General features: G+C 70.9%; 40 protein-coding genes and 5 pseudogenes (1 of these 45 only partly in view). 24 read left to right on the forward strand and 21 right to left on the reverse strand.

The genetic code is table 11. The features are described 5' to 3' along the window. A partial coding sequence (locus tag ACZ45T_RS31680) for a tetratricopeptide repeat protein (RefSeq protein WP_468447386.1) occupies positions 1-2,266 on the reverse strand: 2,266 nt, incomplete at its 3' end. Between the two features lie 177 nt (positions 2,267-2,443). Between ACZ45T_RS31680 and ACZ45T_RS31685 the strand changes: the two genes are divergently transcribed. Both ACZ45T_RS31685 and ACZ45T_RS31690 read left to right on the forward strand, forming a co-directional pair. Next, positions 2,444-2,755, forward strand: a complete 312-nt coding sequence (locus ACZ45T_RS31685; protein ID WP_468447388.1) for a hypothetical protein — start codon at positions 2,444-2,446, stop codon at positions 2,753-2,755. A gap of 329 nt (positions 2,756-3,084) precedes the next feature. Further along, on the forward strand, positions 3,085-3,240 hold the full coding sequence (locus tag ACZ45T_RS31690) for a hypothetical protein (protein WP_468447390.1): 156 nt from the start codon (positions 3,085-3,087) through the stop codon (positions 3,238-3,240). Here ACZ45T_RS31690 and ACZ45T_RS31695 read toward each other — a convergent pair. The 4 genes from ACZ45T_RS31695 to ACZ45T_RS31710 form a co-directional block, all read right to left on the reverse strand. Further along, positions 3,212-3,781: a DUF3887 domain-containing protein gene (locus ACZ45T_RS31695; RefSeq protein ID WP_468447392.1), complete on the reverse strand. Its 570-nt coding sequence runs from the start codon at positions 3,779-3,781 to the stop codon at positions 3,212-3,214. The two genes, ACZ45T_RS31690 and ACZ45T_RS31695, sit on opposite strands and share 29 nt — an antisense overlap. Positions 3,782-4,126: 345 nt before the next feature. Then, positions 4,127-4,624 (reverse strand): hypothetical protein, encoded by a 498-nt coding sequence (locus ACZ45T_RS31700; RefSeq protein ID WP_468447394.1) that lies wholly within the window; start codon positions 4,622-4,624, stop codon positions 4,127-4,129. 311 nt (positions 4,625-4,935) lie between these two features. Next, positions 4,936-5,250 (reverse strand): SSI family serine proteinase inhibitor, encoded by a 315-nt coding sequence (locus ACZ45T_RS31705; protein WP_468447396.1) that lies wholly within the window; start codon positions 5,248-5,250, stop codon positions 4,936-4,938. Between the two features lie 743 nt (positions 5,251-5,993). Beyond that, a complete protein-coding gene (locus ACZ45T_RS31710; protein WP_468447398.1) occupies positions 5,994-6,722 on the reverse strand; it encodes a hypothetical protein in 729 nt (242 codons plus the stop codon). 289 nt (positions 6,723-7,011) lie between these two features. Here ACZ45T_RS31710 and ACZ45T_RS31715 point away from each other — a divergent pair, with 289 nt between their 5' ends. Next, the gene (locus ACZ45T_RS31715) at positions 7,012-7,251 is read left to right on the forward strand and encodes a hypothetical protein (RefSeq protein WP_468447400.1); all 240 of its coding nucleotides are present in this window, start codon (positions 7,012-7,014) and stop codon (positions 7,249-7,251) included. Between the two features lie 160 nt (positions 7,252-7,411). Next, positions 7,412-7,855: a hypothetical protein gene (locus ACZ45T_RS31720; RefSeq protein WP_468447402.1), complete on the forward strand. Its 444-nt coding sequence runs from the start codon at positions 7,412-7,414 to the stop codon at positions 7,853-7,855. Positions 7,856-8,028: 173 nt separating this feature from the next. On the opposite strand, the pseudogene ACZ45T_RS31725 reads toward ACZ45T_RS31720, so the two are convergent. Then, positions 8,029-8,241: pseudogene (locus ACZ45T_RS31725) on the reverse strand (nuclear transport factor 2 family protein); the annotation flags it as partial. A 182-nt stretch (positions 8,242-8,423) separates the two neighbouring features. On the opposite strand from ACZ45T_RS31725, the gene ACZ45T_RS31730 reads away from it, so the two are divergent. The 3 genes from ACZ45T_RS31730 (at position 8,424) to ACZ45T_RS31740 (ending at position 14,100) form a co-directional block, all read left to right on the forward strand. Beyond that, positions 8,424-8,924, forward strand: a complete 501-nt coding sequence (locus ACZ45T_RS31730; protein ID WP_468447404.1) for a hypothetical protein — start codon at positions 8,424-8,426, stop codon at positions 8,922-8,924. A gap of 92 nt (positions 8,925-9,016) precedes the next feature. Then, on the forward strand, positions 9,017-12,577 hold the full coding sequence (locus tag ACZ45T_RS31735) for a tetratricopeptide repeat protein (RefSeq protein WP_468447406.1): 3,561 nt from the start codon (positions 9,017-9,019) through the stop codon (positions 12,575-12,577). A gap of 305 nt (positions 12,578-12,882) precedes the next feature. After that, complete coding sequence (locus tag ACZ45T_RS31740) at positions 12,883-14,100, forward strand: pyroglutamyl peptidase (protein WP_468447408.1); 1,218 nt, start codon at positions 12,883-12,885, stop codon at positions 14,098-14,100. Between the two features lie 80 nt (positions 14,101-14,180). Here ACZ45T_RS31740 and ACZ45T_RS31745 read toward each other — a convergent pair whose 3' ends face one another. Then, positions 14,181-17,183, reverse strand: coding sequence for an AfsR/SARP family transcriptional regulator (locus ACZ45T_RS31745; RefSeq protein WP_468447410.1), 3,003 nt, complete (start codon positions 17,181-17,183; stop codon positions 14,181-14,183). A 163-nt stretch (positions 17,184-17,346) separates the two neighbouring features. Between ACZ45T_RS31745 and ACZ45T_RS31750 the strand changes: the two genes are divergently transcribed. From ACZ45T_RS31750 to ACZ45T_RS31765, 4 genes are all read left to right on the forward strand, one after another. Then, positions 17,347-22,959 carry an RHS repeat-associated core domain-containing protein gene (locus ACZ45T_RS31750; RefSeq protein ID WP_468447412.1) on the forward strand — a complete coding sequence of 1,871 codons (5,613 nt, stop codon included), beginning with the start codon at positions 17,347-17,349 and terminating at the stop codon, positions 22,957-22,959. Positions 22,960-23,053: 94 nt separating this feature from the next. Next, positions 23,054-26,962: an FG-GAP repeat domain-containing protein gene (locus tag ACZ45T_RS31755; protein WP_468447414.1), complete on the forward strand. Its 3,909-nt coding sequence runs from the start codon at positions 23,054-23,056 to the stop codon at positions 26,960-26,962. 250 nt (positions 26,963-27,212) lie between these two features. Continuing rightward, positions 27,213-28,040, forward strand: coding sequence for an arylamine N-acetyltransferase family protein (locus ACZ45T_RS31760; RefSeq protein ID WP_468447416.1), 828 nt, complete (start codon positions 27,213-27,215; stop codon positions 28,038-28,040). Positions 28,041-28,303: 263 nt separating this feature from the next. After that, positions 28,304-28,738: a VOC family protein gene (locus ACZ45T_RS31765; RefSeq protein ID WP_468447418.1), complete on the forward strand. Its 435-nt coding sequence runs from the start codon at positions 28,304-28,306 to the stop codon at positions 28,736-28,738. 89 nt (positions 28,739-28,827) lie between these two features. Here ACZ45T_RS31765 and ACZ45T_RS31770 read toward each other — a convergent pair. After that, a pseudogene (locus ACZ45T_RS31770) lies at positions 28,828-29,148 on the reverse strand (transposase); the annotation flags it as partial. Between the two features lie 141 nt (positions 29,149-29,289). Then, positions 29,290-30,183 carry a LysR family transcriptional regulator gene (locus ACZ45T_RS31775; protein ID WP_468447420.1) on the reverse strand — a complete coding sequence of 298 codons (894 nt, stop codon included), beginning with the start codon at positions 30,181-30,183 and terminating at the stop codon, positions 29,290-29,292. Positions 30,184-30,327: 144 nt separating this feature from the next. Here ACZ45T_RS31775 and ACZ45T_RS31780 point away from each other — a divergent pair, with 144 nt between their 5' ends. The 9 genes and pseudogenes from ACZ45T_RS31780 to ACZ45T_RS31820 all read left to right on the forward strand — a co-directional run bounded on the left by ACZ45T_RS31780 (position 30,328) and on the right by ACZ45T_RS31820 (position 39,348). Continuing rightward, positions 30,328-30,969, forward strand: a complete 642-nt coding sequence (locus tag ACZ45T_RS31780; RefSeq protein ID WP_468447422.1) for a hemerythrin domain-containing protein — start codon at positions 30,328-30,330, stop codon at positions 30,967-30,969. 81 nt (positions 30,970-31,050) lie between these two features. Further along, positions 31,051-32,049, forward strand: a complete 999-nt coding sequence (locus ACZ45T_RS31785; protein WP_468447424.1) for a GNAT family N-acetyltransferase — start codon at positions 31,051-31,053, stop codon at positions 32,047-32,049. Between the two features lie 23 nt (positions 32,050-32,072). Then, positions 32,073-32,738, forward strand: a complete 666-nt coding sequence (locus ACZ45T_RS31790; protein ID WP_468447426.1) for a DUF4097 family beta strand repeat-containing protein — start codon at positions 32,073-32,075, stop codon at positions 32,736-32,738. A gap of 71 nt (positions 32,739-32,809) precedes the next feature. Beyond that, positions 32,810-34,031: pseudogene (locus tag ACZ45T_RS31795) on the forward strand (serine hydrolase domain-containing protein). A 293-nt stretch (positions 34,032-34,324) separates the two neighbouring features. Beyond that, positions 34,325-35,515 (forward strand): annotated as a pseudogene (locus ACZ45T_RS31800) (glycosyltransferase); the annotation flags it as partial. An 18-nt stretch (positions 35,516-35,533) separates the two neighbouring features. Beyond that, positions 35,534-36,271: an SAM-dependent methyltransferase gene (locus tag ACZ45T_RS31805; protein WP_468447501.1), complete on the forward strand. Its 738-nt coding sequence runs from the start codon at positions 35,534-35,536 to the stop codon at positions 36,269-36,271. A gap of 101 nt (positions 36,272-36,372) precedes the next feature. Continuing rightward, positions 36,373-37,257, forward strand: a complete 885-nt coding sequence (locus ACZ45T_RS31810; RefSeq protein WP_468447428.1) for an alpha/beta fold hydrolase — start codon at positions 36,373-36,375, stop codon at positions 37,255-37,257. A gap of 187 nt (positions 37,258-37,444) precedes the next feature. Further along, entirely contained in the window at positions 37,445-38,656 is a 1,212-nt protein-coding gene (locus ACZ45T_RS31815) for a glycosyltransferase (RefSeq protein ID WP_468447503.1), read from the forward strand. A gap of 341 nt (positions 38,657-38,997) precedes the next feature. After that, complete coding sequence (locus tag ACZ45T_RS31820) at positions 38,998-39,348, forward strand: hypothetical protein (protein ID WP_468447430.1); 351 nt, start codon at positions 38,998-39,000, stop codon at positions 39,346-39,348. Positions 39,349-39,416: 68 nt separating this feature from the next. Here the strand turns inward: ACZ45T_RS31820 and ACZ45T_RS31825 are convergent, their stop codons facing one another. The 3 genes from ACZ45T_RS31825 to ACZ45T_RS31835 form a co-directional block, all read right to left on the reverse strand. After that, the gene (locus ACZ45T_RS31825; RefSeq protein ID WP_468447432.1) at positions 39,417-40,523 is read right to left on the reverse strand and encodes a hypothetical protein; all 1,107 of its coding nucleotides are present in this window, start codon (positions 40,521-40,523) and stop codon (positions 39,417-39,419) included. A 238-nt stretch (positions 40,524-40,761) separates the two neighbouring features. Next, positions 40,762-45,990, reverse strand: a complete 5,229-nt coding sequence (locus ACZ45T_RS31830; protein ID WP_468447434.1) for a hypothetical protein — start codon at positions 45,988-45,990, stop codon at positions 40,762-40,764. Between the two features lie 16 nt (positions 45,991-46,006). Next, on the reverse strand, positions 46,007-46,303 hold the full coding sequence (locus ACZ45T_RS31835; RefSeq protein WP_468447436.1) for a trypco2 family protein: 297 nt from the start codon (positions 46,301-46,303) through the stop codon (positions 46,007-46,009). Positions 46,304-46,448: 145 nt separating this feature from the next. Here ACZ45T_RS31835 and ACZ45T_RS31840 point away from each other — a divergent pair, with 145 nt between their 5' ends. From ACZ45T_RS31840 to ACZ45T_RS31850, 3 genes are all read left to right on the forward strand, one after another. Next, positions 46,449-46,700 carry a hypothetical protein gene (locus tag ACZ45T_RS31840; protein ID WP_468447438.1) on the forward strand — a complete coding sequence of 84 codons (252 nt, stop codon included), beginning with the start codon at positions 46,449-46,451 and terminating at the stop codon, positions 46,698-46,700. Beyond that, positions 46,697-47,023 carry a hypothetical protein gene (locus ACZ45T_RS31845; protein ID WP_468447440.1) on the forward strand — a complete coding sequence of 109 codons (327 nt, stop codon included), beginning with the start codon at positions 46,697-46,699 and terminating at the stop codon, positions 47,021-47,023. The genes ACZ45T_RS31840 and ACZ45T_RS31845 overlap by 4 nt, the downstream gene beginning before the upstream one ends. A 295-nt stretch (positions 47,024-47,318) precedes the next feature. Next, positions 47,319-47,729, forward strand: a complete 411-nt coding sequence (locus ACZ45T_RS31850) for a hypothetical protein (protein WP_468447442.1) — start codon at positions 47,319-47,321, stop codon at positions 47,727-47,729. A 257-nt stretch (positions 47,730-47,986) separates the two neighbouring features. On the opposite strand, the gene ACZ45T_RS31855 is transcribed toward ACZ45T_RS31850, so the two are convergent. Continuing rightward, positions 47,987-49,096: a PP2C family protein-serine/threonine phosphatase gene (locus ACZ45T_RS31855; protein ID WP_468447444.1), complete on the reverse strand. Its 1,110-nt coding sequence runs from the start codon at positions 49,094-49,096 to the stop codon at positions 47,987-47,989. Between the two features lie 416 nt (positions 49,097-49,512). After that, the gene (locus ACZ45T_RS31860) at positions 49,513-50,028 is read right to left on the reverse strand and encodes a winged helix-turn-helix transcriptional regulator (protein ID WP_468447446.1); all 516 of its coding nucleotides are present in this window, start codon (positions 50,026-50,028) and stop codon (positions 49,513-49,515) included. A 101-nt stretch (positions 50,029-50,129) separates the two neighbouring features. Between ACZ45T_RS31860 and ACZ45T_RS31865 the strand changes: the two genes are divergently transcribed. Then, positions 50,130-51,527: an MFS transporter gene (locus ACZ45T_RS31865; protein ID WP_468447448.1), complete on the forward strand. Its 1,398-nt coding sequence runs from the start codon at positions 50,130-50,132 to the stop codon at positions 51,525-51,527. A 51-nt stretch (positions 51,528-51,578) separates the two neighbouring features. On the opposite strand, the gene ACZ45T_RS31870 is transcribed toward ACZ45T_RS31865, so the two are convergent. From ACZ45T_RS31870 to ACZ45T_RS31900, 7 genes and pseudogenes are all read right to left on the reverse strand, one after another. Continuing rightward, positions 51,579-51,734: a hypothetical protein gene (locus tag ACZ45T_RS31870; protein WP_468447450.1), complete on the reverse strand. Its 156-nt coding sequence runs from the start codon at positions 51,732-51,734 to the stop codon at positions 51,579-51,581. Positions 51,735-52,111: 377 nt separating this feature from the next. Continuing rightward, positions 52,112-52,336 (reverse strand): transposase family protein, encoded by a 225-nt coding sequence (locus ACZ45T_RS31875; RefSeq protein ID WP_468447452.1) that lies wholly within the window; start codon positions 52,334-52,336, stop codon positions 52,112-52,114. Between the two features lie 89 nt (positions 52,337-52,425). Further along, the gene (locus ACZ45T_RS31880; RefSeq protein WP_468447454.1) at positions 52,426-52,920 is read right to left on the reverse strand and encodes a GNAT family N-acetyltransferase; all 495 of its coding nucleotides are present in this window, start codon (positions 52,918-52,920) and stop codon (positions 52,426-52,428) included. A 259-nt stretch (positions 52,921-53,179) separates the two neighbouring features. Then, on the reverse strand, positions 53,180-53,950 hold the full coding sequence (locus ACZ45T_RS31885) for a hypothetical protein (RefSeq protein WP_468447456.1): 771 nt from the start codon (positions 53,948-53,950) through the stop codon (positions 53,180-53,182). A gap of 67 nt (positions 53,951-54,017) precedes the next feature. Continuing rightward, positions 54,018-54,125 (reverse strand): annotated as a pseudogene (locus tag ACZ45T_RS31890) (IS5 family transposase); the annotation flags it as partial. 84 nt (positions 54,126-54,209) lie between these two features. Continuing rightward, positions 54,210-56,642: a bifunctional serine/threonine-protein kinase/ABC transporter substrate-binding protein gene (locus tag ACZ45T_RS31895; protein ID WP_468447458.1), complete on the reverse strand. Its 2,433-nt coding sequence runs from the start codon at positions 56,640-56,642 to the stop codon at positions 54,210-54,212. A gap of 609 nt (positions 56,643-57,251) precedes the next feature. Further along, a protein-coding gene (locus ACZ45T_RS31900) for an oxidoreductase (protein WP_468447460.1) crosses the window boundary here: on the reverse strand, positions 57,252-57,671 show its 3' portion. The gene runs 555 nt beyond the window's last position; 420 of the gene's 975 nt are visible here — the last part of the coding sequence; its start codon lies off the right edge, out of view; it ends in the stop codon at positions 57,252-57,254.

The following is a 57,671-nucleotide window of genomic DNA, read 5'->3' on the forward strand; positions in this document are numbered from 1 at the left end:
CAGGATGGTCAGGGCCCAGAATCCGCAGTCGATCGGTCAGCAGTCCCTCAAAGTCCTCGACTGCCCCCACCACGTCTCCCGCCTCACCTCGCCAGTGGGCGCAACTGTGCCTAGTCGTAAGGGTGTCAGGATGGTCAGGGCCCAGAATCCGCAGTCGATCGGTCAGCAGTCCCTCAAAGTCCTCGACTGCCCCCACCACGTCTCCCGCCTCACCTCGCCAGTGAGCGTAACTGTGCCGAGTGGCGAGGGTATCTGGATGGCCAAGACCCAGCACCCGCGACCGATCGGCCAGCACTTGGGCGAATGCGGCAGCGGCACCCACCGCGTCCCCGGCCTTCCCCCGCCAGTAGGCCAGGCTGTGCCGAGTGGCAAGGGTATCGGGGTGGTCCGCACCCGACCCACCTCCGTGGCCACGCGGTTCGATCGCAGCCGGGTCTCCCCGCCAGTAGGCGAGGGTGTGCCGGGCCGTGACGATGCCGGCATCCTCCGGGTGTGGCGTCCGCAGCCTGTCTTTCAGCAGTTCGGCGAAGGCAGCGGCGGCTCCAGCCGCGTCTCCCGCGTCTCCTTGCCATCTGGCGAGGCTGTGCCGGGTGGTCAGGGTGTGGGGGTGGTTCGGTCCCAACGTGCGAGACATGTCGCGGAGCAGTACGGCGCAAGCGGCGGCGGCTCCAGCGGCGTCCCCCGATTCTCCGTGCCATCTGGCGAGGTCGTGCCGTATGGCAAGGGTGTCTGGGTGGTCGAGCCCCGAGAAGCGACTGGCTGTGGCAACCAGCTGTTGATAGTAGTCGCGTGCCTCGGTGACCTGACCGCTGCGGCCAAGGCTGGTGCCGAGCCGAAACAACACACGGTGTATGTGCGGTTCGCACATCGCCTCTTCGGCGTGACTTGTGAGTGAAAGGGAGTTCGCACGCAAAGCCTCAGCGAAGCCGGTGTCGCGTTCGATGCCCGGCCAGACAGAGATCAAGCCGTCGGCAACGGTCAGGGCGGCCTGACGATACCGCTCCGGGAGGAGCTGGTCGCGGACGCTTCGTTGAATCAGCTGGTGAACTCTGACCGCCTTATGGCGAGACTCCCGACTGTGGTCGACGAGGTTGAGGCGGTGCAGAGCCCGCAGCGCGCCGACTGCCTCCTCGGTTGTGACCTCGGCCGGGCACTCTGGTTGCCGTGATCGTCTTCTTCTCTCGTCCCACTTCTCCTCCGGCCGGGAGCCTGGGCCAGCGGTGGGGTCCTCGGCGCGGCGCGCGGCAAGGTGGTCCAGAACTGGATCACTGATCAGAACGGAGAGGGGGATGCCGTTGGGGTCCAGCATGGCGGCCAACTGCAGCATTGGGCGAGCAAGACCAGGGGGGCGTAGCCGGTCGGCGCGGTCGATGGATAGTGACCAGGCAGCAGCAACGGTGACAGCCTGGTCGTCGGGCAAAGCGCTGGGTTCTGGGGTGACATCGGCCAGGGTCGTGGCGCGGTTGGCGAGTAGTTGCCGGTAACTGGTGCAGTCGATGTCGGCGTCGATGAGATAGGCGGCAGCCTGGGCCAGGGCAAGAGGCAGGTGCCCAAGGTCGGCAGCCAAGGCACTCAGCTGATCGGACGGGTCGCGGCGACCGTGGATGGCCAGACGGTCCGTGAGATATGCGGTGGACTCCTCCTCTGTGAACAGCCCTACCTGTACCAGCTGTTGATGGTCGCCGATCAGCGCCGCATCACGACGTCGAGTGGTCACCAGCACGCGGCCGTGCGGGTTGGCGGGGGGCCAGAGACCACGCAGGTCAGCAGGATCCGCTACATCGTCGAGCACTACCAACCACCGGCACGTTGCACTGCTTCCTGCGCCCGGGTGGTAGGCGCCGCCCCCCTCGCCAACGCGCGCCTTCGGCTGGAGCCAGGCCAAGAACCTCCTGGCAGCCTGCTCGACATCGGACGAATCGATGCCGGTCACATCAGCGGCGGCCTGAGCATACCCGGCGAGAACCGCCGAACGGGTGGCGGCGGTGACCCACACCAGGAGGTCGATCTTGCCGGCCTGCCAGGTCAGGCGAGCGTAGTGGGCCGCCAGCTGAGTCTTGCCGACTCCACCCGTGCCGGACAGCACCTGGCTAAGGAGCGTGGTGCTGCCATCCGTCGGAGCCGCCTCCAGCACCTCGATAGCGGCCCGGTTCTGGAAGCACGCGGCCTTGTCGAGGTATGACGCCCACCTGGTGTGGCAGCGGCGCAGGAATGCGGGGCGCCGCGTGGTAGTGGGCCTCATCGATGCGAACGGCAGCGATGCCATGATCGGCCTGGATGACGTGGGTAATGTCTCCGGCGCGGGCATCGCGGTTCGGGAAGGGGGAACTCGGGCTTTGGGTGACCAATCCGCTCAGCCCTGCGGCGGAGCCGGCTTCCGAGGGCAGCCCAGGTGTGCCCCTCCGTTGATGACACCTGCAGCGATCCCGTTCTCCGCACGAATATGCAGATCTCCGCCTACGGCCACCCCACCCGGTCCGGCAGCGACGCCGTCCGGTGCAGCGTGCTGCACCAGCAGGAGCCTCAGCTCGCGCGCGGCTTCAGCCCGGTCAGTTTGGCCAAGGCTCTCCAAAACGGTCTCAATGCGGGCCTGCCAGGCCGCTTCGTGACGGATACGGGCTCGCTCCGCTTCGGCCATGTCTCGGGTCGCCAGTTCACGCGCGGCCTGGTCCAGGCGTTCGAGTTCAGCGACTTCCCGCCCGCTGTCACCCCGGCCCAGCCAGCGCGCCACGGCTTGCCGGAGTCCTGCCCATGAATCCGTTGCTGCAGCTGACACCACTGCGGTACCGCCCGCTGCGGCCAGTGCCATCAAGGCCTGCTCTAACATCCCGCCCCCGCCTCATCCGTCCCTACACGCCCTCAACTGCCATGTTTGGCGGCTGGAAAAACCCACCCCCCTATCCGTTTCCCCTCTTTCAGCACGGCATACTCCGCGGTGCTGACTTGGCACCCAGTACCTGTCGGGTTCCTCAATCCGGCAGGGCCTTGACCAGCGAGAAGCGAAGGAGCGCCGCTGGACTCCTTCCACTACACCAACATCACTCCCAAGATGGAGGACTTCAACCAGTCCGGCAAGCACGGTCTGTGGGGCAGCTCGAAGACGCACTCTTCGCCGAAGTCGGGGTCACGCTGCTGCCCGTCGGCATGGCCATGGCCGCCGACCGGCTACCGCCCCGCCTGCGCGGTCGACGGCCGCTGCTCCGTGGCAGCTCTACCGGTACGGGCCGCGCGCTGAACTGACGACAGAGATCGGCACTCCTGTCTTGAGGAACAACAGACCAGCGATGCTTCCGTCCTTGTGGAAGGTCACACGGAACTCCCCGGGCTGGCGTTCCATGCTCAACGGCACGTTGACCACGGTGACCTCGCCGAATGCGACGTCGCTCGGATCCCCGTGTGACTGATAGCGACCGAACTCATCCTGGTAGGTCTCCCAGGCCGCCGCGAGGGCGTCGGGGGGCAGCAGCTTGCGTACCGTCGCATCAAAGTGAGCTGTGGCCGCGGTGAAGTTGCCGTCCACGATGTCGTTGAGCGTCTGAAGGGCGATCCGGTCGTATTGAGTCTGAGCCGGGGCCGCTGCCGCGGCTGGGCCCGGGACCGTCGTGGTGGCGTGGGCCTGCATCGCAGCCAGGGCGAAGCCGTTGGCCGGAAACAGTACGCCGGCGGCCAGCGTGACAGTGGCTACCGCCTGGACCAGTTGCCGCTTGTTCCTGGGCGTCGGGTCTTTGTCGGGCATCAGCACCACGACTTTCTCCAGCGTGGCGGTTCCGGATACCTCCATCTTGCTCCACCCACTCACCCCTCGCATGCCCGGGAGCAGGGCCCTCTCGCCGTCCGCTCATCCGGGCGCTTTCGGGAGTACGACCGACCCGCGTCAGAAGGTTGTCAAGGCTGCCCGGAAGGTCTTGCCGCTGCATCCTGGATGAGCTGGGACGGGGTCATGAACAGCCGTCTGCGCCTGTGACCAGCACCTTCACAACAGGCTCTAGGTCGCAGTACGGGACGACGGCCTCGCCCTCGTGGTGCTGGAGGGCGAGGCCGTCGTCGGGGGCGGGTCAGCGGCTGGCGTTCGGCGGTGCAGTCGTGGTCGGAAACGGTACGCGCCGAAGGCGTCCTTGGCCGGTGGTTACGCGTCCTGGAGCCGGGCCAGGATCCACTGGCCAAGCCCCGGGGTCATGACGGTGTGGCCTTCGTTGGTGGTGGCGCAGAGGAAGTCGTGGAGGTCGCTCCTCTCGCGGTCGACCTTGGAGTAGAGGGCGGTGTGGTCGTCGGTGTCGGCCGACGCCACGGCGCTGATGGTGGGGACGAAGGTGGAGGCGTTGTGGGTGAGCTCCGCCGGCTGCTCGTTGACCATCGCTGCCAGCACGGCAGCCAAGCCGAAGTTGGCGGCGTCTTCCAGGAGAGGCACCTTGGGGAAGAGGCCGCCGGGAGCACCGTCGAGTTCGGGGAAGCCGGTGGTGTTGATCGAGACCGAGGCCTGGCGCGCCTCCGCCATCTGGGCGACGGTCTGCCGTCCCTGGCCCTGGGTGCGGAGCTGGGCGCTCGCCTTCGGTCCAAGGGCGACCATCGCGGTTTCGCCGGCGGGGATGTCGTTCCCGACGCCGGTGCCCGTTCCGTTGGCCACACCGAGCAGGCGCTCCAAGCCGCGCCACAATCCAGCAGCATCACTCGTTCGTGGATCAAACGGCTCTTGGCTGTGACCAGCACTTTCTCAACAGGCCCTGGACCTAAGTCAGTTCATGTCGCCATGGTGAGCGATGTTTTGGAGCGCAGGTGTCACTTCACGGCGCAAACCGTCATCACGCGCCCGTTCCATCAGATCAAGGCTCGGCCTGCGTACGACATCCAGGTCACGGGCTCGTGGGACGCGCGTCCGCCCCCGCCCGGGGAGGGGCGGGGGCGGACGCGCGGGGCGGGACCACCCGGGCGGAGCGGTCAGAACGCGAAGACGGGGTTTCCGTTGAAGGTCGCGGACATGACGCACGCGTTGGAGAAGGTGTGCTTCCAGGAGATGCGGCTGCCCTGCCAGACGCCGTCCGCGGTGACGGTGACGGGGGCGTAGTGCATCGGGCAGGCGCGGTTCGAGTCCGGGGCGGCCAGGAGCGAGTCGAGGGAGCCGGCGGTGGCGGCCAGGGCCGCACAGGCGGCCTTGGGGTCGGGATGCGTTCCCTGGGCCGTCGGCGCGCAGCTGAGGGCCGACGCCCGCACGACAGTGTCCGCGTCCTCGCCCTGAGAGACGGCCAGGACCACGGCGGAGGGAGCGTAAAGGCCGGCAGGCTGAGCCTCCGCGATACCGGTAGCGCCGACCAAAGTCAGGAGAACAGCGGAGGAGACAACAGCGATGCGGTGACGCACAACAAACCCTCTTTCAAATCGAAGGAGAAACGCAGCACTTGGCTGCGATGTATCGACTGGATGCTGCCAAGTCTGTCGGGTACGAAGGATGCACGCACATCGAACACCGATTTACAGACAACTCGTTCGATTAACGGCGACCGAACGGTCGTTCTGGCAGCTCGGACCGGGGATGCGCCCGCCGCGATCACGCACAAACGGGCGAGGACACCCGGCGGAACAGCCGGACGTGACGCGCTGACCTGCTGTCAGCTGCACGCGGTTCACCGAACATTCATCCAGGCTGTCCGGAAAGCGCCGATACCTGCCGGCACCTCCCGGGGACGCAGGCACTCAAGGATGACCCTCCGGATACCGCATCGGCACCGGGGCACTGGGAGATCCAGCACGCTGCCGACGGTCCCCTCCCCGGGCGATCGGACGCGGTGCCCGTGTCGTCGACGAGTCCCATGGGGACGGCCCGCCCACCGGTCAAGGGCGCGCCGGACCACCACCGGCGACATCCCCGGTCCGGCCTCGTCAAGAGCGGCCGCGGGGCGAGGAGGCCGGCCCTTTGCAGGCTCGCGGTGACCAAGGTGCAAAATCGTAGATCTGTCCCGCCCGTTGCCGCAGTCAAGATCTCGCTGTGCCCACGGTGGTCAGGCCGGGACGTTCCAGGCGGTCGTGAGCCCGTCCAGCCACGCGGGCGGCAGCGCTGCGGCGTCCCACTCTTCGCGCAGTTCCTGCGGCGCGGCGACGAGCCGCTCCAGCACGGCGATGCTCGTGGCGGAGTGGAGGAGCGAATAGCGGCCGTGCACCGTGATGGAGCTGTCCGGTCCGTACGCCGCGAACAGCCGCTCCAGCCGGGCCCGGTGGGCTGCGGCGAACTCCGCCAGCCGCCCGGCGTACCCGGCCCGCTGCCGGCGGCTCATCGTGCCGAGGACGGCGGCGAGCACCTCGTCGGTCACCTCCGGATCCAGCCCCGAGACCGCCGTGAACGAGAGGTACAGGGGTGTCACCGCTACTCGCGCCCGCTCCACCTCCATACGCCCGGCCCGAGGACGCTCCCCAGCCGCGCCCTGCTGCCCGTCCGCCCCCACGACCCGTACCAGGGTCCGCTCGGCGACGGCGCCGAGCTCATCCAGGAGGCCCCCGGCGCCGTCGAGCCAGCCCGACTCGTACGCCTCGCCCTTGTCCCCCGGCGCGCTCAAGCCGCCGCTCAGCTCCTCGTGCGCGAGAGCCAGTGCACCCGCCTCCAGGAGGCCGACCAGTTGCCACGCGTCACCGGAAGGGACCCCCGCCCGCGCGAGGAGCTGCAGCAGCGTCGTCCTCGCGTTGTCCACACTGACCTCGTCCGGCCACTGCCGTCCCTCGTCGGCCGCGCTCATCAAGATCCTCCTCATCGCCCGGATGCTCGCCATCCTGACGGATCTGGCGCTGGGATCCCCGCGGGACCGGACGGGCAAGCGGCTAAACGTCCGGGCAGGCCAGTATGCCGAGCGCCTCCTGCAACCTCGCGGGCTGGCCGCTCCCCAGGCGCAGGCACCGCACTCCGCTCACTGAAAACGACTCGACAACCGTCGGTCAGAACCTCCCGCAGGAGATCAAGCCACCACACCCTCGGACCCCCGTTGGCTGGCAACTGATCAGCCCCAGCTGGCTACTCATAGTATGCGGATGAGTAGCCCGTCAACCATCGGTTGGAAGCGCCGGCTGCGCGACGGCTGGCTGTACGAGATCACCCTCCCGGTCGGGGAACTGGCCGGGGACTCCATGGAGGCAGCCGAGTACCGGGGCTGGGTCCGGCCGGAGCACGTACGACCCGTGGACCATGTCTCGCACGACGACAGCGGGACCGCAAAGTCGCGTGAGCTGACGAGCCCCGGACAGCCTGGTCCGTATGCCGTGCAGGGGTAGGTGTCTGAGTCGATCGAACAGCAGGACGCATTCGCCGTAGTCCTGAAGGGTGACACGGAGCCTTTCCGACCTGTGTCGTGCGCCGGCGGGGAAGGGATGCGTCGCCCAGAAGATCGGCGGCGCCTCGCGTGGGTACCGCACGTCAGAAGTGGAGTCGGCCTTGACATCTGTACCGAACGGCACCTACATGATCATCCGTCCTGGTGAGCAACTGCTCACGATGGAGGAAGGGTCGTCGGAGCCCAAAACACCCGTGGTGCTGCTGCCGCCCACGGGCAACCCCGGCGAGCAGGAATGGCAGCTGGAGGAACTCAGTAACGGCAACTGCACGATTCGCAATCTCAGAAGCGAAACGTACCTGTCCTTCGACGGTGACCCGGAGACGAACAAGCCGGTCGTCGGATACCCCGAGCCCCGCGAGTGGGCGCTCTACCAGAGCGCCCGGCCGCACACCTTCCACGTCGTCGTCCCTGGAGGCCCCGTCGACGGCGAGGAGCTCGCCCTGGACCTCAGTCTGCTGCAGATCTTCCCGCCCCGCGTCGCACTGAGGCCCCTCGACGTCAGCGACCAAGACCAGGCATGGACCTTCCAGTTCATGGAGTAGCGGCGTGAACCGTGTGCCCGGGTCGGCCCCCGACCCGGGCACCCTCTTGCAGGCCCTCGGCTGCGATGTCACGCAGCTGCTGCTCGCTCGCCCCGGCCCGGTGCATCGCCCTCCTGGCGGACAAAGAACTGCAAGATGTCGTTCAACTTACATGCCCCTGGCCGAGGGAGGGCTCACGGCTCGTCAACTGGTTCAAGTCGCTCGGTCGGTCCGGCGAAGGCCAGGAACAAGGAACGAGAACTGAGAAGCCAAAGGCCGTCGACCTTGAGGAACGTGTCCTCGTAGTGGCCCACCTGCGTAGGGGCCCGTGGGGGCACGAACCCGCCTGTAAATCCGTCGACACGGTACGTCGTGAAATAGGTGGTCGCCGTGGCAGTCGCCTCGGAAGCACCGATGTACGCCCAGCCTCTCCTGACCACGAGCAACCCCTCAAGCGCGACGGTCATCTGCGCCGACGAACTCGGGCCGGTGATCCCACGCACGTTCCCGCCGGCGCCGGGCTGGTTCCAAGCCGCAATCGACGGTGCCCCGCAGCCTGATGTGGGTACGGTCGGGATGGAGTTTCCGGTTGGCCTTGAGGGGGGTCTTGGTGTTTCCAGGAGTCGAGATCGCGGTGGGCTACGTGTTCGCGTGGGCGGTGCGCAAGGCAAAGCTGGTCGGGGGGCGGGCTGACGGTGAAGTCGACCGGGCCCTGGAGGCCGGGATGGATCGCCTCCACGACGTGGTCAGCGGCAAGCTCGGTCAGGACCCGGCGCTGGAGCGGGCCCGTGAGGAAGCCACGGAAGGCCGGGAGGAGCTGTCCGAGCGAACCCGGCGGAGGCTCGCGGACTCCTTGGACGAGGCCGCTGAACGGGACGAGGAGTTCGGGACAGCGCTGAAGGCCGCAGTGGCGGAGGTGCAGGCCGCCGATCGGGACGCGGGCAGCACGACGGCGTTCGGCAACGGTGTGGCCGTCGCTGGGAACGTGGAGATCCACGCGCAGAACAGGTCCGTCGCGGCCTGGGAGATTCAGGGGTCCGTGACGACGGGGGTCACAAACCCTCAGCAGCCGGGGGCGGCGCAGGGCTGACCGCACTCGGCGCCACAACGTTCTCGGCAGGCGCGACGGCGCCCGCCGGGAACGGGCCCATCATCAGTTCCGTCGGCGGCGTCGCCGCCGGCATGATCGGGCAGGTCCACCACTACGCCGCGCTGCGGCCTCCGGCCCCGTGGCCTCACGTGGTCGGCAACCTGCCCCCGCGGGCTGCGTTCTTCCAGGACCGCGCGGAAATCGCCCAGGTTGCGGCGGCGCTGGCCGGCGGCGGCGCCGCCGTCCTGAGCCAGGCCGCGCCCACCGCCGCTGCCGGGGCCGCGCCGGTTTCGGCAGCGGGGGGTGCTGCGGGGGTGGTCGTGGGGCTGGGCGGGGTCGGCAAGAGCCAGCTCGCCGCCCACTACGCCCGTACCGTGATGCAGGGCGGCGAGCTGGACGTGCTGGTGTGGGTCACCGCCGCCGGCAGGACCGCGGTCGTCGACGCCTACGCTCGAGCCGCAGCCGAACTGCTCGGCTCCGCCGCGCCCGAGGAGCCGGACCGGGCAGCAGCGGCGTTCCTGGATTGGCTGGAACTCAAGACCGGCCCGGCTCCCTGCCGGTGGCTGGTCGTGCTGGACGACCTCGCCGACCCGGCCGGCATGAACGGTCTGTGGCCGCCGCCATCGCCAACCGGCCGGACTCTGGTCACCACCCGCCGCCAGGACCACGCCCTGCTCGCCGGCCGCCACCTCATCACCGTCGACGTCTTCTCCCCCGACGAGTCCCGCACCTACCTCACCAGCGTGCTCGCCCCCTACCGCCTGGCCCACCCCGAGCGAGAGCTGGACGCCCTCGCCGATGATCTCGGCCACCTGCCCCTCGCCCTGGCCCAGGCCGCCGCCTACATCGCCGAGCTCTCCGACACCGGCATGACCCCCACCGCCTACCGGCGCCTCTTCGCCGACCGCACCACCATCCTGCGCGACGCCGCCCCCGGCCTCCTGCCCGACGGACAAGTCCTCACCGTCGCCGCGACGTGGTCCCTGTCCATCGAACACGCCGACACCCTGCGCCCCACGGGTCTGGCCCGCCCCATGCTCCACCTCGCAGCCTTCCTCGACCCCAACGGCGTCCCCGACACCGTCCTCACCAGCGCGCCTGCCCGCACCCACTTGGTCGAGCACCGCACCACGCAGGCGGGCGATGCCGCGCCCGGCCCGGCTCACACCGGCACATCCGACGACCACGGCACTCCCGGGTCGGTGTCCGAACAGGACGCCCGAGCGGCCCTGAGCGCTCTGCGCCGCCTCAGTCTGGTCGGGCACACCCCCGGTACGTCGGCGACAGCGGTCCGCGTCCACCAGCTCGTCCAACGAGCCGTCCGCGACACCCTCACCCCCGACGAGCATCACACCGTCGCCCGTACCTGCGCCGACGCCCTGCTGGCCGCCTGGCCCGACATCGAACGCGATACCGACCTCGCCCAGACCCTCCGCGCCAACACCGCCGCCCTCACCCGGACCACCGACGACGCCCTGCACCGACCCGGCGTGCATGCGGTGCTGTACCGCGCCGGTCGCAGTCTCGGCGAGAGCGGCCAATTCACAGCCGCCACCGGCCACTTTCACCAACTGACCACGACCGCCCGGTGCCACCTCGGAGCCAGTCACCCGGACACGCTCAGCGCCCGGCACTGGTATGCCCACTGGCGCGGGAAGGCGGGAGATCCGTCCGGCGCGGCGGCCGTCTTTGCCGAGCTGGTGTTCCGGCACCGGATACCGGCACTCGGCCCTGATCATCTCGATACCCTGACGGCACGCCACGAACTTGCCTACTGGCGGGGCGAGGCAGGCGACGCGGTGGGAGCCACGGCCGTGTTCTCCGAGTTGCTGCCCGTCTACCAGCGGGTCTTGGGTCCAGACCACCCCCGCACCCTCAGCGCCCGGGCAGACCTCGCCCACTGGCAGGGCGAAGCAGGAAACGCGGCCGCCGCAACCACCGCGCTGGAACAGCTACTCAGCGACCTGGTGCGGGTGCAGGGCCCGGACCACCCCGGCACCCTGACCACCCGCCACAACCTGGCCCGGTGGCGGGGTGAGGCGGGGGACGCGGCCGGCGCCGCGGACGTGTTGGCGGAGTTGATGTCCGTCTATGAGCGGGTCTTCGGCGCAGTGCACCCCGGCACCCTCACCGTCCGGAACAACCTTGCCCGGTGGCGGGGTGAGGCAGGGGACGAGGCCGGCGCCGCGGACGCGCTCGCCGAGCTGCTGAACGACCAGGTGCGGGTACTGGGCCCGGACCACCCCCACACCCTCACCACCCGGGCAGACCTCGCCCACTGGCAAAGGAAGACAGGAAACGCGGCCGCCGCAACCACCGCGCTGGAACAGCTGCTCAGCGACCGGGTGCGGGTATTGGGCCCAGACCACCCCCACACCCTCACCACCCGGGCAGTCCTCGCGCACTGGCAGGGAGAAGCAGGCAACGCGGCCGATGCCACCACGGCGATGGAACGGCTGCTACGAGAGCGCGTGAGAGTGCAAGGACCGGACCACCCCGATACCCTCACCACCCGGCACAACCTGGCGTACTGGCGGGGACGGTCACAGGATCGGATCGGTGCCGCAAAAGCCTTCGAGCGGCTGCTGGCCGATCGGGTGCGGGTACTGGGGTGCTACCACCCCGAGACGCTTGCCACCCGGTACAACCTGGCCTACTGGCGGGGCGAGGCGGGGGACGCGGCCGGAGCGGCGTCCGCGTTCGCCGAGTTGCTGCGCGACATGGTGCACGGCCGGCGCCCGGCGCGGTACACCGTCGGCGAGGCCGCTGCGTTCGCCGGGCTGTTGGACGACCAGGTGCGGGTGCTGAACGACAATCATCCCGACACCCTCACCGCCCGGCACAGCCTCGCCCGGTGGCGGGGTGAGGCGGGGGACGCGGCAGGCGCCGCGGCCGCGTTCGCCGCGCTGCTGCCGGACATGATGCGGGTCCTCGGCCCGGACCACCCCGACACCCTCACCACCCGGAACGACCTCGCCGGGTGGCGGGGTGGGGCGGGGGACGCGGCCGGCGCCGCCGACGCCTGCGCCGAGCTGCTGAACGACCGGCTACGGGTCCTCGGCCCGGACCACCGCGACACCCTCACCACCCGGAACGACCTCGCCCGGTGGCGGGGTGAGGCGGAGGACGCGGCCAGCGCCGCGGTCGCATTCGCCGAGCTGCTGCCGGACATGATGCGGGTCCTCGGCCCCGACCACCCCAACACCCTCACCGCCCGGCACAACCTCGCCCACTGGCGGGGTGAGGCAGGGCACGCGGCCGGCGCCGTCGGCACCTACGCCGAGCTGCTGAACGACCGGCTACGGATCCAAGGCCCGGACCACCCCGACACCCTCACCACCCGGCACAACCTCGCCCACTGGCGCGGCAAGTCGGGGGACGCCGCCGGCACCGCGGCCGCGCTCGCCGAACTGCTGCCGGACATGGTGCGGGTCCTTGGCCCGGACCACCCCAACACCCTCACCATCCGGAATCACCTCGCCCACTGGACGCATGCGGCCGGCGATCTGGACGGGGCCATCGGAGCGACCGTGTCGTTGCTGGCAGACCAGGAACGCCTGCTCGGAACCGACCACCCCGATACCGCCCCTGCCCGGGACAACCTGGCCCGATGGCGGAAGGAGGCCGTCCAGGCGTCGGATAACGACTGTTAGGAATGCGTCGGCCAGCTCCTCCCCGAGGTCGGGCAGCCCCTCGCGCCAGGCGTGGCCCCCAGTACCTGCTTGCCGCCACAGTGGCGGCCACCTCGTCCGGAGGAGGCCCCCGGCGAGGTCACCGCGGCGATCCGCAACGTGCCCCGCACACCGAACCGGGCCAGTCAGCGGCAGAGTTGAGCCAGTCCTGGCGGCTGTGGCCGGTGGGGCCTGGTGGGGGTGACGGCCGCTATGTAATGTCACATCGCATGATGCTCTTACGTCGTGCGGCATCGGCCGCTGCCCTTCTCGTCACCGTTCTCCCCGTGGCGGTCGCGTCGCCCGCGCACGCGGCCGACGGCGCGTCCGCCTGCCGCCCCCCGGCGTCCGTACCGCTCGACGCCGAACAGGCACGGCTCGCGGACGCCCGTACCACCGCCCTGGTCGAGCGTGCCGGGTTCGGGGACTTCGTACGGCGGTTCCCCACCGCCCTGTGCGCGACGCGCAGCCCCGCCGAGGCCGAACGGCTCCTCGACTCCTGGGGCCAGGCCCTCTGGCAGGCCTCCGTACGGCGGGCCCAGGGACAGCGGCCCGGCGGCGACCTCGCCCCCGGGGACGACCGGCCCCTGTACTGGGCCCGCCTCGGCATGACCGCCGCACTCGCCCGCTGGCAGCCGGAGTTCACCGTCGATCGGGCGGCGCTCCGCGCCCGCTTCGAGGACGCCTCCCGCGGCCTCACCGACAACGCCTTCCGGACGGCGCCCGGCGTACGAAGGATCTTCATCAGCGGGTTCGACCCCTTCGGGCTCGACGCGGAGATCCGCCGCGCCAACCCGTCCGGATCGGCTGCCCTGCAGCTCAACGGGCGGCGCGTGACCCTCGCCGACGGCAGCCCCGCCGAGATCCGCGCCGTCGTTCTGCCCGTGCGGTACGCCGACTTCGACGCCGGCATGGTGGAGCGGGCGTTCGCCCCGCACCTGGCCGCCGGCCCCGCCTCGGCCGACATCATCACCACCGTCAGCCAGGGCTACCCCGGCATCTTCACCCTGGAGGACTGGGCGGGGCGGGCGCGGTCCGCCGACCCGTACCCCGACAACGCGCGCGCCCTCTCCGGTGGCACCCGCGAGCGTCCGGTGACGGCCCCCGGCCTCGGCCCGGGCCCGGAGTTCATCCGCACCACGCTGCCCGCCGACGCGGTGACCGCCGCCGTGCAGACCCCGTACCCGGTCCTCCTCAACACCGAGGTGACCGAGATCCCGGCGGGCGGCACGGCTCCCGTCGACCGGACCGACGGCCCGACGCCGGGCTCGCGGGCCGTGGCGGGTGGCGGGGGCGGCTACCTGTCCAACGAGGTCGCCTACCGCTCCAACCGGCTGCGCGGCGAACTCGCCCCGCACCTGCCCGGCGGCCACCTCCACACCCCGGTGCTCACCGGTCTGCCGGCCGACCCCCAGCTGCTGACCGGCCCCGAGTTCGAACGCAACGAGAGCGCGATCACCGCGGAGGTCCGCGCGGTCCTCGAACACGCCGCCGTGCGGCGGTAGCCGCCGACCTCACGGCCGCCGACGTCAGGCCGCCGACGTCAGGCCGTCGTGTGCTGCCCCGGCCCGGCCGTCCGCCGGCATTACCCCTCGGCCTCGGGCAGGCCCATGCGGGTGAACAGGTCCAGCGCCCTGAGCCGGTGCGCGGAGGCCTCGTCCGTACGGTCCAAGGCGGCCAGCGCCTGCCCGAGGCCGTCCAGCGCGAGCGCCTGGTGGCGTCCGTGGTCGAGACCGACGGCGAGGTCCAGCGCACTGCCGAACCGGTCGAGCGCGAGCGCGGGTTGGCCCTGGTCGAGATGGACGGACCCGGCCACCCGCTGGGCATGGCTGGACGACTCGGGCAGGCGCACCTCCCGCAGGAGGCCGAACGCCTGGTCGAGGAGAGCGCCGGCGTCAGAAGTGCGGCCGTGGGACCGTTCCAGTTCGGCCAGTTCGACCAGTGCCTTCACCTCGTGGGCCGCGTCGTTCAGCGTCCGCGCGACCTCCAGCGCCGTGCGGAGGTGGCCCTGACCCTCCTCGTACCGGCCCAGCCGTCCCTCGGCGGCCCCGATGCGGATCAGGCTGAGGACCACCCCGAAACGGTCGCCGATCTCATGGTTGATCTCCATCGCGACGGTCGACGCCTCGATGGCTCCGGTGAAGTCGCCCAGCATGAACAGCACGTCGCCGAGCAGCCACCCGGCGATGCCCTCCTCACGGCGCGGCCCCGTCTCCCGCACCGTGGCGAGCGCCTGCCGCAGATCCGCGAGCGCTGCCGGATACTCGCCGAGGTGCTGGCGGAACATCGCCATCCGCGACAGCGTGACCGCCTCCCTGCGGCGGTCGCCGATGTCGCGCACGAGTGCCAGCGCGCGCTCGGCGCAGTCGAGGGCGGGCCGGAACGCGTGCGCGCCCCAGTGCGCCACTCCGAGGTTGAGCATGCTCAGCGCCTCGGCACCGCGGTCGCCCGTCGCGCGGGCGGCGTCGATCGCCACGGTGTGGGCGCCCACGGAGTCATCGTGGTGACCGCCGCTACGGAAGCAGTCGGCCAGGTTGAAGGTGATCTGCCAGGCGTGGGCGGGCAGTCCCCAGTCCGCGGCGGCCGTGACCGAGGCGAGGAGGTTGGCGCGTTCGCTCTCGCACCACTCGGCGACCGCCCGGTGTCCTGTCAGCTCGGGGACATCGCGCGGCGGATACGTCAGCGGCTGCCGGTCCGCCAGCCGTCCCGGCCCGAACGACTCACGGGCCACCGCCGTCAGGCGCAGGTGGTAGTCGAGGAGCCGGTGGACGGCCTCGCGCACGCCGTCCCGTTCCCCTTCGGCGCCGGCGAGGTGCCGTGCGTACTCGCGGACGAGGTCGTGGAAGACGTAGCGCCCGGGCAGCCGCTGCATGAGCAGATGGACGTCCAGCAGGCTCTCCAGCAGCCGCTCGGCCTCCCCCCGGGGAAGCCCGCTGAGCGCAGCCGCGGCGAAGACGTCCACGTCCGGGCCCGGGGAGCCGCCCAGCAGCCGGAACATCCGCTTCTGGGCCACCTCGAGCTGGTGGTAGGAGAGCGCGAACGCGCCCGCCACCCGCTCGTCGCCGACGGCCAGTTCGGCCAGCCGGTCGCCCCGGCGCAGCCGTGTCGCCAGGTCGGCGACGGTCCACAGCGGACGGTGGCGCAGCCGGGCCGCAGCCAGCCGGATCGCCAGCGGCAGCCGCCCGCACAGCTCGACGACCTCCGCCACCTCGGCCGACTCCAGCTCGGCACGCTCGGGACCGGCCACCCGCACGAACAGCGCGGCTGCCTCCGCAGCGGGCAGCACGTCCAGGCAGAGCGTGGCCGCCCCCGGCAGATCGGCGAGCCGTCGCCGGCTGGTGACCAGCACCAGGGACCCGGCCGTACCGGGCAGCAGCGGCCGCACCTGCTCCGCACTCGCCGCGTTGTCCAGCACCAACAGGACCCGACGGCCGCGCAGCTCGTCCCGCCAGGCGGCGGCCCGGTCGTCGGGGAGGTGCGGGATCCGCTCGGGGGGCACGCCCATCACCCGCAGCAGGCCGGCCAGCGCCGTCTGCGGCTCCAGCGGCGGCCGGGACGCGGTGTGCGCGTGCAGATCGACGAAGAGCTGCCCGTCGGGGAAGCGCGCGGCGAGATGGTGCGCGGCGTGCACGGCCAGGGTCGTCTTGCCGACCCCCGCCATGCCGTCCACGGTGGAGAGCACGAGCGCCGAGGGCGTTTCCTGCGCCACGCAGGACAGCAGCCGGGTGAACTCGGCGTCGCGGCCGCAGAAGTCGGGCACGTCGTAGGGGAGCGTGCAGGGCCCGGAGGCCGCCGTTCCCGGGGCGGCGGGGACGGCCGCGGGCGGCGTCACGGCCTGCCGACCGTGCTGCAGCCCCGGTTCGGCGCGCAGGATGTCCTGGTGCACAGCGCGCAGCTCAGGCCCGGGATCGAGGCCGAGTTCGTCCGCGACGGCCCGGCGGGCGGTGTCGAACACCCGCAGTGCGTCCGCCTGCCGACCGCAGCGGTACAGCGCGAGCATCAGGTGGGCGGCAAAGACTTCGTGGGCCGGGTGGGCCGCGACGAGGCCCGTCAGCTCTGCGACGAGGTCGTGGTGCCGGCCGAGGGCGAGGTCGGCGGCGATGCGCTGGTCCAGTGCCTGCAGGCGCAGCTCCTCCAGCCCCGCGCACAGCCGGGACCGGGCCGGTTCGGAGGCGGCGCCGGCCAGTGCCGGGCCCCGCCAGAGTCGTAGCGCCGAGTCCAGCAGGGCCGAGCGTTCGGCGGCGTCCGGCTCCGTCCCGGCCCGCCGTACCAGCGCCCGGAAACGGTGGGCGTCGACCCGCTCGGGTTCGGTGCGCAGGCGGTAACCCTCGCCCTGCCGGTCGAGCGAGGCGACGTGCGGCGGCAGCAGGACGCGGAGCCTGCTGATGTGGCTGCGCAGCGCGCCGGGCGCTCCCGCCGGTGGCGCGCCGTCCCACAGAATGTCCGTCAGCCGCTCGTCGGTGACACTGTGGCCCGCTTCGAGCAGCAGCACCGCCAGCAGCAGCCGTTCACGTTTGCGCGGGACGGCCAGCGCCTCACCCGTATCGCCGTCGATCACCTCGACGGCCCCCAGTAACCGGAACTCCACGGCCGTCACGGTAGCCGCATACCGCCGCCCGTGCGCAAGCCCGTGGCAACGGTTGTGCAACACCGGTCGACGAGCCTCGACGAAAGGCCCTGCCCAGGGGCCGACGCCCGAGGAGGCCTCGTTGCCAAGCGGCAAACCGGTGTCGAGACGCCGGAGATCACCGATGACGACGGGCGCGGCCTTGCTCGCGCTCGTACTGCCCGCGATGGTGCTGCAGACGGCCCCCGCGCTCGCGCGTGAGGACCTGGCACCCCACAAGGCCCCGGCGCCGAGGTCGGTGCCGGTCACCACGCCCGGTGCGGCCACGCCCTCCAAGCGCACTCACGTGTCCACGCGCGTCGCCGCCGTGAAGCCCGTCAAGCTCCGCACCGAGGGCCTCTACGCGGCGGCGGCGTCCGCCACGGCAGGAGGTGACGCGCCGTCGGGAAGCTTCGCCGTCACCCCGCTCGCGCCGTCCGCGACCTGGAACTCCGGCGGGTCCTCGGGCGACTTCACCTGGAGCTATCCCATGGCGGTGCCCGCCGTCGACGGCGGGCTCACGCCCACACTCGCCCTCGGCTACTCCTCGCAGAGCGTCGACGGCCGCACCGCCGCCACCAACAACCAGCCCTCCTTCGCCGGTCAGGGCTGGGACCTGGCCCCCGGCAGCATCGAACGCCGCTACAAGAGCTGCACCGACGACCTCGGCGGCAACAACGGCCAGACCAAGACCCAGGACCTGTGCTGGGGCACCGACAACGCGACCCTGTCCATGGACGGCGCCGCCGGCGAACTGATCCCGGTCGACGCCGAAGGCACCACCTGGCGGCTGAAGAACGACAACGGCATGCGCGTGCAGCGCCTGACCGGCGCGGCCAACGGCGACGACAACGGCGAGTCCTGGATCGTCACCGCGCAGGACGGCACCCGGTACCACTTCGGCTCCCGCGCGGCGACGAAGGCGGTGTACAGCGTGCCCGTCTTCGGCAACAACGGCGGCGAGCCGTGCAACAAGGCGGCCTTCGCGGACTCCTCCTGCACCCAGGCCTACAAGTGGAACCTCGACTACGTCGTCGACCGCCACGGCAACACGATGACGTACACCTACGCGCCGGAGACCAACCACTACGCGCGCAACAACAACACCGCCTCCGGCACGCAGTACGTGCGCGGCGGGCAGCTGGAGCGCATCGAGTACGGCACCCGCGAGGGCGCCACCGGCACCGCCCCCGCCCGTGTCGTCTTCGAGACCGCCGAGCGCACCAGCGCCCCCGGCGTCCTGCCCGACACCCCCACCACCCTGGACTGCGGCCCCGGCGCCTGCACCCAGACCGGCCCGTCCTTCTGGACCCGCAAGCGGCTGGCCCGCGTCGTCGCCCAGAAGTGGAACGGCAGCGCCTTCGCCGACGTCGACTCCTGGACGCTGCGCCACTCCTTCCCGAGCAACGGCGACGGCACCCCCGCCTCCCTGTGGCTGGACGGCATCACCCGTACCGGCCACGTCGGCGGCACCCTCGCGATGCCGGAGGTCGTCTTCGACGGCGTGCAGATGCCCAACCGGGTCAACGAGGGCGAAGGCCCGCCGATGAACTGGTGGCGCATCAAGGCGATCCGCAACGAGTACGGCGGCACCACCACCCTCACCTACTCCGCCAAGGACTGCTCGGCCGGCAGCCTGCCCGCCTCCCCGGAGACCAACACCCGCCGCTGCCTGCCCGCGGTGTACGAGAAGGACGGCCAGCCGAAGCTGGAGTACTTCCACAAGTACGTGGTCACGGGCGTGGTGCAGAACGCCAACCTGCCCGGTGACCTCTCCACCCCGGTGGAGACCGCCTACGAGTACGTCGGCGCGCCCGCCTGGCACTACGACAGCGAGGACGGCCTGGTGCCCGCCTCGCGCAAGACCTGGTCGCAGTGGCGCGGCTACGGCAAGGTGCGCACGATCGGCGGCAACGCCGCCGAGGGCGCCCGCTCGCTGACCGAGACCACTTACTTCCGCGGCATGGACGGCGACAAACTCCCCTCCGGAACGCGGTCGGTGAGCGTCACCGACTCCGAGGGCACCGCCGTGCCGGACGCCGCCGCGCTGGCGGGCGCCGTGCGCGAGACGGCGACCTACAACGGGGTCGGCGGCAAGGAGGTCTCCGGCACCATCAACGACCAGTGGGTCTCCGCCCCGACGGCGACCCGCGTCCGCCCCTGGGGCACCGACGAGGCGCGGCTGACCGGTGTGGCGAAGACCCGCAGCCGCGTCCGGGACGCGGCCGGGACCGTCGTCCGCCGCACCGGCACCGAGTCCACGTACGACGGCGTCTACGGCAGCGTCGTCGAATCCTTCGATCGGGGCGACCTCGCCGCCACGGCTGACGACCGGTGCACCCGCACCGAGTACGCGCGCAACGCCTCGGCCTGGCTGACCGGCCTGCCCAGCCGCGTCGTGACCATGGCCGGCGCCTGCACCGCCACCCCGGCTCGCGCGGACGTCCTCTCCGACACGCGCACCTACTACGACGGCTCCGACACGCTCGGCGCCCAGCCGACGGCCGGTGACGCGACCCGCACCGAGACGCTGTCCGGCTGGGACGGCACGACGCCCGAATACGTCACCACGTCCCGGACGGCCTTCGACGCGCTCGGCCGCCCGACGTCCGTCTCCGACGCGCTCGACCGCACCACGACCACCGCGTACCTGACCGGCCCGACCCGGGTGAAGGTCACCAACCCACTCGGCCACACCGCCACCGTCGAGAAGGACGCCCGCGGGGCGACCATCGCCGAGACCGACACCAACGGCAAGCGCACGGACGCCGAGAGCGATCCGCTCGGCCACGTCCGCAAGGTGTGGCTGCCCGGCCGGACCAAGGGCACCGACGGACCCAACAGCGAGTTCCAGTACGCGCTGAACAGCGGAAAGGCGAGCGTGGTCACCACACGCACCCTCGCCCCCGACGGCAGCTACCGCACGTCCTACGCGCTCGTCGACGGCCTGGCCCGCTCCCGGCAGACGCAGGCACCGACGCCCGCGGGCGGACGCACCATCACCGACACCGTCTACGACTCGCGCGGCCAAGCCGTGAAGACCAACGCCGCGTACTTCAACAGCGCGCCGGCGGGGTCCGAGCTGGTCGTCGCCGCCGACTCGGCGGTGCCGTCCCAGACCAGGACCACGTACGACGGCGCGGGCCGCGTCACCGCGAGCGCGCTCTACAGTTCCAACACGAAGAAGTGGGAGACGCTGACCGGTCACGACGGCTTCAAGGCCAGCGTGACCCCGCCGGCCGGCGGCACCGCGACCACCACCGTCCGCGACGCCCGTGGCCAGGTCACCGAGCTGCACCAGTACCAGGCCCCGACGCCGACGGGCGCCGCCGACATCACCCGCTACGACTACGACCGCGCGGGACGGCCCACCTCGGTCACCACCCCGGCCGGGCGCGTCTTCAGCACCGAGTACGACGTGCGCGGCCGCAAGACCAGCGCCACCGACCCGGACCGCGGCACCACCACGTTCACGTACGACGACGCCGGGCAGTTGTTGTCCAGCAAGGACGCCGAGAACCGGACGCTGTTCTACGGCTACGACGACCTGGGTCGCAAGAAGTCCTTGCGGGAGGGCTCGGCGGACGGCACGCTCCACGCGAGTTGGCTCTACGACACCCTCGCCCTCGGGCGGCTCACCTCCACCACGCGCTACGCGGGCGGCGCCCCGTACGTGCTCGGCACCACCGGCTACGACAACGGATACCGCCCGACCGGCACCGCCATCACCATTCCCCCGGCCGAGGGCGCGCTCGCCGGGACGTATCCGGTGTCGATGACCTACACCGCCACCGGTGAGATCGCCACCTCCACCCAGCCCGCCGTGGGCGGCCTCCCTGCGGAGAAGCTCGTCCACGCCTACGACACCTTCGGAAACCCCGTCAAGCTGGAGGACCAGGACTCCGCGGGCACCGTCCGCACCACCTACGTCCGCAACGCGCTCTACACCCCGCTCGGCGACACCGCCCAGATCAGTCTGGGCGCGCTGGGCCACTCGGTGTGGCTGAGCAGCGAGTATGACCAGGCCTCCGGCCGCCTCACCCGGTCCGTCACCGACCGAGAGGTCACCGGCAAGACCCAGGGCGACGCCCGCTACACCTACGACCCGTCCGGCAACGTCACCGCCATCTCCGACCAGCCCGGTGCCACGACGGGTGTGCCGGCCGACCACCAGTGCTTCCGCACCGACCACCTGGCCCGGACCACCGAGGCGTGGACGCCGTCCACGGCGACGTGCGGCAACCCGGTGGCCCCGCCCGCCGGCGACCCGGTCAGGTACTGGGAGTCGTTCGCCTACGACAAGGCTGGCAACCGCACCGGTCACACCCTGCGCCTCGGCTCGGGGACGACCGGCCAGACCTACGCCTACCCGACCGCCGGGCAGCCGCGCCCCGACCTGCCGGGCTCGGTGACCACCACCAACCCCGACGGCACCCAGCGCACCGACTCCTACGGTTACGACGAGACGGGCGGCGCCACTTCCCGTCCCGGACAGCAGCTGACCTGGGACGCCGAAGGACGGCTCGCCAAGGTCACGGCCGGCGCCGCCACCACGCAGTACATCTATGACGCGGAAGGCACCCGCCTGCTGCGCAAGGACCCGGCCGGCACCACGCTCTACCTCGGCGGCATGGAACTGAGGCTCTCCGGCGGCTCGGTGACCGGCACGCGCTACTACGCTCACGGCGACCAGATCGTCGCCGAGCGTGTGGGCGCGGGGGGCCTCACGTGGCTCTCCTCCGACCACCACGGCACGTCCACCCTGGCGGTCGCCGCCGACACCCTCGCGGTCACCCGGCGCCGCGCCCTTCCCTTCGGCGAGGAGCGCGGTCCGAAGGTGACGTGGCCGGACGACCGCGGCTTCCTCAACAAGACGAAGGACGCGTCCACGGGACTCACCCATCTGGACGCCCGTGAATACGACGTGACGCTTGGCCGGTTCGTCTCCGCCGACCCGGTCGGCAACCCGAACGACCCGCAGCAGCTCAACGGTTACGCCTACGCGGGCAACAACCCGTCCACTCTCAGCGACCCTTCGGGCCGCATCCCCGTCGACCCGGACACCGGCCGACCGGTCAACGAGTCCCATCACGACGAGGATCAGATGAACTACAGCCGCGACTACATGAAGCCGGCGCCGCGTAATCCCGGCCTGCCCGCCCCCGGGTGCTACGAATTCGGCCGTCGAGTGCCCTGCTCGGCCCCCTCCCGGCCGGTCACGGCGCCCCCGCCGGCCCCGTACAGGGTGGGTTGCCTGTTCGACCGGTGCCTCGATCTGCCGCGGCTGCCCAAGCCGTCGGACCTGACGCTGTTCAACGAGGACGGCTCCCCGCGCGGGATGTACGGCGTCTGCCCGCTGAGCGGCAGCTTCAACACGATCTTCGGAGGTGGATCCGGCTCGTTGTGCGTCGTGGTCGACGCGAACGGCGCAGCCCTGATGGCCCGCGGCAACAAGCACGACAAGACCCGTCTGATGCCGAGTGCGTACGCGGGCTTCGGCATCATCGCCTCCGACGGTGACATCGACGACAACCGCAACGAGATGAACACCCTGTCCTACAGCAAGGGCAGAAAGATGGTGCAGCCCGGCCTCCCCTTCGGTGGCGAAGGCAAGTACTCGTACGGCACCGGTCGCCGCGGCCAGGAAGTCCACACCGTCGAAGGCGGATTCGGCTACGTCGGCAACGGCGGATCCAACAGTGGCCGTAGCCACACCGCCGTCTACAGGCCCAACTGGATGATCGGGTCCTGGGTCTGAGTCCCGTCCGGGTGGCCGCGCCCGACGGCGCGGCCACCCGGTTACCCGCCCGCGAGGCGCACGTCATCCCACAAACCACGCATGGGAGTTCATCGTGTCATTCGTTCCACGGCGGAGACATCCGTCGCCATCCGCCACGCCCGCCCTGCTGGCCCTCCTGCTGGCAGCCGGTGCACTGGCACCACTCGCTCCCACCGCGGCAGCCGCCGCCCCCGCCCCGCGCACCGACGTCACCGTCGCCGCCACCGAGCAGGCCGCCGTCGCAGCGGCGAAAGCCTCCCGCCACCGCGTGGAGATCCTGGACCACCGCACCGAATCGGCCCAGGTCTTCGCCAACCCCGACGGCCACCTGACCGCCGAGTTCGCGCCGACCGCCGTCCGCGTCAAGCAGGACAACGACACCTGGGCGCCGGTCGACACCACGCTCGCCGCCCGCGCCGACGGCACCGTCGCCCCCAAGGCGGCCGCCGCCGACCTGGCGTTCTCCGGCGGCGGCACCGGCCCGCTGGCCCGGATGACCAAGGACGGCAAGCAGTTCGCGCTCAGCTGGCCGTCCGCGCTGCCCAAGCCGTCCCTGGACGGTGACGCGGCGACCTACACGAACGTGCTGCCCGGCACGGACCTCGTCCTGCGCGCGACACCCACCGGGTTCAGCCACCTGCTGGTCGTCAAGAACGCCACCGCCGCCAAGAACCCGGCGCTGCGCAAGATCAGCTTCGGGCTCGACGGCGGCAAGGGCCTGACCACAACTGCGGACGCCTCCGGCGCGCTGACCGCGAAGGACGCCTCCGGCAAAGCCGTGTTCGTCTCGGCGCGCCCGGCCATGTGGGACACGCCGTCGGCGGGCAAGGACGCTTCCCACGTGCCCGCCGACAGCGCCAAGCAGGCGGCGATCGGCGTCAAGGTCTCCGGTACCGCGATGGACGTCATACCCGACCCCGCGATGCTCAACGACCCGCACGCCCGCTTCCCGCTCGTCATCGACCCGACCTTCCTCGAACGCCCCATGTGGGACTGGAACCTGTTCGAGAGCGAGCACACCACCACCAACTACTGGGGCGTGCAGGGAACCAACATCAAGGTCGGCAATGATGGCGCGCGCGAGTGGCGAGGCATCTTCCGCTTCTGGATCGACCCCGTCTTCGGCGCGGACATCCGCAGCGCGCGGCTCAAGGTCGCCGTCAACTCCGCGTCCAGCTGCGACGCGTCGACCGCGATGAACCTGCACATCAGCTCGCAGTACCCGCAGAACGCCACCTGGTCGAACTCCGGCTGGGGCCCCTGGATGTCCTCCGCGTTCGGCTGCGGTGACAGCAACGGGCTGTACTTCCCCTCCAACGACACCTTCCGCGGGAAGGTGCAGGAGGCGGCCACCAACCGCTGGGGCAACGGCATCACCTTCGGGATCAACACGGCCACGGCAGGCGTCTACAAGCTGCTCACGCCCGGCGACACCCGGCTGGTGATCGAGTACAACCATACGCCGAGCGCCCCCGCGGGCCTCGGCATGGTCCCGGCCAAGCCCTGCGCGACCGGCGCCGAGCGGACGTACCTCACCAGCACCTCGCCGCAGTTCTCGGCGAAGCTGTCCGACCCCAACGGCGACACCGTCGGCGGCCGGCTGGAGATCGTCCGCAAGAACGACGGCCAGGTCGTGTACTCCGACCCGCCGGCCGGCCAGAACCCGGCCCTGTCGGTGGCCAGCGGCGGCAGCCAGACCTGGGCTCCGGTGCAGGACGGCAAGCTCTCGGCCGGGGTCGTCTACACCTACCGGGCGACCACCTGGGACGGCCTGGCCTGGTCCGGCACCACCGCCCCCGGCTGCGAGTTCGAGATCGACCTGGGCGCCGCGAGCACCCCGCTGGTCAGCTCGCCGTGCGAGCCGTCCGTGTGCGGGGAGTTCGGCCCGCCCCTCGGCACGGCCCGGCCGGTCACCTTCAGCCCGGCCCCCGGTGACACCGGCATCGTCACGTACCGGTACGGCACCCGGCAGGGCGCGCTGACCATGACGGTGGCGGCCGGTCCGGACGGCACCGCGACCGTCCCCGTCACGCAGTGGACGAGCGACCCGACCTGGCTGTACGTCAAGGCCGTCAACCGGGCCGGACAGGAGAGCACCGGCACCGCGTCCTTCGACGTCCAGGCCGCCCACAACGCCAGCACCCCGGCCGGGCGGCGCGGCGACACCAACGGTGACGGCCTCGCCGACACCACGGCGGTCTTCTCCGACGGCGCCACGCAGAACTCCGTCTACACCTGGCACGCGAGCGCCTCGGGCAGCTACGCGCCCGTCGGCACCGAGATCAACAACGGGTATGCCACCTCTGCCGTCCAGACCGTGCGCGGCGACTTCGACGGCGACAAGCGCACCGACGTCGCCATGATCCGCCAGGAGGCCGGGGGCCGGATCACCGCGTGGATCTACCGTGCGGACGGCACCACGTACCAGCCGCCGACCGCCGCCGCGCTCGACTCGGCCGGCGCCGTCGGCTGGTACATGAGCAACATCAAGTCCGTGGCGGGAGACTTCGACGGCGACGGCAAAGCCGACCTCGGCCTGTTCTACGGCTACGCCAACTGCCAGACCAAACTGTGGGTGTTCTACTCCTCCGGCACCGGTTTCACGAACTTCTCTGCCCCGCCCGCCTGGGACAGCGGCGCCGGCGGCTTCTGCTGGGACCGGGTCAAGCCCGTGGTAGGCGACTTCGACAACTCCGCCACCGACAAGCGGCAGGAGGTCGCCGGGTTCTACCGCTGGGACACCAACTGCGACTGGAGCGTGGACACCTTCCGTCAGCCCGGTGCCGTACGCGGCACCTTTGCGAAGGCGACCTCGGGGCAGAAGGACACCGGGTGCTCGGACTGGAACCGGCTCAAGCCCGTCGCCGGTGACTTCAACGGCGACGGGCGCGACGACATCGGCCACCTCTACGACGCGGGCACCAACTCCACCAGGCTCTACACGCTCACCAGCACGGGGAACGTCGCCGGTGACGCCTTCGGCGCGGAGGTGCAGCGGTCGACGGAGGCGCTGAACTGGAACAACCTCGAACCGTCCGCGGCCGACACCGACAACACCGGCCCCGACGAGGTCATCCTGGTCGACCGGACTTCGGCGTCCCGCACCCATCTGTGGACGATGCGCACCACCGACGGCGCCGCCTTCACGCGCACCCTGCGCTGGGACGGCCGGGTGACCGCCGGGCTCGGCGTCAGCGGCAAGGGCGCCTCGCTCAGCGGGGACTCGCGGGCCGAGATCGTACGGGTGAAGTCCGACGGTTCGCTGTGGGGCGCGCCCAACATCGATGGTCTGCACGGCGCGTGGGGCTCGCAGCGGTACTCGGCCGGTACGTCCACCGACCCGGCGCGGGCGTTCTTCACCGACCTCGACGGGGACGGCAAGAAGGAGTTCGTCTACCTCAAGCCGGACGGCGTGCTGCGCGGCTACCCCAACGTCGATGGGCTCAACGACGTGTACGGCACCGGCCGCAAGGTCGGCGAGAACTTCCCGGACCCTGCCCGGCTGCGCTTCGCCGACCTGGACGGGGACGGCCGCGACGACCTGATCCGCATCGACGCGGACGGCACGATCCAGGCCTGGCCCAACGTCCGGGGCATCGACAACGTGTGGGGCACGCAGCGCACGGTGGCCTCGGGATGGACGGATCCCGCGCGGGTACGGTTCGCCGACCTCAACGGGGACGGGCGTGACGATCTGGTGAGCATCGACGCCAACGGCCAGTTGCGCGCGTGGGCCAACGTGGACGGCATCAACTTCAGGTGGGCCGACCCCGTGGTCATCGGCTCCGGCTGGACGGACCCCGCGCGCACGTTCTTCACCGACCTGGACGGAGACCGTCTTGAGGAGGTCATCAGCGCCAACGGCAACGGCGAGATGTGGGCCTGGCCCAACGGGAACGTTCTGGGAGCGGGCGGCGGCTGGGGGACCTCCCGGGTCGTCTCGACGGGATGGACCGATGCGTCCCGCCTGAAGTTCGCCTGACGATGACGCTCCGTCAATGAGATGAGCACCCGGCTCTCGCCTACGACATGTCGAAAGCCGGGGTTCATCGGGCCACGGGAAATCGCCCGCACCACGATTGACCGGATCAAGGCCGCCCCGTAAACCCCAACGCCGAGATCGTCCCGCTTCTCAGGGTGGATGATTTCGGCGTGCCGGCGCTGCTTTGACGACTGGGCCTAGGTCCAAAGGCGCATGGCGCGGCGGGCGGCCGGTCGGAAGAGTGGTAGCCATGGAACCTCTCGACCCCGTCCGCACCGACGCCTACCTGCGCCGCCTGGGAGCGGCGCGCCCCGCCCGGCCCACGGCCGCCTCCCTGCGCGAGCTGCACCTACGCCACCTGCGCACCGTGCCGTTCGAGAACCTGTCGATCCACCTCGGCGAGGACCTCGTGCTCACCCGGGACGCCGTCCTTGCCAAGATCGTGACCGCCGGGCGCGGCGGCATCTGCTACGAACTGAACGCGGGATTCGCCGAATTGCTGGGCGCCCTCGGCCACCGGGTGGAACTCCTCCAAGCCCGGGTGTACGGCAAGGACGGTGCGCTGGGCGTCCCGTACGACCACCTGGCGCTGCGCGTCGACGGGCGCTGGCTCGCGGACGTGGGTTTCGGCGACCACAGCGCACACCCGCTCGACCTGGACGAGCCGGGTGAGCAGAAGGATCCGGGCGGGGTGTTCCTCGTCCGGTCGGCCCGGGACGACGCGCACGGCACCGGCGACGAGGAGGGCGGTGGCGGCGGCGACCTCGATGTGCTGCACGACGGCGTGCCGGCGTACCGGCTGGAGACTCGCCCCCGCGCGCTCGCCGACTTCCTGACCGGCGCATGGTGGCACCGCACCAGCCCGGAGTCCGGCTTCACCAAGGGCCCGGTCTGCTCCCGGCTCACCGAGGACGGCGGCCGGATCACGCTGCGGGACCACACCCTCATCACCACCTCGGCGGACGGCGACCGCACGGAGGAGGAGCTGGCAACCGACGAAGAGGTACGGGCTGCCTACCGCGCCGAGTTCGGCATCGTGCTGGACCGGCTGCCCGTGCCGCTCCACCCTCGGCCCTGAGCCGATCGGCCGCGCAGGCCTGCTCGGGCGACCCGTTCGACGCGGGTTGCCCGAGTGACCGGGCGGGGCCGCCTGATGAAACGCGGCGAGGGCCGTGGCCGCGGTCTGGTCCGGAACGGCGAGTAACCCCTTTGAGGCATCGACGTCGGTTCACCCCCTGCGACCGCACGACGCAGCAGGGGCCGGCAGGGGCCGTCCTCCCGACAACATGCGGACCCACACCGGCTAATAGGCAAGAGAGTTCCCCCTGTTATGGTGCGCCGATGTCATCGATCAAGCAGTTCCAAGTCACCGTTGACTGCGCAGAACCTGAGCGCGTCGCGCGTTTCTGGTGCGAGGTGCTGGGGTACGTCGTATCGCCGGTGCCGAAGGGGTTTGACACGTGGGACGACTACCATCGCTCGCTGCCGCCCGACCATCAGGTGCAGTGGTTCTCCTGCATTGATCCCTCAGGTGTGGGCCCGCGGCTGCTCTTCCAGCGCGTTCCCGAAGTCAAGGTCGTCAAGAATCGGGTGCACCTCTGCGTGCTGGCCGGCACCGGGCTCGTGGGTGAGGAGCGCCTCGCCACGCTCCAGGCCGAGTGCGCACGACTGGTCACGCTCGGCGCCGTACACGTGCGAACGATGCTTGCCGATGACACCAACGAGTCGTGCATCGTGATGCAGGACATCGAGGGCAACGAGTTCTGTCTCGACTGAGCACCCTCCGAGCCGGCAGGTGGGGAGCCGTCTTCCTTGGGCCTCTCCTGAATGTGGTCTCGTGTCGGGCGGGAGTTATCCCGTGAGGGCAAGTTGTGCAGTCGGGCGGTGCCGAGCATCGCGGTGTGAATGCCGTCGCCCTTCAGACGGCAGTCGCGAAGGATCATCCAGGTCTCCATCCGCGCGAAGACGTGCTCGACGCGGGCGCGGACCCGCTTGTGGGACCGGTTGTGCTCCTCTTTCCAGGCCAGGAGTTCGGCCTGGCCGCTCTTGCGGCGGTGCGGGATCACGAGTCCGGTGCCCTGGTAGCCGCCGTCGGCGATGGTGAGCGTCTTTCCGACGGCGGCCTTGGCACCGGATTCCTCCCCACCGCGGGGGTCGTGCCGGTTGCCTGGCAGGGGCTGGCCCTTGCGGACCGCTGCGCGGGCTCAGCCCGGTGAACTGGGCTATCCAGGACCGCTCCGACGCCGTGATCACACCAGCCACACCGTGATCGTTTCACTCTGGGCGAGGCTGCGTCGCCTACGACGTGGTGGAGTCGGCAGGCTGCGTCAGAAGTGGAATACACCCAGGTCGCGCACGGTGTCGGCCAGGGCGCGGATGAGGTCGTTTTCGGCTTCGGTCCGCCAGACCAGAGCGAAGGTCAGGGTGGCCATCTCGGGGACGGGGAGGAATCGGATGTTCGACATGCCCCAGTATCTGGTGACATGGCTGGGGAAGGTGTGGATGATGTCGCCCATGCCGACGTGGCTGATCAGCTCATCGGAGTTGTCCGAGGCCGCGGACGTGAGGCGCTCGATCGAACGGCCGCGTGGGGTGTAGAAGGGCAGGTAACTGTCCTCCCAGTAGTCCGGCAGGCCGAAGGCAGTGGCGTGTGGGAACTCGGCGAGCAGCTCCACCGGTACGGAGTCCCGTGCCGCGAACCGGTGGTCGGCGGCCACGGCAAGGACTCGCGGGTCGGTGCACAAGGTCGGCCCGACGGTGAAGTCCGGCTCCTCCACCGGCAGCCAGACGATCATGACGTCCATGGCGCCGCTGCGGAGCTGGCCGAACGGATCGGTGAAGGTTGCCTGGCGGATCTTGAGGCCCCATTGCGGGTGGCGCGCGCGGAACGCCTTCCAGTAGGGGTGGAGATCGGCAACGTTGAAGGGCATCAGGCTGACGCGGAGCTGTGCGGTGATGCCGCGGGCCGCCAGCTGGGCTCGCTCCAGGGATTCGTGCAGGCCCGCGTAGACCGGTTGCAGGTCGTCGCGGAACTGCCGGCCGACCTCCGTCAGGCGAACCGTGCGGCTGGTGCGGGCGAACAGCTCGGCCCCGATGCGCCGCTCCTGCTTCTTGATGGCCTGGCTGACGCGTGCCTGGGAGACGTGCAGCCGCTGTGCGGCCCGGCCGAAATGCAGCTCCTCCGCCAGTACGAGGAAGATCTCGATGTCCCGCAGCTCCACCGGCCCCCGCCCCCCGTGTCGATAACCCAGCGGTTATCGAACCGCGTTGAAGTATGGCTTGATCATATGCGCGGATCGCAAGATCGTTTAAGGCATGCATGCACGCATGAAGAACCGTGAAGAACGCCGCATCCGTCCGGCCCGATGAGCGACGCCATCGACCTGACCGTGATGTACGCGATGCATGGCGCCCTGCGCCGGGAACTGGCCCAGCTCGACCGGGTCACCACCGCCGCGGACGGTGACCCCGTGCGCGTACTGGCCACCGCTGCCGGATGGACACTGTTCAAGCAGGCCCTCCGCGCGCACCACGCTGCCGAGGACGGCGCGCTGTGGCCGTCACTGCGGCAGAATCTGGCCGGCAGCCCGAAGGACCTGGCGCTGCTGGAGGTGATGGAGGCCGAGCACGCCGCCATTGCTCCGGTGATCCAGGCCATCGACGAGCTGCTGACCGAGCCCGGAGCCGACCCGCTGCGGCTGGGCCAGCTCACCGACGCGCTGACCCGCGGCCTGGCCGGACACCTCAAGCACGAGGAGGACACGGCCTTCCCGCTGATGCGGCGGACGCTGACCGCCGAGCAGTGGGCCCATTTCACCCAGGTCCACGCCCAGCACATCGGCAAGGACGCACCACTTCTGCTGCCGTGGCTCCTGGACGGCGCCGACAAGCCGACCATGACGAGGCTCCTCGCCCAGCTGCCCGCGCACGCGTACGCCGCCTGCACCGCCCGATGGATCCCGGCCTACACCGCTCTCGACCGCTGGAGTCCAGGCACCACGGTCTGACACACCTTCACCACCCGCCGCCCTCTCGGTCCATCGCCCGGCCGAATCCGCCCCTCGACCTCTCCCACGAAAGCCATCACAGTGTCCCCATCTGCACACGTCACTCCGCTCCAACGCGTCTCGGATACCGAGGCCGCCGCGTGGCACCAGGTCGTCGCCGCCTCGACGGCCCACGACCTGCCGGGAGTACCGGCCCCCGACCCCGGACATATCCACGCCCAGCTCACCCAGCCCGCCCTCGGCAGCCGCCGGCTGACCTGGCTCGCCACCGCGGCGGACGGCGCCCCCGTCGGAGTTGCCGGTCTGCGGCTGTTCACCTCAACGGGCCAGCAGCACCTGGCCGAACTGGAACTCCACGTCGATCCCGCACACCGGCGCCTGGGAACCGGCTCCCTCCTCCTGTCGGCGGTCGTGGCGGCCTGCCGCGCCGAGGGCCGGCGCAGCCTCGTCGCGACAGCCGCGGCCGACGGCCCGGGCGAGGCGTTCAGCGAGCGCCACGGCTTCCGCCGGGCGCTCACCCTGGATCACCTCATGCTGCGCTTCGACGAGCTGGACGTGGCCGAATTGCTGGGGATCGCCGATGCCGAGCACCCCGGCTACCGTCTGACCGGCTGGACCAGCACAGTTCCCGACGAACTCGCCGACGCGTTCGCCACGGCCAAGAACGCGATGAACGACATGCCCACCGGCGACCTGGACTACGGCAGCGTGGCGTGGGACGCCGAACGCGTGCGCGCCATGGGCAAGGTGGTCGGCGACCGCGGTGACGTACTGCTGACGACCGCCGCGCTCTGCAAGGGGGAGATGGCCGGATACACCGAGATCGTCATCCGGGCCGGGGAGACCCGCCGGGCACTGCAGTACGACACCGTCGTCGTGCCCAGCCACCGCGGCCACGGGCTCGGGCTGTGGGTCAAGGCAGAGATGGTGCGCAGGCTCCGCGCCGAGCACCCCGGAATCGTGGAGATCGAGACCGACAACGCCCGGGACAACACCCACATGCTCGCCGTGAACCGGCAGTTGGGCTTCCGCTTCCACCGCAGCACCCACGAATACCAACTCGACCTGCCCATTACCTGACCACCCATCAAGGAGACCACCCGATGCAGAAGTTCGAGACCCCCGGCGCGATCGCGGCCGTTGTGGAGATACCTGCCGGACGCATAAGCCTCCTCGCTGCCGACCGCGCCGAGACCACCGTCGAGGTACGTCCCGCGGACGCCGGCAAGGGCCGCGATGTGAAGGCCGCGGAGCAGACCACGGTCGAATTCGGCGACGGCGTACTGCGCGTCATCGCGCCGGAGGCGAGGAACCAGGTGCTGAGCAGCCGCGGATCCGTCGAGGTGACGCTTCAACTCCCCACCGGCTCCCGCGTCGAAACCACCTCCGCCGCCGCAGAGGTGCGCACCGAGGGCCGGCTCGGCGACGTGACCGTCCACGGCGCCCATCGACGCATCGAGATCGCCGACGTAGAAGGCCTGCGCCTCACCTCCGTCGACGGCGATGTCCACGTCGGCCGGCTGGGCGGACCCGCGGAGATCTCCACCACGCGGGGCGGCATCACCATCGGCGAGGCGGTGCGCGGCACGGTGGTGCTCCGCACCCAGCACGGCGACATCTCGATCGCCGCCGCCCCCGGCGCCTCCGCCACGCTGGACGCCGACCCCCGGCACGGCCGCGTCAGCAACGCCCTGAAGAACAACGGCTCCCCCGTGCTGGAGATCAGAGCCACCAGCGGCAACGGCGACATCTCCGCCCGCAGCCTCTGACCCCCCTCATCCGTCACCTCCTCCTCCCCCTCCTCGCCCGACACGTCCACCCGACCAGGGAGCGCCCCACCATGTCCCAGTTCACCGCTGCAGGGCAGCGCAAGATCCGCGACGTACTGGCCCGCCACGTCGATTCCGGCAAGATCCCGGGCGTCGTCGCCCTGTACAGCAAGGACGACGAGACGCACGTCGAGACGCTGGGCGCGATGGAGCATGACGGCGGTGCGCCGATGCGCAGGGACACCATCTTCCGGATGGCGTCCACCTCCAAGCCGGTCTCGATAGCGGCGGCGATGGTGCTGCTGGACGAGTGTCGGCTGCGGCTGGACGACCCGGTGGACCGATGGCTGCCGGAGCTGGCCGACCGTCAGGTGCTGAAGGCGTTCGACGGCCCGATCGACGACACGGTCCCGGCGCACCGTCCGATCACCGTCCGGGACGTGCTGACCTCCACCTTCGGCCTCGGTATGGACATGACCTCCATCGGTACGCCGATCATGAACGAGGTCTTCGCACAGGGGCTGACGCCCAACCTGCCCACGCCGATGCCCGAGCAGGACGAGTGGCTGCGCCGCCTGGGCGCCCTGCCGCTGATGCACCAGCCCGGAGACCACTGGCAGTACCAGCTCGCCAGCGACCTGGCCGGCGTACTGGTCTCCCGGGTGACCGGCAAGACCTTCGAGGAGGCGCTGCGCGAACACGTCTTCGGCCCGCTGGGGATGGAGGACACCGGCTTCCACGTCCCGGACGACAAGATCGACCGGCTGCCGGTCCTCTACGCGCCCGACCCGGAGTCCGGCGAGTTCCACGTATGGGACGAGTCCAAGGGCGGCCGTTGGAACATCCCTCCGGCGTTCCATGGCGGTGGCGGTGGTCTGGTCTCCACCGCGGACGACTACCACGCCTACTTCAAGATGCTGCTGAACGGCGGCAAGCACGGCGGCGAGCGCGTTCTGTCCAGGCAGGCGGTGGAGCTGATGACCACCAACCGCCTCACCCCCGCGCAGAACGCCGCCCGCACCGAGCTGGCCACCAACAACGTCCACATCTCCTTCGGCCAGGGCCAGCACGGCGGTTGGGGTTTGGGGATGGCGGTGCGGACGGACCTACCGCGGCGACTACGCTCCCGTCGGCCAGTTCGGCTGGGACGGCGGCGCCGGCACCTCCACCTACGCCGACCCCGTGAACAACGTCGTCGGTATCCTCCTCACCCAGGTCGGCACATCGGTCCCCGACTCGGTCCACCTGATGCACGACTTCTGGACCACTCTGTACCAGGCGATCGAGGACTGATCGCCAGCAAGTCCGTTCCCTCAGCACATGCGGATGGGGCAGTGGTCGCACTGCACCCATGCCGCGCCCGGAGCGGGCCGGGGCCCACGTCGCGATGGGCTGCTACGCCCTCGTCTCCGTACCCGGAACCGAAGGCACCCGCGAACCAACCCTGGGCCCGCTGATCCCGCTGATCAGCACCGCCCGACACGAACCCGCCCCAACGGGCGCGAGGCGGGCAAGACCGGGAAGACCCGGATCCTGCCGCACCGACGCCGGCCGATGCCGGCACTTACAGAAACGAGAAACACGACATGCGTGTGCTGTTGATGGCGTACGGATCGCGCGGCGACATCGCGCCGCTGGCGGGACTGGCGGCGCAGTTGCGGAAGCTCGGCGCGGAGGTACGCGTGTGCGCACCGCCGGACGAGGAGTTCGCCGAACTTCTGGCCGGTGTCGGCGCGGAACTGGTGCCCTTCGGGCGGGACGTGCGCGCGCTGCGGACGGGAGCGCCGCCGTCGGACGCGGCCGCGTTCGCGGCCGAGCTGGTCGCCGCGCACTTCGACACGGTCGGCAAGGCGGCCGAGGACTGTGACGTGCTGGTGGCGAGCGGTCTGATGCCGGCCGGCGCCCGCTCGGTGGCCGAGAAGCTGGGCATCCGCTACGTGTACGCGGGCTTCCACCCGTTCGAGATGCCCTCCCCGCACTACCCGCCGCCGCCGCGGCCCGGCCCGCCGGCCCCGCCCGACATGACCGACCGCCGGGCCCTGTGGGACCTGGACACCCAGAAGGTCGACGCCCTCTACCTCCAGCCCCTCAACGCCCACCGCGCCGCGATCGGCCTCGCCCCCGTGGACGACGTCCGCGCGCACGTCTTCACCGAACGGCCGTGGCTGGCGGTGGACCCGGTCCTGGGCCCGTGGCAGGAACTGCCGGACCTCGACGTCGTGCAGACCGGTGCGTGGATTCTGCCCGACGAACGCCCGCTGCCCGCCGACCTGGAGGCGTTCCTGGACGCCGGCACCCCGCCGGTGTACGTCGGCTTCGGCAGCATGCCCATGACCGCAGCCACCGACGTCGCCCGGACAACCGTCGAGGCGGCCCGCGCGCAGGGCCGCCGCGTGCTCGTCTCCCGCGGCTGGGCCGACCTGGGTCTGGCCGACGATGCGGGCGACTGCTTCGCCGTCGGCGACGTCAACCACCAGGCGCTGTTCCGCCGGGTCGCCGCCGTCGTGCACCACGGCGGCGCGGGCACCACGACCACCGCCGCCCTGGCCGGTGCACCCCAGGTGGTGGTCCCCCAGTTCGTGGACCAGCCGCACTGGGCCGCCCGCGTGGCCGAACTCGGCATCGGAGCGGCCCACGACGGCCCGACCCCGACCTTCGAGTCCCTGTCGGCCGCCCTCAGGACGGCCCTGGCCCCCGAAACGGCAGCACGGGCGAAGGCCGTCGCCGGTACGATCCGCACCGACGGGACCACGGTGGCCGCGAAGCTGCTCCTCGACACGGAGCACGCCGCGCCGATGAGCCGCGAACAGATTTCCAAGATCGCCCATGCCGACCACCCGATCAAGTCCCCGCTCGACGACGACTCGGTCAGCCGGCTGCTCGAACGCGGCCTGCCGCGAGGCGACGAGCGAGTCCTCGACCTCGGATGCGGCACGGCGGAATGGCTGCTGCGCGCCTTCGCCACGCGCCCGCACCTGCACGCCGAAGGCGTCGACGTCTCCGAAGTCGCCCTGACGCAGGCCCGCCAGGCAGCGAGCAGACTCGGAGTCGACGAGCGCCTGGTCCTCCACCAGCAGGAGGCCGCGGACTTCGTCTCTCCACAGCCGTTCGACCTGGTGATCAGCGTCGGCGCCACTCATGCCTTCGGTGGTCTCCTGCCCACGCTCGCGGCAGCCCGCGAGCACCTGGCTCCCGGCGGCCGCGTCCTGATCGGCGAGTCGTTCTGGGACCGCGACCCGTCACCGGCGGCCGTCGAGATGTTCGGTGACCTCGACGACCTGGCGACCACGGTGGACCGCGTCGTCGCCGACGGCTGGACCCCGGTCCACGGCCACGTCAGCACCCGGGCTGAGCTGGACGCCTACGAGTGGGCCTGCTGGGGCTCGCTGGCCGCATGGGCTCTGGACCACCCCGCGGATCCGGCCGCCGCGCAGGTGCTGGAAACGGCCAACGCCCAGCGTTCGCAGTGGCTGCACGGGTACCGGGACAGCTTCGGCTTCGTCTGCATGGTGCTGCGTCGGACCTCGGAGTGATCGCGTAGGCCGCCGGCAAGCCCACGCACCCAAGACGTCCCCCGCACCCGGGGCCCCGCCATGGCCGCAGCCCCCGCGGCGGCCGGAAAGTGAAGAAACAGATGCAACCGACGTTCGTACTCCTGCACGGAGCATTCGCGAACTCCTTCTCCTTCGCGCCCCTTCAGGCCGAACTCGGCCTCCTCGGGCACCGCTCTGTCGCCGTCGACCTGCCCGGCCACGGGTTCCAGGCGACCTTCACCCACGCCTATCAGGCGCCGCAGGACCCCGCCGGTCTCGCGAGCGCGCCCGGCTCGATCAAGGGCGTCACGCTCGCCGACAACGTCGCGCACCTGATCGGCATCCTCGAACGGGCCAAGCGGAACGGCCCCGTGATCCTCGTCGCCCACAGCCGCGGCGGTGCCACGGTCACGGCCGCGGCCAACGCGCGCCCGGACCTGATCGACCGCCTCGTCTACGTCTCGGCCTGGGCCCCGGTCGACCTCGACGTCAACGACTACTACGCCGAGCCGGAGATGGCCACGGTCGACCCCGCGGCCTTCGCCGCGGCGCTGGCCGGGAACCCCGCCGACCTCGGCCTGCTCCGCGTCAACTTCCGTACTGCGGACCCGGACGCGATCGCCGCGTTCAAGCTGGCCTTCTTCGCCGACGGCACCGACGAGCAGTTCCTCACCTTTCTCAACACCTTCCAGCCCGACGAGAACCTGGATGTCGGCGGCTCCGCCGACCGGGCGCAGGCCGCGACCTGGGGCCGCATCCCCAAGACCTACATCCGCCTGGCCGACGACGCGAGCCTGCCGCTCGTCCTGCAGGACCGCCTGATCCGCGAGGGCAACGAGTTGACGCCTGACAACCCGTACGACGTCCGCACACTGGAGGGCAGCCACCTGAAGTGGCTGGTCGACCCCGCGCCGGCGGCCCGCATCCTGGGCGAACTTGCCACGCTCCCCGCCCCGTCCGCCCAGGGCGGGATCGGAACGGGGTGAACGGTTCGGCGGCGGTGGGAGAAGGAACGAGGGTGTCCATGTGGGTGCACCCACCACCGCCCCGGCACTGAGATCGGACGCCGACCGGGTGACAGCCTTCGCCACGGCCGTCACCCGGGCTCCACGCCGACCCAGGATGGTCGGCCTGGCCAAGAAGCTACGGAAATAGGAGATCAACGAAGTGCGTGTGGTGTTGTCGACGTATGGGTCACGTGGGGACGTCGAACCGTTGGTAGGGCTAGCGGTGCGGTTGCGGGAACTCGGCGCGGAGGTGCGGGTGTGCGCGCCGCCGGACGAGGACTTCGCGGAGCGGCTGGCCGGGGTCGGAGTGTCCATGGTGGGCGTCGGGCAGTCAGCACGCACGCTGACTACCGCGGCGCCACCGCCGTCGAAGGTCAACCTGCCCCAACGCGCAGCGGAATTGATCGCCAGTCAGCTGCAGGTGATGCCCGCGGCAGCCGAAGGGTGCGACCTGCTGGTGGCGACGGGCGCAATGCCAGCCATCGCCGGGGCGCGGTCGGTGGCCGAGAAGCTGGACATCGGCTGCGTATCCGCGATCTTCCAGCAGCTGACCCTGCCCTCGCCGCACCGCCCGCCGCTGGCGTACCCGGGGCAGCCGTTCCCGCCGGAGGTGACCGACAACCGGGCACTGTGGGACCTGGACGCCCAGAGCATCAACGCGCTGTTCGGTGAGGCGCTCAACACCAACCGGGCGTCGATCGGCCTGCCCCCGGTGGACAACGTCCGCGACTACGCCTTCGGCGACCGGCCGTGGCTGGCGACGGACCCGGTGCTGGACCCGTGGCTGGAGACGCCGGACTACGACATCGTACAGACCGGCGCGTGGGTGCTGCCCGACGACCGGCCGCTCCCGGCTGATCTGGTGGCCTTCCTGGATGCCGGCGCGCCGCCCGTGTACGTGGGCTTCGGCAGCATGGCCGTGCGCGCAGGGGAGGACGCGGCCCGGGTGGCCATCGAGGCGGTCCGCGCGAGCGGCCGCCGGGTACTCGTCGGGCGTGGCTGGGCGGACCTGGGCCTCATCGACGACCTCGCCGACTGCTTCGCCGTCGGCGAGGTCAACCACCAGCAACTGTTCGGACGGGTAGCCGCCGTCGTGCACCACGGTGGCGCGGGTACGACGACGACGGCCGCTCGGGCCGGCGCTCCCCAGGTGGTGGTGCCCCAATTGGCGGACCAGCCGTACTGGGCCGGCCGGGTGGCCGAGCTGGGCGTCGGCGTAGCACACGATGGTCCGGTGCCGACCGCCGAGTCCTTGTCGGCCGCGCTCAAGACCGCCCTTGAACCGGAAACCGGCAGCCGGGCGAAGACCGTGGCCGGCACGGTCCGCACCGACGGGGCGATGGCGGCCGCGAAACTGCTGCTCGACGCTGTCGGCTGAGAGACGTGAGAGGGGTCCGCGAGAACCACGCGGACCCGTCCGGCCAGGGCCAGTGCCCGGCGCCGGGTTGCACCGCCACCCTCGGCGAGGACCACGACCCCGCCATGCGTGACCCCACCGGCCTCGACACGTCGTCTCCGAGCCCGTGCTCAACACTCCCGTGGGCCCGTCCCTCTCGCGCAAACACCGCGTTCTCCGTGCACGTCGTGATGGACAGCGCGAAGCCGAAGGACAAGGCCTGAGCTCTGAGGCCGTACTGAGAGGCTGGCCGGGTATCCCGCCTCAGGTGCGAGCGAGATACCCGCGAGACTCCGCCACTGCAACTGTGGCAGCCTGCCGACATGCCATGGGAGCTGAGAGAACATGCAGGCCGTCACTACGCTGTCCTGTTCCACTACGCCTTGCCTGACGATGCCTGGTCTGTGGAGCTAAGCGAGGCTGTGCCCGCGCCGGCCAGGGGGGCCGAGAATCCCGACACCGTGGTGACCCACTTGCCCGGTGCTGCTTTCTTGATGGCGCTCGTCCCGGACGAGGACCCGAATCTGGAACCGACCGTCCACATCCACAGCCACAGCCACGACGAGCTCGTCGTCCCTTACGAGATCATGCGGTGGTTCATGGAACAGGTGGCCGACCAGGTTGAACGCTGCCGTACCGCGTTCGAGCAGGCAGGACCTGACGCGGTGGAATGATCACGCACACCTCCAACAGGTAGTTCGACCAGAACCCCGGGCGAGCCGGCAGTGTTACTGGACAGGTCTCAGAAGAGGCCGGCGCGCATGTGGTGCGTGAGGTTCTCGAGGATCCCACCCAGCCAGGGGCTGCGGATGGCTGGTAGCCGGACCAGGGTGTGCTGGAACACTCCCGGGTCGACCCGGAACAGGTGGTGGGGTCGGGGGGCGGGCGGGTCGTCGCGCAGGACGCCGTCGGGCATGCTGCCCGACGCGGGGAGGGGTAGGTGTGGCTCGGGGAAGGCCAGCCACAGCCACACCTTGAACGGCAGCGGTATCGGGTATGCCGAGGCAGCCGGGCTGGGCGGGGTCCAGGTTTCCCCCGTGTGCGGATGGGTGGGCACGAGGAGGATGTCGGCGTCCGCGTTGGGAGCGGTCAGGCCCGGTCCGGCCAGAACGGCGCGCCGCGCCGGCTGGCCCGCGGGCAGGAGGGCGTCGAGGGCGCGTTGGAACACTTCCTCGATCAGGCCGTGCGGGACGGTCACCGGCCGGCCTTCCGAGGCCGCCAGCAGGTGGGCGAGCGCCCGGCCGGCTGCCGCCTCCCACTGCGGGCTCCATGACCACCAGTAGTTGGACCCCCGCCGCGATCCCCACGTGGCGATCGGTTCGTACGGGGGCGTGCCCTTCCCCTCCGCCAACAGTTCCGCCCAGGAGAGCGGTACGGGGGCGGCGTCGTCGACGGGGCGGCGGCGCACGGCGTTTGGGGCGAGCCACACTGCCTGCCAGAGTGAGCAGTCGTCGATCCTGCTCGCCACGGGCAGACCGCACGCCTCGCAGGCCATGTTGGGGCCGTCGGCCCCGTCGAGGCCGCAGCAGTAACCGCCGCCATTCTCCGGGATCAGCAGGGTGCCGCGGGTATCTCCGGGTGCGATGACGATCGCACCCGGCGCACCGCCGGACAGGGCGTAGACCGGCGCGTAGATGCCACGGGCCGCCGCCTCGTCCGGATCAATGTCCTCCCACCTCCGCCATGGCGGCCCCCAGGGCTCCGGGTCCACGGCGAACGTGCCCGGCTCCATGAGGACCGGGAGCTGAATCCCGTTCCCGTACTTCTGATGGGCGTGGGCCGGCAGTGCGACCTGGGACAGCGGGGCGGTCAGCCTGGCGCCGCACCCCGCACATGCAAAAACGAACAAATGTCCTCCGCTGGCGAAACAGGGACATCGTCGCAGCTCGGCGGTGACGGACCAACGTAATTTCGTCCGTCTCGGGACCGGAACGCCGTTCACGGCGTGGCGCAGGTGCACCATCTGCCGAAGATCGAGGAACTGGTGGTCCGCCCGGGCGCTGAAAACCGTCTCGTGCGCTGTCTCCTCTCGGCCGCAGCCAACTCGTTCTCGGCAGGGGCCCGGTTTCGTACTGAGCGTTCCGTGGTCAGTTCGTGGGGGCGTCCAAGGTGTCCCCTGGGCCGGATCGAGGAGCCTCCTCCCCCGAGCCCGGGGGCGAGGTGCCGTCCAAGGTCGCCGTGGGGCCGGGGGCTTCGGCAGCAGGCAGGGCGGCGCGGGCCGTGAGGGCTTCGAGGACGAGGGTGGCCTTCTCCGTCGAGCCGTACTCGTCCAGCCAGGCGACGGCGAGGGAGACGGCCCGGCCGGCGGCCGGGGGCGGGAGGTCGGTGCGGGTGAGGAGCGGGGCCAGGACGTAGCGGGCGCGGGCGGTGGCGGCGTAGTGCTCCAGCCATGCGAAGGAGACCGCGACGGTGTTCGCCGTGTCATCAGTGCTCAGGTCATCGCGGGAGAGCAGGGCGTTCAGGACCTTCGGAGCACTGTGTGTCCGGCCGTGGTCCTCCAGCCATGCCAAGGCCATCACCAGGACACGCCGTGCCTGTTCGGCGGTGACATCGGAGCGCTCAAGGAACGGAGCGAGGACGAACCTCGCTCGCGCACCCGTGGCATGGTCGTCCAGCCAGGTCACAGCCGCGGAGACGGCCCGCTGGGCGTTGGCGGGGGTGAGATCGGTGCGGCCGAGGAGCGGGCCCAGTACGTAGGCCCCGTGGACCGTGGCCGCGTGGGGGTCGAGCCAGGCGAGCGCGCGGGCCGCCGACTGCTGGGCGTGATCGGGCGTCAGGTCGGTGCGTTCGAGCAAGGCCCTCAGGACGTGGCCGAGGTTCACGGCCCTCGGCTGGCCGTCCAGCCAGGCCAGGGCGCGGGTCGTGGCCCGCTGGACCTGGTCGGGCGTCAGGTCGGTGCGCGCGAGCAGGGGGCCCAGGACATGGCTGGCTCTTCCGGCGTTCGGATGCAGGTCCAGCCAGGACAGCGCGTACGCGATCACGCGAGGCGCTTCCTCTGGGTCCAGGTCGGCACGGCCCAGCGTCGATTCGAGTACGTGGCCCGCGCTGGCGGTGCCGGTACGCTCGGGCAGCCACACCAGGGCGTGCTCCTTCGCGCGGCTCGCTTCTCGGGTGCCCAGGTCGCCGCGGCGGAGCAGATGTTCCAGCAGGAACCCTGCCTCGTCCACGGACACGTGGTCGTCGAGCCAGGCCAGTGCCTGTTCGGCCGAGCGCCCCGCCACGTCCGGGGACAGGGTGAGGCAGGCCAGCAGGGGGCTCAGGACGTGCTGGGCGTCCGCCATCCGGGCGTGCTGGTCGAGCCAGGCCACAGCCAGGGGGGTGGCACCTTTCATGGCCCCTGGATCCCTGCGGCTCAGAAGCGGCGCGAGCACGAAGCGGGCTTCCGGCGTGGACGCGTACTCGTCGAGCCAGGTGAAGGCGGCCCGCATCCCTCGTCGGGCGTGGCCGGCGTCCAGGTCCGCACGCGAGAGGAGTGCTTTGAGGACGAACTGGGCGTTCGGAATGGCGGCGTTGTGGTCGAGCCAAGCCAGTGCCGTGGTGACCGTACGCCGGGCGTCTTCCGCCTCCAGGTCGGTGCGCTTCAGGAGCGGGGCCAGCAGGTGGCTGCCCTGGGCGCTGGCGGGGTGCGCGGCGAGCCAGTCGAGTTGCGCGGCCGTCATGCGCTGGACGTCGGAGGGACCGAGGCCGGCCCGCGCTTCCAGAGCTTCGCGGACGAGGCGTGCCGCCGGGGTGACGGCATGTTCGCCGAGCCAGTCGAGGGCCTCCTGCACCACCCGTGGGGCGTCGGCCGACGGCAGGTCTTGGCGGGCGAGCAGTCGCGCGAGTACGTAGCCGGCGTCGGCCGTGTCGGCGTGCAGGGCGAGCCAGGTGAAGGATTCGGAGTAGGCCGCGTCGATCTCACTGCCGGTCAGGTCGGTGCGCGCCAGCAGCACGTTGAGGACGTAGCCCGCCTCCGTCGTCCGCCCGTGGTCACCGAGCCAGGAGAAGGCGGCCTCGACCACGCTGCGGACATCGGCCGCCGTGAGGTCCGTCCGCAGGAGCAGCGGCTTGAGTACGAAGCCGGCCTCACTGGTCGGATGGAGCCCGAGCCAGTCGAAGGCCGTGCGCAGCACTCGCTGGACCTCGCCGGAAGGCAGGACCGGCCAGCCGAGCAGCGGGCCGATGATGTATGCGGCGCTGGCATCGTTCCCGTGGTGGTCGAGCCAGACCCGGGCCGCAGCCACCACCCGCTGGGCTTCCGCTCCGGGAAAGTCGGTCAGTTTGAGCAGGCGTCCGATGACGTAGGAGGCCTTCTCTGCGCTCGCGTGGGTATCGAGCCAGTCGAGCACGGCGCACCGTACGTGCCCCCGCTCGTCGGCCGACAGGCCTGTGTGCTCGAGCAGTCGGCCGAGAACGAACTCGGCCTGAATCGCCTGGGCGTGGAGGCCGAGCCACTCCAGGACGGCGGACAGCACCGCTTCGGCATCCTCGGCAGGCAGGTCCGTGCGGACGAGCAGACGGGACAGGACCCCCTCGGCGTCGACGGTCGTGGCGTGGGCATCCAGCCAGGCCCAGGCGGCGCGCAGGAGGCGTCGTACGTCGTCGGCCGACAGGTCGGACCGGCTGGCCGCGGCCGTCAGGACGTACCGGGCCGTCGGCGTGCCGGAGTGGGCGTCCAGCCAGGTGAGCGTGGCCTGCACGGCCCGCCCGGACTCGTCGGGGTCCAGCTCTGGGCGGGGCAGGAGCGCCCGAAGCACGTAGCCGGCGCCCAGGGTCGTGGCGTGGCGGTCGAGCCACTCGCGAGTGGTCGGCAGGACGCGCCGTACGTCGTCGGGGCTGAGGTCGGTACGTGCGAGGAAGGCGTCGAGGACGTATCCGGCGCTGTGGGTGGTGCCGTTCCGGCTCAGCCAGACGCGCGTGGCGGACAGGACCCGCCGGGCCTCGAAGGGACCCAGGTCGGTACGGGCGAGCAGCGGCCAGAGCACGTACCCGCCGCCCGGGGCCGCGGCGTGGCGGTTGAGCCAGTCCAGCGTGAGGGGGACGGCTTGCTGCACCGCCTCGGCCGGCAGGTCGGTACGGGACAGCAGCGGAGCCGCGACGTAGCCGGCCGTGCCGGCCCGCCAGTACGTCGCCAGCCAGTCGAGTGCGGCGGGCACGAGGAGCTGCGCCCCCTCGGCGGGGAGGTGCCGCAGCCCGCGGTGCAGGACGTGACGGGCGTCGTAGTCGCCGCCGAGTGCGCCGATCCAGGGGCTGACGACCTGGTCCCAGCAGGCGACGGCCGCGTCGGCCCACGGCGGACCGGAGCAGACGGCACCGAGCGCGTAGCTGCCGGCGTTGGAGTCGTGGCACATCAGGTCACCGATGACGGGAGCCTGTTCGGTGAACCACTCGCGCAGCAGGGGCTCGACGAACGCCGCCCGGTCGGCGAGGACCAGGTCGGTCACGAGACGGCCGAGGTTGGCGGAGAACCGACCGATGGTACGGGCGGCCGTGAGGCTGCCGGCGAGCAGCGCGCGCGTGCCGACGGTGTCCGGCTGGTCGGTCGGCTCGGGGAGCACGACCGATTCCATGAGTTGGTCGGCGACGATGTCGTGGGCGACCGAGAGAACGCCGCCCTTGGGCTCCAGCCAGCCCAGCGAGACCAGGGTGGCCACGATGCCTTCAGCCTCCGTGACCTCGTCGGCGGTCGCACCCGTGAGCACTGCCCTGGCGGCGGCCACCACTGCGGCGCGGCCCTGCGGGCAGGCGGCCGCGGCGGCAGCGGCGGCCACGAGTCCGATGGGGGCGCGGGCGGGGACGAGGCTTCCGTCGTCGCGCGGGAGAACGGCGAGGCCGTCCTCCCCGAGTCGCTTCAGCAGCCAGGCGGCCAGCTCGCCCCCGGACCGCAGACCCGTCACCTCGGGGATGGACAGCCGCCGCCCCGTGTTGACCCTGCGCTCGATCTCCTGGGCGACCAGGAGCGCCAGGATCGGGCGGTTGCCGCTGACCGCGAGCATGCGGTCCATGCCCAGGTGGTGGATGGCGTTGGGAGCCAGGGTCTCCAGCGCGTTCCTGGTGACGAGCTGCTGGAACTCCTCGTCCTGCCGTACGTGGACCTCGTCGAAGAGCTCGTGCACGAGGGCCCTGTCGGCCTTCAGCAGCCAGCCGGGGCGCGCCGAGGCGAGCAGGACCATGGTGACCGCGTGTCGGCGGGCCATGGGGAGGAGCTGGTGGCGCAGTGCCTGCAGGTCGAGGTTGGTCTCGTTGAGGTCGATCACCACGAGCACGGAGCTGGCCTCCGCGAACGCCTCCTCGGCTATCTCGTCGATGATCTGGTCGGTGATCCTGTCGTCGGCCGACTTGTCCCGGGTCTGGGGCACGAGGTGCAGGACCCGCCAGCCCTCCTCGATGGCGAGCTGTCCGACTTCGAGCCCGGTCCGGGTCTTGCCCGTGCCCGCCGCACCGATCAGCAGGACTCCGCGGTCCGCCGACGTCACCAGACGGCTGAGCAGCTGGTGGGGCGCCGCGTCGTGTTCGCTGCCCGGGGAGACGAAGGGCAGCCGCTCCGAGGTGAAGTTCTTCTCGAAGTCGCCGAAGCCCTTGATGCGCTCCTGCTGGGAGACCACCGACCGCAGCCGGCGCGCGGGCCCCGGGTCGCGCCCGGCCTCCAGCTGCACCGGCTTGGTCTGTACGAAGTTCTCGCGGAGGATCCGTACGAATTCGGTGTCTTCGAGCGCCTTTGCGACGGGCTCGGCCTCCGCGCTGCCGGTTCCCGCGGCGGTCAGGCGGTGGGTCTGCACGCCGATGAGGTGGCCACGGGGGGCGAACAGGGCCGCGCCGGAGATCCCCTTCCAGGGGTCGTTGCGGTCCACCGGCTCGGGAGGCGGCGCGGACGTGATGGTGAGGTCGAGCAGCCCCGACTTCATGTTGGACCCGAGCAGCACCATGCCATCGACCTGCCGGCTGTCCCGCCGGTCGAGCCCCTGGTACCGGGGCGACTCGGGCCGTCGCGCGAGGGCCGGGAAGCCGACCCCGACGAACGGCACGTGTCCCACCCCGTCGGGCAGACGGCCGATCGAGAGGCCCGAGACCGCAGGCAGCCCCGGGGGCACGGCATCGAGCTGCAAGAGGGCCATGTCCTGGCCCTCGCCGTGTCGAAAGGCCCACCACACGAGCGTGGCGGGCAGTTCCTCCTTGCCGTGGCCGAGCAGCACCGTGCAGGAGTGGCCGTGGAGTCTGAACAGATGGCCCGCCGTGAGGATCAACCGCTTGCTGATGCGGTAGCCCGACCCGAATTCGACCTCGTCTCCTTGCCGGACGATGACCTGGGCCACCCGGCTCGTGTCAACGGAACTCATGCGGCGGCCGGCCGACTCAGAGGAGGTCAGAAATGTCGTCACCGGTGAGGACGGCCCCACCTCCTGCCGTCTGTGCGGTCAGCGCGATCTTCACGGTGTGGGTCTCCGCGGACTTGGCGGACGCCTTGCCGCCGAGCGAGACCACCCAGAAGCGCACACCGGCGTTGGCCTCGCCGGTCTTCTCGACCGCGACCTGCAGCTCCAGGTCGATGGAGTTGATCTTGAAGCGCACGTCCTGGTCGGCAGCGTCGATGCGGGCGCGGTTGATCTCCGACCGGAGCGAGGTGAGCAGGTCGGCAAGTTCGATGTTCATGCGGCCCCCTGGGAAACAGCTGCGCGACCGACCACGGCAGCGGACGTCATACGTCGGCCGTGCGTCGTGAGTTGGTGAACGCGGACAAGTGCAACAGAGGGTATGCGGTTGGCAGTTGCTTCCGATCACACCCGGTCGCACACCGATGAGATCCGGCCACCGGCAGCATCTGCCGACCGCGCCGACCGAGTACGCGGCCACGCACATGCGGGCGAGCCCGCAGCACGCGCTCCAGGACTGGGAGCGGGCCGACGCCTGCCACGCCCAGATTCGCAGTACGCTCACCATGACGTTTCCCGACGGCAGCCCGGTCGCTGAGTTCATGCTGCACCTGCACGGTGACGGCACCGCCGGCTGGCGCTGGCACGACGAGCCCTTCGACGCGGTGAACCAGTGACGCGCTGGGTTCGCTGCTTCTGGGACGAGGAAGCCGTCTGGTTCTACTTCGAGCTGGACACCAATGGGTACGTGATCCGGCAAGTCGAGTTGCAGGAGCCCGGAAGGGAGGCCTTGACCGCTGCCTCGCTGACCGAGCGGCAAGAATCCCAAAGCGCCGACCTGTTGGCTGAATACGAGGGTGTCTACGGTCTGACCGCGGAACTGCCTATTTCTGAGTGGGAGGGGCACGACCCGCAGTGGTTGTCGGCCAATGAGTTCGAGATCGTTTGGTCGACTGCCCGCCGGGAGCTTCAGGATCGTCAGCGGCGGCATCCTTCCTGAGCGCCTCCACTACTGCGGCCTCTGACCAGGAAACTGCCATCTTCCCTGCGAAACCGGGCGTCTAGCGTCTCGGCAACCCGACAAGGGCCTGCTCAGGCGACATCACCCTCGCCATGTTCCATGAGACGCGCCATCGGCACCGCCCGCGGGCGGGTCTTCCGCGACGCTTCGCCACTCCCCCAGCAAGTCACGGTTCAACCCGTCACCCCACAGGTCAACGGACCCGCCCCTGCAAGATCTAATGAGACGGGGACAGGACAGTGCCTTGTGGATCAGACCGCGTACGCTCGGCTGCGTGCCTCGCAATTCGAAGAAGCCCCGTCGGCTGGTCGCCGACGGGCGCCTGTACATGTGGACGATGCGCCACAGTCACCGAAGGGACCACGACGGCCGGTCCGTTGACTGCCGCCAAATCCTCAGCCTGTCCCCGCAGCCTGCCGGCACCGGCGGCCCACTGCGCATTGTCTTTGCCGACGGGCCCGGCCGGTACGTCCCGGGCGCGGCCCCCTTCGGCTCCGGGGACGTGGGCTTCACCCAGGGCGCCCTGAACCTGCACGAGCCGGGCGCCGTACGGGCCCTGCTCGACGTGGTGCTGGCCAGTGGGTGGCAGCCGGAGGAGCGGCGGGTGGTGGAGGTCGACGGCTGGCCCCTGCTGGAGGCGGCGGCCGCCGCGCGAGCCGGGGACGCCGGCCCGGAGGGCCCGTAGAGGGTGACTCCTCTTCGCCTGACTTCATTGCCCATCGAACCAGCCCACCGCGTGGCGATCAGGCGGAACCGGGCGGTGGTGCCGTTGTCGTTGCTTCGGTCGAGAAGGTGGACGATCTGCGGGACGGCCTCATCGTGCAGGACCGCCGTCAACGCCTCACCGCAAATGAGGCATCGAAGCGCTGAACAACTGCTGATCGGTCTCATGGACGAAGCCGAGGAGGCGGCTGGCTGCGCTGACCTGCTTGCCGGCCCCCTTCATGCGAGCCGGTCGATGAGGATCATTGCCACGTCGTCCGTCAATCGGCCCTCGGTGTGGCGGATCAATGCCTTGTGCAGTTCGTCCAGGAACTCCTGTGGGGAGGTGCCGGCCGGTATCTGCTCCATGGTCTCCGACAGAGGGAGGAAGTCGTTGTCACGGTTGCGGGCTTCGATCACGCCGTCGGTGTAGAGCAGCAGCCGGTCACCGGGCAGGAACGGGTAGCTCTCGGGCTTGGCGGGAGGGCCGGTGACGAGGTCTTCGAGACCGAGCGGCGGCAGAGGCGAGGCGGGCATCAGGGCCTGAGCCTTGCCATGGTGCAGCACCAGCGGAGGCGGATGACCGCGATTGACCAGGTGTACCACCTCTTCATCCGGCACCTGGGCGATGAGCGCGGTGGTGAATCCCTCCATGAGGACTTCGGGAAGTTCTGCCTGCGAGTAGGTACCCGGTACGGCGGCCTCTCGCCGCAGCGCGGCCGCGCAGTGGTTCATGACCTCCTGCACTTCGTCCTCGTAGTGAACGGCCTCCCGGAACGCGCCCAATGCCACCGCGACCGCGCGTATGGCGGACAGCCCCTTCCCCCGGACATCCCCCACGATGAGGCGGACGCCGTAGCGCGTCTGCACGGCCTCGTACAAATCTCCGCCTACCAGTGCCCCTGTCCCGGCCGCGAGGCACAGGCTGGCCGCCCGTACCGGGCCCAGGAGCTCGGGGACGGGCCGCAGGACGACCTCCTGAGCCGCCACTGCGATCCGGCGGACCTGGTCGAGCTCGCTCTGCCTGCGCGTGCGCACCGCGTTACTCAGGATGACACTGGCCACAGACACCACGATCAGCCCCAGGAAGTTGCCGATGATCAGCTGGGTCTGGGTTCCCCACGACTGGTTGTAGGTCGCGGAGGTCACGTTCACGCCCACGGCGAGGGCTGCCGCGGACAGGGTGCCCACCGGGCCCATCGTCAGCGCGGCCAGCGCCGGCGTCGTGGTGAGAACCGGGCCGGTGACCAGATCGTGTGCGGGCGAGAGCTCGATGCCCAGCACGCCCAGCGCGATCGCGAAGGGCGCACACTGCGCCAGTGTGAACAGGACCTCGCCGTGTTCGCCCACTCCTCGTCGAGAGGACGCTCCCAGCCGAACGGGTGAGCGAGGATGTGACCTCATGGGAACAGCCTGCCTCGCGGAAGCCGTTACGGCCTCCCGGAAACCCGTGACCAGCGGCGCCCCTGCGCCCTGAGCTCGACGTTTAACGTTTAACGCATCGGGCGCAGCAACGCGAACGCGACCAAGCGCGCCGCGTCCGGGTCGCCAGCGCGGAAGCGCCGGGGCGACGAGATCCGGAAAACGGTCCTGGACCAGCGACCCACGCCGGGTCTGGACCAGCACCCGCCCACCCGGGGGGCCGGGGCGAACAGCAAGGCTCGGTGGCCGTCGTTGTAGGGAATCTGGGCAAGCTCCAAAGGGGCTGCGCTGCCTATCCGGCCAATCGAGGCGACTGACCCCTTCGCTCCTGATCGCTGCTGAGTTCAGGAGCCTTCGATCGGCCCGGCCCGATCCCATCCAGGCGCCCGCACGTCGATCGTGAGACCTCCCGACCCGACCTCCTCGCCGCAGGTCCGGCACGTCGACGTCAGATCGAGGTCGTGCTCGGAGCCGTGCCCGCCGCGATGCCGGAAGGCGACCGGCGGAGTGTCCACCGCCCAGCGATCGCCCCAGGCCAGAAGCGCGCGCATCACCGGTGCGAGATCGCGGCCGGCCTCCGTGAGGTGGTATTCGAAGCGCAAGGGGCGCTCGCTGTAGGCGCGGCGCTCGACCACGCCCGCCTCTTCCAGTGCGCGCAGTCTCGCGGCGAGGCGGTCGCGGGGGGCGCCGGTGTTGCGGACGATCTGGTCGAAGCGCTGGTTGCCGTAGAAGATCTCGCGGATCGCCAGGAGGGCCCAGCGTTCGCCGACGAGTTGCAGCGCGGCGGCCACGGAGCACGGCCGACCGGGCACTTCGGGGTGCGGAACCGAGTTCTCGCCCTGCTTCGCGTTCGAGGTCACGTCCCCATCCTCTCCCGAGTCCGTTGTGTTCTCAAACCCATGGGGCTAGCCTCCGATCCATGACAGTTGGAATTTCAAACCCACATGGGGCGTCCCGAGCCGTGTTCGCGACGGTCGCGGCCGCGGTCTTCATGTCGAACCTCGACCTCTTCATCGTCAACGTGGCCCTCCCGGCGATCGGCCGCTCGTTCGGCGGCAGCGGCCTCGGCTCCCTCTCCTGGGTCCTCAACGGCTACGCGATCGTCTTCGCGGCGCTCCTCGTAGTCGCCGGCCGCGTCGCCGACCGCTCCGGCCACAAGCCGGTCTTCCTGACCGGATTGGCGGTGTTCACCCTCGCCTCGGTCGGCTGCGCACTCGCTCCCAACGTCGGGACGCTGGTCGCGGCACGGCTCGTGCAGGCCGCCGGCGCTGCGCTGCTGATGCCGACGTCGCTCGCGCTGCTGCTCGACACGACGGCGCCCGAGAAGCGCGCCGGGGCGGTGCGGGCCTGGGCGTCGATCGGCGGGATCGCCGCCGGACTCGGGCCAGTGGCCGGCGGGCTGCTGGCCGAGGCCGGATGGCGCTGGGTGTTCCTCGTCAACGTGCCAGTGGGTATCGCGGCGTTCGCGCTCGGTGTCAAGGTGCTGCCGTCGCCCGGACGCGCTGGGGCGGAGAAGAGTCCGCTGCCCGACCTGTTCGGCGCCGCCCTTCTCACCGGATCGATCGCAACGCTCGCGCTCGGCCTGGTCAAGGCTCCTGACTGGGGTTGGACGAGCGCCGGCACCCTCGGCGGCCTGGCTGCCGCGGTGCTGCTCGGCGTCTGGTTCGTCCTGCGCTCGGCCCGCCACCCCGTGCCGATCGTCGAGCTGCCGCTGCTCCGGGTTCCGGCGTTCGCATCCGCCGCGGCCGCCCTGACGCTGTTCACCGTCGCGTTCGCCGGAATGCTGCTCGGCGCGGTGCTGTGGTGCCAGGGCGTGTGGGGCTACTCGGCTCTGCGCACCGGCTTCGCCATCGCGCCGGGCCCCTTGCTGGTGCCGCCGGTCGCGTTGCGGATCGGGCCCGCCGTCGCCAGATTCGGTGCGGGCCGCATCGCACTGGCGGGAACTGTCCTGTTCGCGGCCGGCATCCTGTGGTGGGCCGCGATGCTCGACACCGGCTCGGCCTACGCGGCCTCGCTCTTGCCCGGCATGATGCTGACCGGCCTCGGCGTCGGCATGACGATCCCGGTCCTGACCGGGGCGTCGGCGGCCGCCCTGCCGCCGGCCCGCTTCGCCACCGGCTCGGCCATCACCTCGATGGGCCGCCAGATCGGCGCGGTCCTAGGCGTCGCGATCCTGGTCGGCATCGTCGGCACCCCGGCCCCCGGACACGCTGTCGCCGCGTTCCAGCACGGCTGGTACGCGGTCGCCGTAGCGTCCCTGCTCGCCGCGTGCGCGACAGTCCCGCTCGTCCGCAAACCACGACCGCCCGCCGCCAAGGCGGCCGACGTCCCAGAGGCCGCGAAGGCCGGCGCCGCCTGAGAAACGAGTCCCGCCCCGTCGATGGACGGACTGTCGGCGTACACGTGACGTTCACGTGTACGCCGACACCTGGGCTCGGGCGAGCGGGACGATGACGGCTGAGTGGTTGTTGATCAGTTCCCTCAGGGCTGTGTTCTCGGCGAGCAGGGCCGCGATCCGCGCCCCAGCCCGCGCGGCACGATCCCGGGGCGGTGGCGCTGCCGCCATCCCGCCTTCCCAACGCCCTTCCAGCCCCGGCTGGCGCTGCTCCAGAGCTGGAGCGCGCACCCGGTCGCGCCCCCGGGCCGCGATGCATCCGGCGACGGTCGGCAGGCCGGCCCGGCGCCCCGCCGTCCGGACGGTCCAAGGCCGGTCCCGCCGCCCCGGGCCACCGCACGAGGCGGCGCCGCACCCAGCACGCCGCGCCCCGGGCCGGGCCGGGCCGGGGACATGGCGGAGCTGTGCCGCGCGGCGCACGGCGTCACCACGGTTCACAGGGTGACGCCTTCGGCCTCGGCGTAGGCGAATACGTCCGCCAGTGTCCGCAGACGAATCCCGGGCCGACCTGCGTCGGTAAACCCGCGCGCGGCCAGCAGTGGGCGGATCTAGCTGATCGCCCTGGCGACGGTGGAGCGTTCCACGCCGTACAACTCGGCGAGCGCCGCGTGCGGGAGCTGGCACAGCAGATGAACGAGGGTTAGCAGAACCCGGTCGACGCAGCCCGGACTCGCCTCGCACCGCGCGGTCCACGGGACGGCCGACTCCACGAGGAAATCGGCGAGATGGGTCCGGGACGAGCCACAGAAGGCAGGATGGAACAAGGGCCGCACGGGCCCAGGCTGATCTCACAGTCCGCCCAACCCATGCGGCAGCTCCCCCGTTACGGCCCCGCGCGACCACCCCGCTGCACTATCGCCAGTCAGGCTTTCGGAACGGTGCCCGCGCCCGGCGCGCGCACCATGAAGACGTCGATCGGGTCCTGGACTTCCACGACGAATCCGTGGCGCTCGTAGAGCCGCTGGGCGGCACTGCCCTGCAAAACATTCAAACGGACGGTCATGCCCCGCGCATCGGTGTGCTCCAGCAGCGTGCGCAACACAGTTGATCCGAGCCCTCGGCCCTGATGGTGCCGAGCAAGGTAGAAATGCTCCAGCAGCTGCCCGCCGTGGGCAGGCCGGATCGTGACGCATCCTGCCAGTTCGCGGTCGATCATGATGATGGACGTGTGCTGTGTAGAGAAGGAATCCCGCAGCCGCTGCCGCACTCGGTGCTCGTCGTAGCGCCCGAGCCGCTCCAAATCTCCACGCATGACCACGGCCCGCAGCTCCGCGATCATCTCGACGTCCGCTGCCTGCGCAGAACGCAGCACCCACCCCGAGCCGTGCGCCGACTCCATCCGCGCGGGCAGCACCATGTCCGACCGTGCCCGGCTCCCTATCGCCCCAGCATCCATGGCCGGAGTATCTCAGCCGACCTGCCGTGAGCAGGCATACAGGGACACCGACCCCCCTCACCAATGCGGGGGCGGCACCGGACCGGCTGAGTACAGCACGTGGGTGACCGCCTCCCAGCTCCGCCCGATCGCCGGCGTGCGCAAGGGCGCGGCCGCGCGAAATGGCGGACGGAAGCCGGCCGAAGCGGCCTCACCGGCCACCGCGCCGGTGAGGCCCTCCTCAGCCCGGGTAGGTGATCGAGCCCAGCGGCGGGCAGGGGATGAGCATGGTGCCGACGCCGGGGCGTTCGACGAAAGCCCGGGCCGCGGCGGCCTGCAGGCGGCGGGATTCCAGCTCCTCGGCGTGCCAGGCGTCGCGCCTGGCGCGGGAGTAGTCCCACGAGTCGTCGACGAGGCTGAGGCTGGTATTGCCGGAGCTGCGCTGGAATTCCGCTTTGACGGCGGCCTGTTGGAGTGCGGTCTGGGTCGCGGCGAGATCGATGCGGGTGATCAGGACGCCGATGGTGTTCGGTTCGCGGGTCGGCAGGGGGGCCTGCGGGAGCAGTGACACCCCGGTGTCGAGGCGGCCGATGTTGTCGATGCTCGCTTGCTGGGCTTCCCTCGACATGATCTGCATCTCCTGGTGCAGCCAGAAGAACTCGTCGAGGTCGGCCGGGGTGATGCGCATCCGCTCATACAGGGCTCGGAAGCGGGGATCGTCGTGCAACGGACGTATGGGGGCGATGTGGAGCGCCACGCAGTCGTTGAAGCCGGCTTTCACCGCGGCGTCAAGGTGGAAGATGGCCTGGTCCGCCTGTCCGCGTGCGACGGCCAGGCCGAAGAGGCTCGAGTGGCCGACGGCGACGAGCCACGTGCCGTCGGGGCCGAGCGCCGTGGCGCGCCCGACGACGTCGTGGAGGCCCTCGGTGCCCACCGCCGCGTCACCATTGGTCAGGAGCGCCACCAGCAGTTCGTGGACACGGGCGGCCAGTGAGTTGACGGTGTCGACCATGGATCTCCTCGGACCTCGGCGGGAAGAGCAAAACGGGTGTTGAGTCTGTGGCAATCCCCGTGGAGAAAGATCCACTTTTACGCGCGTCGGCGGCGTGCTGGTGGGCACGGCAGACAGTCGAATCCACGCTCACGTCCCAGCCGATCAGACCCTTCGCGTCGGCCTGGACCCGTAGTTCCACACCATGATGATCGCAAGATCCACCGCCGCAACAGACCCTGGGCCGAACCGCTTCCGAGCCGCGTCGCCCCGGCGGGCGTCAGCGGGTGGCGGATCCGCTCGTCACGGTCGCCCAGCTGCCGCCGTTCACCGCGTACACCGTCAGCCGGCGGTTGACCGTGTCGCCGGCCCCGTCGAAGGCGACGCGGCCCGTGACACCGTCGAAGGCCAGCCGCGCCACGGCCTGCGGCAGTTTCGCCCGGGCGTTGTCGGGGAGGGTGCCGCCGTTGGCCGTCACGACGGCCTTCACCGCCTCGATGAGGGTCCAGGTCGCGTCGTACGCGTAGGGGCCGTACCAGCCGGCCGCCTCCGGGTACCCCGCCTTCCCGTACCGGGCGAGGAAGTCCTGCCCTGCCGCCGACTCCTCGGCGGGTACGCCGATGTTGGTCGCGAGGTCGCCCTCGGCCTTCGGGTTCGCCGTGAGGTACTGCTGGTCGAAGATGCCGTCGCCGCCCATCAGGGGGACGTTCACCCCCGCCTGCTTGAGCTGCTGGGAGAGCGCCGCTGCGGTGTCGTAGTAGCCGCCGAAGTAGACGGCGTCGGCGCCCGAGGACCGCGCCCTCTCGGCGAGGCCGGCGAAGGCGCGTTCCGCGGGATCGACCTGCTCGGTACCGACGATCGTCCCGCCCAGCTTCGTGAACTCGGCCGTGAAACCGCGGGTGAGGGCGGTGCCGTGGGCGCTCGCGTCGTCGATCACGTAGAGCTTGGTCTTCTTCGCCTCGCCGTGCAGGTACCGGGCGGCGAACGGCCCCTGGTCGGCGTCCGTGGCGACGGTGCGGAAGTAGGTGGAGTACGGACGGGACTTGGTGCCCGCGGCCCAGTCGGGGCCCAGCGTCAGCGCGGGGTCGGTGTTGCCTGGTGACACGTTGACCACGTCCGCCCGCGCGAGTGGTGCCACCAGGGTCCGGGCGACAGCGGAGTTGAGGGGTCCGACGACCCCCAGCACCTTCTCGTCGGACACGAACCGAGCGGCGTTGGGCCCGCCCTTGGCGGGGTCGGCCCCGTCGTCCAGGGCCTTGATCTCGAACTTCACGCCGGGGACGTGTCGGGTTTCGTTGGCGGTCCTGGCCGCCAGGTCGGCAGAGTTCCTGATACCGACGCCCATCGAGGACAGCCCTCCGCTGAGCGGCGCGTCCACCCCGATCACCACCGTGACGGAGGAAGCCCCCGAGCCGCTGCCGGCCGCCCCGCCGCCGCGGGGTGCGTCATCGTCACGGGTAAGCGTCCAGGTCAGGACGGAGCCCGTGACGAGCGTGGCCAGCGCCGCGCCCAGGACAGCGGAGCGCCGGGTGAGGGCCCGCCGCCGGGCGGACACCCGCTCGCCGTGCTCCATCTTGGCCGTCGCCCCGAGCGTGACCGCGTCCTCGGCCGGGGGTACGGGCACGGGCGGGCGGGTCGGCCGGTCCGGTACGGGGCACCCCGGGGTGCCCGCGGCGGACCCGGAGTCCAGGACCGTGGGGGTCCGCGGTGACGGCGTCGTCGATGGTGCCTGCTCCGGCGCCGTCGGAGCGGAAGCGCGCTCCGCCGCCGCGTCCGGTGCCGGTACGGGGGTCGCCCTCGGATCGGGCGTGGGTGTGGGAGTGGGGTCGGGTTCGGGCGCGGGCTCGTGCCCCGCCCCGTGCCCGGCGGACGCGTCGGCCCGGGGCGGGGAGGACCGCAGCACCGACGCCAGCATCTCGGCCGCTTCTGCGGCGCCCACGCGCTGCGCCGGGTCCTTGGTGAGGAGCGCGTCCAGCACGGACGCCAGCGGGCCGGCGTGGACCGGCGGCCGGTGCGGGCGGGTGAACACGGCCACGGCGAGGGCGTGGAGCCCCTCCGCATCGAACGGCGGGTGCCCCTCGACGGCGTGGTAAAGGGTGGCGCCGAGCGCCCACAGGTCGTTGGCGGGGGTCGGGCGCTTGCCCTCCAACTGCTCCGGCGGCATGTACTGCGGCGTACCGATGACGATCCCGCTGTGGCTCAGCTTGGTCGTGGCGTCCGCGAGGTGGGCGATGCCGAAGTCGGTGAGGACGACGCGGTCCTTGGTCAGAAGCACGTTGTCCGGCTTGATGTCGCGGTGGACGATCCGCGCCCCGTGCGCCTCGGCCAGCGCGTCGAGCATGGCGGCGCCGATCTCGGCCACCCGCTGCACGGGCAGGCGGCCCCGGCTGCGGATGGCGGCGGCCAGGGACTGCCCCCGGATCAACTCCATGACGATGACCGGGGCACCGTGGTGCTCCACGACGTCATGGATGGTGATGATCCCGGGGTGGCTGAGAGTGACAGCTGCGCGGGCCTCGCCGGTGAACCGCCGGAGGAGCGTGGCGCGATCGCCGTCGTCCATGCCCGGCGGGAAGAGGATCTCCTTGACGGCGACCTCGCGCCCGAAGAGCTGCTGGTCGAGGCCGCGCCAGACCCGGCCCATACCGCCCTGGCCGATGCGTTCGACCAGCTGGTACCGGCCGGCGATGAGTTCGGGATTCTGCTCGGTCACGCGCACACTCTAGGTCTTGCTGAGCCGATCAGGTGACGAAAGGATGGCTTGATCACGCCCACGGTGACGAGGGCACGGTGTGCCCGGCAGGGGGACGTACCGATGTTCCCCAAGGCCACACGCGTGCCGCCTGCACACGCACTCCTCCCCCGGGCCGTCGTACCCGCGATGCTGCAACGGCGCGCGGATTCGTCAGGGCTCATCGAAGGTGGCCCGGTTGGCATGCCAAGACGGGTACGGAAGAAGCGGCACCACGGTCAACCGGCCATGACGAAGATGCCGATGAACAAGGCCATGTAGAGCAGCAGGAGCGCACCCGCTACGGCGGCCACGATGAGGACCGCCTTCATCACTTTTTCTACGGCCCGACGGTCGCGGGCGGGTCGCACAGGGAACTGGGGACTACCCTCGTGTTCAGTCACGGAACCATCATGCTGATCGCGGTGGCGGCTGGCCATCCGTAGAAGTACTCACGCGCGACGGTCCTCTCCGGCGACAGCGGACCGCCGGGTGAGCTGGTCCGGCTCCGCCGTCACGAGGGCGAATATTGCTCGTACCGCGCCAGGCGCCGAGGCGGCGCGCACAGTTCGGCGCATGGAGAGCGCAGGCTCATCGGTTGATCGGGGTGGCGCCTGTCGCCGTGACGGACAGGTCCCATAGCCGTGCGGCCGCTCCGGGGTTGATGGCGTACTCGCGGACGCCGCCGTCGTCCATGGGCGAGTCGGGGGCAGAGACGTGCGTGACGTCGCAGTCCTCCAGGTAGAGGCCGCCGCAACCGTCGAGGAGCGGGGACGTGGCGGCCCACAGGCCGGTGGCGGCGCCCTGGGAGGGGGTCTTGAAGCCGGCGCCGATCACATTGCGGTGCTCGTCCACCCAGCCGCGCTCGATCTGCTCCTGAAGCGTCATCTCTCGCTGGAGACCCGTGATGATCTTGCCGGGGTGGAGAGCGAACGACCGGACGCCGTCGTTGCGCCCGCGGGCGTCGAGTTCCACGGCGAACAGGGCGTTTGCGGTCTTGGCCTGGCCGTA

This window comes from Streptomyces sp. NPDC030995 (genome assembly GCF_055571215.1).

What these genes read in the sequence shown, in the direction of transcription:
- ACZ45T_RS31685 (WP_468447388.1), top strand. Translation starts at nt 2,444, where the DNA reads ATGCAGATCTCCGCCTACGGCCACCCCACCCGGTCCGGCAGCGACGCC.
- ACZ45T_RS31695 (WP_468447392.1), bottom strand. Translation starts at nt 3,781, where the DNA reads ATGGAGGTATCCGGAACCGCCACGCTGGAGAAAGTCGTGGTGCTGATG.
- ACZ45T_RS31710 (WP_468447398.1), bottom strand. Translation starts at nt 6,722, where the DNA reads ATGAGCGCGGCCGACGAGGGACGGCAGTGGCCGGACGAGGTCAGTGTG.
- ACZ45T_RS31715 (WP_468447400.1), top strand. Translation starts at nt 7,012, where the DNA reads ATGAGTAGCCCGTCAACCATCGGTTGGAAGCGCCGGCTGCGCGACGGC.
- ACZ45T_RS31735 (WP_468447406.1), top strand. Translation starts at nt 9,017, where the DNA reads ATGATCGGGCAGGTCCACCACTACGCCGCGCTGCGGCCTCCGGCCCCG.
- ACZ45T_RS31750 (WP_468447412.1), top strand. Translation starts at nt 17,347, where the DNA reads ATGACGACGGGCGCGGCCTTGCTCGCGCTCGTACTGCCCGCGATGGTG.
- ACZ45T_RS31760 (WP_468447416.1), top strand. Translation starts at nt 27,213, where the DNA reads ATGGAACCTCTCGACCCCGTCCGCACCGACGCCTACCTGCGCCGCCTG.
- ACZ45T_RS31765 (WP_468447418.1), top strand. Translation starts at nt 28,304, where the DNA reads ATGTCATCGATCAAGCAGTTCCAAGTCACCGTTGACTGCGCAGAACCT.
- ACZ45T_RS31780 (WP_468447422.1), top strand. Translation starts at nt 30,328, where the DNA reads ATGAGCGACGCCATCGACCTGACCGTGATGTACGCGATGCATGGCGCC.
- ACZ45T_RS31790 (WP_468447426.1), top strand. Translation starts at nt 32,073, where the DNA reads ATGCAGAAGTTCGAGACCCCCGGCGCGATCGCGGCCGTTGTGGAGATA.
- ACZ45T_RS31805 (WP_468447501.1), top strand. Translation starts at nt 35,534, where the DNA reads ATGAGCCGCGAACAGATTTCCAAGATCGCCCATGCCGACCACCCGATC.
- ACZ45T_RS31810 (WP_468447428.1), top strand. Translation starts at nt 36,373, where the DNA reads ATGCAACCGACGTTCGTACTCCTGCACGGAGCATTCGCGAACTCCTTC.
- ACZ45T_RS31820 (WP_468447430.1), top strand. Translation starts at nt 38,998, where the DNA reads ATGCCATGGGAGCTGAGAGAACATGCAGGCCGTCACTACGCTGTCCTG.
- ACZ45T_RS31830 (WP_468447434.1), bottom strand. Translation starts at nt 45,990, where the DNA reads ATGAGTTCCGTTGACACGAGCCGGGTGGCCCAGGTCATCGTCCGGCAA.
- ACZ45T_RS31835 (WP_468447436.1), bottom strand. Translation starts at nt 46,303, where the DNA reads ATGAACATCGAACTTGCCGACCTGCTCACCTCGCTCCGGTCGGAGATC.
- ACZ45T_RS31840 (WP_468447438.1), top strand. Translation starts at nt 46,449, where the DNA reads ATGAGATCCGGCCACCGGCAGCATCTGCCGACCGCGCCGACCGAGTAC.
- ACZ45T_RS31870 (WP_468447450.1), bottom strand. Translation starts at nt 51,734, where the DNA reads ATGGCGGCAGCGCCACCGCCCCGGGATCGTGCCGCGCGGGCTGGGGCG.
- ACZ45T_RS31880 (WP_468447454.1), bottom strand. Translation starts at nt 52,920, where the DNA reads ATGGTGCTGCCCGCGCGGATGGAGTCGGCGCACGGCTCGGGGTGGGTG.
- ACZ45T_RS31885 (WP_468447456.1), bottom strand. Translation starts at nt 53,950, where the DNA reads ATGGTCGACACCGTCAACTCACTGGCCGCCCGTGTCCACGAACTGCTG.